61 protein-coding genes (2 of these 61 cut by a window edge) are annotated in these 57671 nt (G+C 40.2%); 30 read left to right on the top strand and 31 right to left on the bottom strand.

What is annotated here, in order from left to right:
• Both AWT60_RS10605 and AWT60_RS10600 read left to right on the top strand, forming a co-directional pair.
• Window positions 1–88 carry the 3' end of a YtxH domain-containing protein gene (locus AWT60_RS10605; protein ID WP_024425453.1) on the top strand. 269 nt of this gene lie to the left of the window's left edge, so 88 of the gene's 357 nt are visible here — the last part of the coding sequence; the start codon falls outside the window, past its left edge; it ends in the stop codon at window positions 86–88.
• 187 nt (window positions 89–275) lie between these two features.
• Window positions 276–896, top strand: coding sequence for an HTH-type transcriptional regulator Hpr (locus AWT60_RS10600; RefSeq protein WP_218677225.1), 621 nt, complete (start codon window positions 276–278; stop codon window positions 894–896).
• On the opposite strand, the gene AWT60_RS10595 is transcribed toward AWT60_RS10600, so the two are convergent.
• Window positions 874–1218 (bottom strand): YhaI family protein, encoded by a 345-nt coding sequence (locus AWT60_RS10595; RefSeq protein ID WP_041109967.1) that lies wholly within the window; start codon window positions 1216–1218, stop codon window positions 874–876. The two genes, AWT60_RS10600 and AWT60_RS10595, sit on opposite strands and share 23 nt — an antisense overlap.
• Before the next feature lie 233 nt (window positions 1219–1451).
• Between AWT60_RS10595 and AWT60_RS10590 the strand changes: the two genes are divergently transcribed.
• Both AWT60_RS10590 and AWT60_RS18525 read left to right on the top strand, forming a co-directional pair.
• Window positions 1452–1973: a DUF3267 domain-containing protein gene (locus AWT60_RS10590; RefSeq protein ID WP_024426567.1), complete on the top strand. Its 522-nt coding sequence runs from the start codon at window positions 1452–1454 to the stop codon at window positions 1971–1973.
• A gap of 82 nt (window positions 1974–2055) precedes the next feature.
• The gene (locus tag AWT60_RS18525; protein ID WP_080652927.1) at window positions 2056–2241 is read left to right on the top strand and encodes a hypothetical protein; all 186 of its coding nucleotides are present in this window, start codon (window positions 2056–2058) and stop codon (window positions 2239–2241) included.
• A gap of 51 nt (window positions 2242–2292) precedes the next feature.
• Here AWT60_RS18525 and AWT60_RS10585 read toward each other — a convergent pair whose 3' ends face one another.
• Window positions 2293–2382 (bottom strand): YjcZ family sporulation protein, encoded by a 90-nt coding sequence (locus AWT60_RS10585; RefSeq protein WP_017360317.1) that lies wholly within the window; start codon window positions 2380–2382, stop codon window positions 2293–2295.
• A gap of 145 nt (window positions 2383–2527) precedes the next feature.
• Window positions 2528–2614, bottom strand: a complete 87-nt coding sequence (locus AWT60_RS10580) for a YjcZ family sporulation protein (RefSeq protein ID WP_008361129.1) — start codon at window positions 2612–2614, stop codon at window positions 2528–2530.
• 161 nt (window positions 2615–2775) lie between these two features.
• On the opposite strand from AWT60_RS10580, the gene AWT60_RS10575 reads away from it, so the two are divergent.
• Window positions 2776–3660: a peptidylprolyl isomerase gene (locus AWT60_RS10575; protein WP_024425449.1), complete on the top strand. Its 885-nt coding sequence runs from the start codon at window positions 2776–2778 to the stop codon at window positions 3658–3660.
• Window positions 3661–3713: 53 nt separating this feature from the next.
• Here the strand turns inward: AWT60_RS10575 and AWT60_RS10570 are convergent, their stop codons facing one another.
• The 4 genes from AWT60_RS10570 to AWT60_RS10555 all read right to left on the bottom strand — a co-directional run bounded on the left by AWT60_RS10570 (window position 3714) and on the right by AWT60_RS10555 (window position 9088).
• Window positions 3714–3944, bottom strand: coding sequence for a sporulation YhaL family protein (locus tag AWT60_RS10570; protein WP_024425448.1), 231 nt, complete (start codon window positions 3942–3944; stop codon window positions 3714–3716).
• Window positions 3945–4060: 116 nt separating this feature from the next.
• A complete protein-coding gene (yhaM, locus tag AWT60_RS10565) occupies window positions 4061–5008 on the bottom strand; it encodes a 3'-5' exoribonuclease YhaM (RefSeq protein ID WP_024425447.1) in 948 nt (315 codons plus the stop codon).
• 62 nt (window positions 5009–5070) lie between these two features.
• On the bottom strand, window positions 5071–7857 hold the full coding sequence (locus AWT60_RS10560; RefSeq protein WP_218677224.1) for an ATP-binding protein: 2787 nt from the start codon (window positions 7855–7857) through the stop codon (window positions 5071–5073).
• A gap of 16 nt (window positions 7858–7873) precedes the next feature.
• Window positions 7874–9088, bottom strand: a complete 1215-nt coding sequence (locus AWT60_RS10555; protein ID WP_149125809.1) for a metallophosphoesterase family protein — start codon at window positions 9086–9088, stop codon at window positions 7874–7876.
• Window positions 9089–9260: 172 nt separating this feature from the next.
• Between AWT60_RS10555 and AWT60_RS10550 the strand changes: the two genes are divergently transcribed.
• Window positions 9261–9449 carry a YhzD family protein gene (locus tag AWT60_RS10550; protein WP_024425445.1) on the top strand — a complete coding sequence of 63 codons (189 nt, stop codon included), beginning with the start codon at window positions 9261–9263 and terminating at the stop codon, window positions 9447–9449.
• Window positions 9450–9480: 31 nt separating this feature from the next.
• Here AWT60_RS10550 and AWT60_RS10545 read toward each other — a convergent pair whose 3' ends face one another.
• Window positions 9481–10254 carry an enoyl-CoA hydratase gene (locus tag AWT60_RS10545; protein ID WP_218677223.1) on the bottom strand — a complete coding sequence of 258 codons (774 nt, stop codon included), beginning with the start codon at window positions 10252–10254 and terminating at the stop codon, window positions 9481–9483.
• Window positions 10255–10435: 181 nt separating this feature from the next.
• On the opposite strand from AWT60_RS10545, the gene AWT60_RS10540 reads away from it, so the two are divergent.
• From AWT60_RS10540 to AWT60_RS10530, 3 genes are all read left to right on the top strand, one after another.
• Entirely contained in the window at window positions 10436–10762 is a 327-nt protein-coding gene (locus AWT60_RS10540) for a potassium:proton antiporter (RefSeq protein WP_231506868.1), read from the top strand.
• A gap of 64 nt (window positions 10763–10826) precedes the next feature.
• The gene (locus tag AWT60_RS10535; protein WP_024425442.1) at window positions 10827–11324 is read left to right on the top strand and encodes a cation:proton antiporter regulatory subunit; all 498 of its coding nucleotides are present in this window, start codon (window positions 10827–10829) and stop codon (window positions 11322–11324) included.
• A 3-nt stretch (window positions 11325–11327) separates the two neighbouring features.
• On the top strand, window positions 11328–12551 hold the full coding sequence (locus tag AWT60_RS10530; RefSeq protein ID WP_024426572.1) for a cation:proton antiporter: 1224 nt from the start codon (window positions 11328–11330) through the stop codon (window positions 12549–12551).
• A gap of 37 nt (window positions 12552–12588) precedes the next feature.
• Here AWT60_RS10530 and AWT60_RS10525 read toward each other — a convergent pair whose 3' ends face one another.
• The 5 genes from AWT60_RS10525 to AWT60_RS10505 all read right to left on the bottom strand — a co-directional run bounded on the left by AWT60_RS10525 (window position 12589) and on the right by AWT60_RS10505 (window position 18481).
• Complete coding sequence (locus AWT60_RS10525) at window positions 12589–13863, bottom strand: lysine N(6)-hydroxylase/L-ornithine N(5)-oxygenase family protein (protein ID WP_218677222.1); 1275 nt, start codon at window positions 13861–13863, stop codon at window positions 12589–12591.
• A gap of 75 nt (window positions 13864–13938) precedes the next feature.
• Complete coding sequence (locus AWT60_RS10520; protein WP_218677232.1) at window positions 13939–15438, bottom strand: coproporphyrinogen III oxidase; 1500 nt, start codon at window positions 15436–15438, stop codon at window positions 13939–13941.
• A gap of 113 nt (window positions 15439–15551) precedes the next feature.
• Window positions 15552–16418, bottom strand: coding sequence for a Cof-type HAD-IIB family hydrolase (locus tag AWT60_RS10515; RefSeq protein ID WP_039177545.1), 867 nt, complete (start codon window positions 16416–16418; stop codon window positions 15552–15554).
• A 451-nt stretch (window positions 16419–16869) separates the two neighbouring features.
• Window positions 16870–17226 carry a YlbF/YmcA family competence regulator gene (locus AWT60_RS10510; protein WP_024425750.1) on the bottom strand — a complete coding sequence of 119 codons (357 nt, stop codon included), beginning with the start codon at window positions 17224–17226 and terminating at the stop codon, window positions 16870–16872.
• Between the two features lie 121 nt (window positions 17227–17347).
• Complete coding sequence (locus tag AWT60_RS10505; protein WP_125587322.1) at window positions 17348–18481, bottom strand: DUF445 domain-containing protein; 1134 nt, start codon at window positions 18479–18481, stop codon at window positions 17348–17350.
• 213 nt (window positions 18482–18694) lie between these two features.
• Between AWT60_RS10505 and AWT60_RS10500 the strand changes: the two genes are divergently transcribed.
• The 7 genes from AWT60_RS10500 (at window position 18695) to AWT60_RS10470 (ending at window position 24974) form a co-directional block, all read left to right on the top strand.
• Window positions 18695–19807: a YheC/YheD family protein gene (locus AWT60_RS10500; protein ID WP_218677221.1), complete on the top strand. Its 1113-nt coding sequence runs from the start codon at window positions 18695–18697 to the stop codon at window positions 19805–19807.
• On the top strand, window positions 19764–21122 hold the full coding sequence (locus AWT60_RS10495; RefSeq protein WP_218677220.1) for a YheC/YheD family endospore coat-associated protein: 1359 nt from the start codon (window positions 19764–19766) through the stop codon (window positions 21120–21122). The genes AWT60_RS10500 and AWT60_RS10495 overlap by 44 nt, the downstream gene beginning before the upstream one ends.
• A gap of 152 nt (window positions 21123–21274) precedes the next feature.
• On the top strand, window positions 21275–21484 hold the full coding sequence (locus AWT60_RS10490) for a YheE family protein (protein WP_003211787.1): 210 nt from the start codon (window positions 21275–21277) through the stop codon (window positions 21482–21484).
• Window positions 21485–21504: 20 nt separating this feature from the next.
• Window positions 21505–22380, top strand: coding sequence for a helix-turn-helix domain-containing protein (locus tag AWT60_RS10485; protein ID WP_218677219.1), 876 nt, complete (start codon window positions 21505–21507; stop codon window positions 22378–22380).
• Between the two features lie 144 nt (window positions 22381–22524).
• Entirely contained in the window at window positions 22525–23631 is a 1107-nt protein-coding gene (locus tag AWT60_RS10480; protein WP_218677218.1) for an ABC transporter ATP-binding protein, read from the top strand.
• Between the two features lie 236 nt (window positions 23632–23867).
• Window positions 23868–24071 (top strand): alpha/beta-type small acid-soluble spore protein, encoded by a 204-nt coding sequence (locus tag AWT60_RS10475; RefSeq protein WP_024425744.1) that lies wholly within the window; start codon window positions 23868–23870, stop codon window positions 24069–24071.
• 285 nt (window positions 24072–24356) lie between these two features.
• The gene (locus AWT60_RS10470) at window positions 24357–24974 is read left to right on the top strand and encodes an NAD(P)-dependent oxidoreductase (RefSeq protein ID WP_218677217.1); all 618 of its coding nucleotides are present in this window, start codon (window positions 24357–24359) and stop codon (window positions 24972–24974) included.
• A gap of 117 nt (window positions 24975–25091) precedes the next feature.
• Here AWT60_RS10470 and AWT60_RS10465 read toward each other — a convergent pair whose 3' ends face one another.
• Both AWT60_RS10465 and bmrC read right to left on the bottom strand, forming a co-directional pair.
• Window positions 25092–27107, bottom strand: a complete 2016-nt coding sequence (locus AWT60_RS10465; protein WP_044333755.1) for an ABC transporter ATP-binding protein — start codon at window positions 27105–27107, stop codon at window positions 25092–25094.
• Entirely contained in the window at window positions 27104–28861 is a 1758-nt protein-coding gene (gene bmrC, locus AWT60_RS10460; protein WP_034282232.1) for a multidrug ABC transporter ATP-binding protein BmrC, read from the bottom strand. Before bmrC ends, AWT60_RS10465 begins: the two co-directional genes overlap by 4 nt.
• Window positions 28862–29417: 556 nt before the next feature.
• On the opposite strand from bmrC, the gene AWT60_RS10455 reads away from it, so the two are divergent.
• Window positions 29418–29924, top strand: a complete 507-nt coding sequence (locus tag AWT60_RS10455; RefSeq protein ID WP_218677216.1) for a universal stress protein — start codon at window positions 29418–29420, stop codon at window positions 29922–29924.
• 45 nt (window positions 29925–29969) lie between these two features.
• Here the strand turns inward: AWT60_RS10455 and dat are convergent, their stop codons facing one another.
• Entirely contained in the window at window positions 29970–30827 is an 858-nt protein-coding gene (gene dat, locus AWT60_RS10450) for a D-amino-acid transaminase (RefSeq protein ID WP_056766053.1), read from the bottom strand.
• 296 nt (window positions 30828–31123) lie between these two features.
• On the opposite strand from dat, the gene AWT60_RS10445 reads away from it, so the two are divergent.
• Window positions 31124–31978: a polysaccharide deacetylase family protein gene (locus tag AWT60_RS10445; protein ID WP_218677215.1), complete on the top strand. Its 855-nt coding sequence runs from the start codon at window positions 31124–31126 to the stop codon at window positions 31976–31978.
• Between the two features lie 40 nt (window positions 31979–32018).
• Here AWT60_RS10445 and AWT60_RS10440 read toward each other — a convergent pair whose 3' ends face one another.
• The 3 genes from AWT60_RS10440 to AWT60_RS10430 all read right to left on the bottom strand — a co-directional run bounded on the left by AWT60_RS10440 (window position 32019) and on the right by AWT60_RS10430 (window position 34134).
• Window positions 32019–32750 (bottom strand): NAD-dependent protein deacylase, encoded by a 732-nt coding sequence (locus AWT60_RS10440; protein ID WP_373272908.1) that lies wholly within the window; start codon window positions 32748–32750, stop codon window positions 32019–32021.
• A 29-nt stretch (window positions 32751–32779) separates the two neighbouring features.
• On the bottom strand, window positions 32780–33868 hold the full coding sequence (locus AWT60_RS10435) for a mechanosensitive ion channel family protein (protein WP_218677214.1): 1089 nt from the start codon (window positions 33866–33868) through the stop codon (window positions 32780–32782).
• A 164-nt stretch (window positions 33869–34032) separates the two neighbouring features.
• Window positions 34033–34134 carry a YhdX family protein gene (locus tag AWT60_RS10430; RefSeq protein ID WP_017360338.1) on the bottom strand — a complete coding sequence of 34 codons (102 nt, stop codon included), beginning with the start codon at window positions 34132–34134 and terminating at the stop codon, window positions 34033–34035.
• A gap of 305 nt (window positions 34135–34439) precedes the next feature.
• On the opposite strand from AWT60_RS10430, the gene AWT60_RS10425 reads away from it, so the two are divergent.
• The 3 genes from AWT60_RS10425 to crcB (AWT60_RS10415) are packed head-to-tail and all read left to right on the top strand — an operon-like array spanning window position 34440 to window position 35922.
• On the top strand, window positions 34440–35156 hold the full coding sequence (locus AWT60_RS10425; protein WP_218677213.1) for a glycerophosphodiester phosphodiesterase: 717 nt from the start codon (window positions 34440–34442) through the stop codon (window positions 35154–35156).
• A gap of 4 nt (window positions 35157–35160) precedes the next feature.
• Complete coding sequence (gene crcB, locus AWT60_RS10420; protein ID WP_041109920.1) at window positions 35161–35556, top strand: fluoride efflux transporter CrcB; 396 nt, start codon at window positions 35161–35163, stop codon at window positions 35554–35556.
• Window positions 35557–35922: a fluoride efflux transporter CrcB gene (gene crcB, locus AWT60_RS10415; protein ID WP_041109918.1), complete on the top strand. Its 366-nt coding sequence runs from the start codon at window positions 35557–35559 to the stop codon at window positions 35920–35922.
• Here crcB (AWT60_RS10415) and AWT60_RS10410 read toward each other — a convergent pair.
• Complete coding sequence (locus AWT60_RS10410; protein ID WP_041109916.1) at window positions 35919–36311, bottom strand: hypothetical protein; 393 nt, start codon at window positions 36309–36311, stop codon at window positions 35919–35921. The genes crcB (AWT60_RS10415) and AWT60_RS10410 overlap by 4 nt on opposite strands.
• A gap of 90 nt (window positions 36312–36401) precedes the next feature.
• Complete coding sequence (locus tag AWT60_RS10405; RefSeq protein WP_041109914.1) at window positions 36402–37784, bottom strand: hemolysin family protein; 1383 nt, start codon at window positions 37782–37784, stop codon at window positions 36402–36404.
• Window positions 37785–38121: 337 nt separating this feature from the next.
• Here AWT60_RS10405 and AWT60_RS10400 point away from each other — a divergent pair, with 337 nt between their 5' ends.
• Both AWT60_RS10400 and AWT60_RS10395 read left to right on the top strand, forming a co-directional pair.
• Complete coding sequence (locus AWT60_RS10400) at window positions 38122–38562, top strand: MerR family transcriptional regulator (protein ID WP_080769560.1); 441 nt, start codon at window positions 38122–38124, stop codon at window positions 38560–38562.
• Window positions 38563–38620: 58 nt separating this feature from the next.
• Window positions 38621–39952: a hemolysin family protein gene (locus tag AWT60_RS10395; protein WP_034282244.1), complete on the top strand. Its 1332-nt coding sequence runs from the start codon at window positions 38621–38623 to the stop codon at window positions 39950–39952.
• A 39-nt stretch (window positions 39953–39991) separates the two neighbouring features.
• Here AWT60_RS10395 and AWT60_RS10390 read toward each other — a convergent pair whose 3' ends face one another.
• Complete coding sequence (locus AWT60_RS10390; RefSeq protein ID WP_024425286.1) at window positions 39992–40594, bottom strand: lysophospholipid acyltransferase family protein; 603 nt, start codon at window positions 40592–40594, stop codon at window positions 39992–39994.
• Window positions 40595–40965: 371 nt separating this feature from the next.
• Between AWT60_RS10390 and AWT60_RS10385 the strand changes: the two genes are divergently transcribed.
• Genes AWT60_RS10385 through AWT60_RS10375 form a run of 3 tightly spaced genes read left to right on the top strand, consistent with a single transcriptional unit; the run spans window position 40966 to window position 42786 of the window.
• Window positions 40966–41457, top strand: a complete 492-nt coding sequence (locus tag AWT60_RS10385) for a sigma-70 family RNA polymerase sigma factor (protein WP_024425287.1) — start codon at window positions 40966–40968, stop codon at window positions 41455–41457.
• Window positions 41450–42508 carry an anti-sigma factor gene (locus AWT60_RS10380; RefSeq protein WP_041109910.1) on the top strand — a complete coding sequence of 353 codons (1059 nt, stop codon included), beginning with the start codon at window positions 41450–41452 and terminating at the stop codon, window positions 42506–42508. The genes AWT60_RS10385 and AWT60_RS10380 overlap by 8 nt, the downstream gene beginning before the upstream one ends.
• A complete protein-coding gene (locus tag AWT60_RS10375) occupies window positions 42496–42786 on the top strand; it encodes a hypothetical protein (RefSeq protein ID WP_024425288.1) in 291 nt (96 codons plus the stop codon). Before AWT60_RS10380 ends, AWT60_RS10375 begins: the two co-directional genes overlap by 13 nt.
• A 60-nt stretch (window positions 42787–42846) precedes the next feature.
• On the opposite strand, the gene bcaP is transcribed toward AWT60_RS10375, so the two are convergent.
• Together bcaP and AWT60_RS10365 are read right to left on the bottom strand one after the other, a co-directional pair.
• On the bottom strand, window positions 42847–44247 hold the full coding sequence (gene bcaP / locus AWT60_RS10370; protein WP_024425289.1) for a branched-chain amino acid transporter BcaP: 1401 nt from the start codon (window positions 44245–44247) through the stop codon (window positions 42847–42849).
• A 451-nt stretch (window positions 44248–44698) separates the two neighbouring features.
• A complete protein-coding gene (locus AWT60_RS10365; protein ID WP_025093318.1) occupies window positions 44699–45529 on the bottom strand; it encodes a C40 family peptidase in 831 nt (276 codons plus the stop codon).
• A gap of 353 nt (window positions 45530–45882) precedes the next feature.
• Between AWT60_RS10365 and AWT60_RS10360 the strand changes: the two genes are divergently transcribed.
• Window positions 45883–47247, top strand: coding sequence for an alkaline phosphatase (locus tag AWT60_RS10360; RefSeq protein WP_218677212.1), 1365 nt, complete (start codon window positions 45883–45885; stop codon window positions 47245–47247).
• 47 nt (window positions 47248–47294) lie between these two features.
• Here the strand turns inward: AWT60_RS10360 and AWT60_RS10355 are convergent, their stop codons facing one another.
• The gene (locus AWT60_RS10355) at window positions 47295–48716 is read right to left on the bottom strand and encodes a SpoVR family protein (protein WP_370880851.1); all 1422 of its coding nucleotides are present in this window, start codon (window positions 48714–48716) and stop codon (window positions 47295–47297) included.
• Window positions 48717–48783: 67 nt separating this feature from the next.
• A complete protein-coding gene (locus tag AWT60_RS10350) occupies window positions 48784–49983 on the bottom strand; it encodes a globin domain-containing protein (protein ID WP_218677211.1) in 1200 nt (399 codons plus the stop codon).
• 183 nt (window positions 49984–50166) lie between these two features.
• On the opposite strand from AWT60_RS10350, the gene AWT60_RS10345 reads away from it, so the two are divergent.
• On the top strand, window positions 50167–50598 hold the full coding sequence (locus AWT60_RS10345) for an Rrf2 family transcriptional regulator (RefSeq protein WP_024425294.1): 432 nt from the start codon (window positions 50167–50169) through the stop codon (window positions 50596–50598).
• Between the two features lie 159 nt (window positions 50599–50757).
• Entirely contained in the window at window positions 50758–52233 is a 1476-nt protein-coding gene (locus AWT60_RS10340; protein WP_218677210.1) for a catalase, read from the top strand.
• A gap of 110 nt (window positions 52234–52343) precedes the next feature.
• On the opposite strand, the gene AWT60_RS10335 is transcribed toward AWT60_RS10340, so the two are convergent.
• Window positions 52344–52664: a YqzG/YhdC family protein gene (locus AWT60_RS10335; protein ID WP_373272906.1), complete on the bottom strand. Its 321-nt coding sequence runs from the start codon at window positions 52662–52664 to the stop codon at window positions 52344–52346.
• Window positions 52665–52855: 191 nt separating this feature from the next.
• Between AWT60_RS10335 and AWT60_RS10330 the strand changes: the two genes are divergently transcribed.
• Complete coding sequence (locus tag AWT60_RS10330; RefSeq protein ID WP_024425297.1) at window positions 52856–53104, top strand: YhdB family protein; 249 nt, start codon at window positions 52856–52858, stop codon at window positions 53102–53104.
• Window positions 53105–53469: 365 nt separating this feature from the next.
• Here the strand turns inward: AWT60_RS10330 and AWT60_RS10325 are convergent, their stop codons facing one another.
• The 4 genes from AWT60_RS10325 to glpD form a co-directional block, all read right to left on the bottom strand.
• Window positions 53470–54120 (bottom strand): response regulator, encoded by a 651-nt coding sequence (locus AWT60_RS10325; protein WP_075622701.1) that lies wholly within the window; start codon window positions 54118–54120, stop codon window positions 53470–53472.
• Window positions 54117–55262, bottom strand: coding sequence for a GAF domain-containing sensor histidine kinase (locus tag AWT60_RS10320; RefSeq protein ID WP_076839153.1), 1146 nt, complete (start codon window positions 55260–55262; stop codon window positions 54117–54119). The genes AWT60_RS10325 and AWT60_RS10320 overlap by 4 nt, the downstream gene beginning before the upstream one ends.
• A gap of 156 nt (window positions 55263–55418) precedes the next feature.
• A complete protein-coding gene (locus AWT60_RS10315; RefSeq protein WP_076839155.1) occupies window positions 55419–57164 on the bottom strand; it encodes a phospho-sugar mutase in 1746 nt (581 codons plus the stop codon).
• Window positions 57165–57358: 194 nt separating this feature from the next.
• A protein-coding gene (gene glpD / locus AWT60_RS10310; RefSeq protein WP_218677209.1) for a glycerol-3-phosphate dehydrogenase crosses the window boundary here: on the bottom strand, window positions 57359–57671 show its end. 1349 nt of this gene lie beyond the right edge of the window; 313 of the gene's 1662 nt are visible here — the last part of the coding sequence; the start codon falls outside the window, past its right edge — the gene reads right to left on this strand; its stop codon occupies window positions 57359–57361.

The following is a 57671-nucleotide window of genomic DNA, read 5'->3' as shown; positions in this document are numbered from 1 at the left end:
AATCAAACCTCATCAGCAGGACTTACAAAAGGAAATTCAGGAAATTGAGGAAAAGCTCAAACAACTGGAGAAAACCTTACAAAACTAATATACTCACAAAAAAATATTCGTTTACAAAAGTGTGCGGGGTGCGTATCCCGCACTTTTTTTGTTGAAAAAAGGTTATTTTGACAATGTTTTTTATGACTTTTAAAAATTCTTGAATTTTCAGCTTTATTAATCTTTATTTTATTGGCATAATAGAATTACAAGAAAAAGAGAAGTAGGTGAAATGGATGAATCATTCGGAACAGCCTTTCGATGTAAAAGAAGCACTTTTATTCAGTCAAAGAATGGCCCAATTGAGCAAAGCTCTTTGGAAATCCATTGAAAAGGACTGGCAGCAGTGGATCAAACCGTATAACCTAAATATCAATGAACATCATATTTTGTGGATTGCGTATCAATTAAAAGGAGCTTCAATATCAGAAATTGCAAAGTTTGGCGTCATGCATGTATCAACGGCGTTTAACTTCTCCAAGAAACTGGAGGAACGAGGATTTTTAAAATTTTCTAAAAAGTTAAACGATAAGCGCAATACGTATATTGAGCTAACGCCAAAAGGCGAAGAGACATTCCATAAACTACTCGAAGATTATGACCCGGCCCGAACTGGTATTGTCAAAGGCGCACAGCCGCTTCATGACATTTACGGAAAGTTCCCTGAGATTTTAGAAATGATGTGTATCATCCGAAACATTTATGGTGAGGATTTCATGGAGATTTTTGAGAAATCGTTTTCAAACATTGAGAAGGACTTTTTGAATGAGCAAGGAAAAGTCACAAAAAAGACTGAGGAACTCGAAAACTCAGCTGAGACAGCAGAAAAAGCGTCTAAAACAAATCAAATTGTTTAATGATCTTTATAAATTCATTCATTAGCGGCTGAAAGAGCCCTTGATCATGCAAAGCAAATATCGTCTCATGAACATCCAGCTTTTCAATTAACTGTCCCGCAAAGAGCGCAAGGAGATCGTCAAACATGACGTAGCCTTGTGCTTTTTGCTTATCCATTTCCTCTGAAAGCTCAGCACAAATACGCTCAATTTCCTCTGCCTCTTCTTTCGATACACGCTGCCTGATCAATAACGCATAATATGGATAACGGCTCATATCGGTTGCCGTCAATAAAAGTTCCATATAATATTCAAGCTGGCTCATTCGTTCCTCAATACTCATGTACGTTCCCTCTTTCTCTTAGTCCTTCTATTTTAGCCGAAATTACTCATTGACGAAAGAGACGAACCTCCCCCCTTCAGTTCTTTTTTCTTGAAAAATCCAAAGTTTCCTCTCTTTATTCCATATGAAGGCACCATTTTATTTTTTTTCATCAAAACCATTGATTTTTATCCTCAGGAAGAGTAAATTATCTTGAGATATTCAATTCGATTTTTAGATTGGAAGGATGAAAAATGAATTGTTGGAAGACCATTAATCTTGAAAAGGATTATGGTTATACGAGAATGATGATTTCTGCCATAAGTCTTGCTATCCTTTTTTTCATTATGGCATTTTTATGTTTTCAACTGACTCATCCTGAAACGAGGCTAAGCAGCCATAACGCACCGCTTTTTGCCGTGCTCTTACTTGTGACATTGCTTGTCCACCGTGTGGTTCACTTGATCCCAGTGATGAAAAATAAGAAAAAAATGACGCTATTGATGAAACGAAATTGCTGGCAGCGCGTGCCTAAGAAAGTGATGCTTTTTTCACTTCTCAGCCCGTTTTGTGTCATCTCACCGGTTTACTTTGTGTTAGGCGTGGCGTTTCCTATGTACGCACACTATTTTATCATCATCGCAAGTATACATGCAGGCTATTGTTTGCCTGACTTTTTATTTGCATGGAAACTGCTCAAAGCACCTAGATCCTGCATCATCGATCAAGCTCAAGACGAGTTTGATATTTTAGTTGACCAAACTTCCTCATCATGAGGTTTTTAAAGCCAACTTCTATCTTTTTCATAAAAAATTTGGTAATGTAGTATGGGAATAGCATAGAGAGGGGGGATCTCCGATAGTTTTATTTTACTTCATCGTCTTTGCCGCGTTTATTGTGTATTCAATAAACAGGCTTACTAATACATTATGCCTTGTCAGAGAGATTCCTGAAGAACGGCAAGATAAGGTGTTTCGCTTTATCAATGTATCAATACTGATCTTACTTATCTCATCATTTGTTCAAATTAACATTTCCATTTAAGATCAAAGCAAAAGCTGCCAGTTTGAGGGCAGCTTTTTGTGTATATTTGAATTAGCAAATCCAAGATGCACCGATGATGATCAATAAAATGAATAATACGACGACTAGTGCAAAACCGCCAGCAAAGACTTCTCCTCCCATGTAAAAACACCTCCTGCCAGTTCTTCCTCTGTTCTAAGCTCAGTGTATGCAGAAAAATAAAAAACGTTTAGGCACCTGTCATCGTTTGAAAAAAGAACCGCCCTCACGCACGGCAGGACGGCTCCCTTCTGTCACAGCGATTTAATTAGTAAAGATATGCTGCACCAACGATGATCAGCAAAATGAATAGCACGACCAATAAAGCAAACCCATTAGAATATCCTGCTCCCATATAATTCAGCCTCCTTTTTGTGATCACTATATGTGTATGTCGCGCGCAATTTTTTGACTAGACGAATGCCCTTCCATTTGCATTTCTTTTTACAGCGTGTCACAATATGTTATGATACAAGCAATGATAAATAAATTGGAAAGATTAGGAGTGTTTTTTGAATGAAAAAAATGGCTTTAGCAGCTGTAACAGCAGTAAGTGTTTTAACTCTTGGCGCATGCAGTAGCGGTGATAAAGATGTGATCGCCACAACGAAATCAGGAGATGTCACAAAAGGAGAACTTTATACAACTCTTAAGAAACAAGCAGGTGGAGATGCTCTAAACCTACTTGTTCAACAAAAGGTTCTTGCTGACAAATACAAAGTATCTGATAAAGAAATTGATAAGAAATTGGAAGAATATAAAAAGACACTTGGTGAAGATCGTTTAAAACAGCTTCAAGATGAATTCGGTAAAGATTACATCAAAGATCAAGTGAAATATGAGCTGCTGACTCAAAAGGCTGCCAAAGCTAACATCAAAATCACTGATAAAGAAGTAAAATCGTATTACGATGACCTTAAAGGAAAAATCCGTGCAAGCCACATTTTAGTAGCTGATAAGAAAACAGCTGACGAAGTGGAAAAGAAATTAGATAAAGGTGAAAAATGGGATTCCCTTGTCTCTGAATATTCAACTGATACTGCTTCAGCAGCACAAGGCGGCGATGTAGGCTGGTTCGCAAAAGAAGGCCAAATGGACGAGAACTTCAGCAAAGCTGCTTTCAAACTAAAAGTAAATGAAATCAGCAAGCCAGTAAAATCCCAATTCGGCTACCATATCATTAAAAAGACTGAAGAACGCGGTAAATATGATGACATGAAAGCAGACTTGAAAAAAGAACTGCTTGACCAAAAACAAGCAGACACAAATGAAATCCAAAACATCTTAAACAAATTAGTAAAAGATGCTGATGTGAAAGTAAAAGATAAAGAGCTTCAAAAAACGTTCAAAGAAAAATCTGAACAGCCTGCACAAAATCAGCAGACACAACAGAACCAGTAATCACAAAAAACCCCTCTGCCGTAATCGTGCAGAGGGGTTTTTGTATGACGAGATTAAGCAATTGAATGATCTTCATGTGCCGCAGTATCCTGTGATCTTTTCACCTGCTGATTCTGGCGTCTGCGCTCTCTTTCCTGTTCCATTCGCTCGATAAATATTTCTCCTTCCTTTTCAATAAAGGATTGATCAATTTCTTGCTCCTCTTTGGCTGTTGTCATTAATTTATACGCACAGAAAATAATGCCGATAATACATGCATACACCCACCACGGAAAAAACAACATTTTTTCATCGCCTCCTTTTCTTAAGGAAATTCCTCTCTTCCTTTGTGTTACATGCTTATGCGAAAAAAAGACAAGTTATGAAAAAAACGCCCGCATAAACGGACGTTTTGACATGATTATTCGTGATGGAAGGTTGGTTTATAAAACGAACGATTCTCAAGTGCAAAAATACGTTCTGTATATTCTCCTGGCTTCACATGCTCAAGCGCACGATCCATCATGTTCATTTTCGCATCTAAATTATCAATATAGTGGAGAATTTCAGCTTCTTTCACCATTGGTGGTTTCGGGCTGCCCCATTCTCCTTTTCCGTGATGACTCAGGACTAAGTGCTGTAAAATGAGAATTTCCTCTGAATCAATGCTAAGCTCTTCCGCAGCTTTCGCAATTTCTGTCACCATAATGGAAATGTGGCCAATTAAATTCCCTTCCACAGTATATGTCGTGGAGACTGGACCCGAAAGCTCTTTGACTTTCCCTAAATCATGAAGAATGATGCCTGAATATAAAAGATCTCGATCTAGTGATGGATATAGGTCAACAATTGATTTTGCTAAATGCAGCATAGACACAACGTGGTAGGCGAGTCCAGAGACAAATTCGTGATGATTTTTTGTCGCTGCTGGATAATCAGCAAATTCCTGTCCATATTTCTTCAGCAAATGCCTTGTAACACGCTGAATATTAGGGTTTTTCATATCAAAAATATATTGCATAATCGTATCCATCATATCGTGTTTTGGAATAGGAGCTGTTTCGAGAAAGTCATCAATTCGAATTTGCTCGTTTTCAGCAACAGGGCGTATATTCCTAAGCTTCAGCTGATTCCTCCCGCGATAATGATGAATGTCGCCTACTACCTTCACGATGGTTTGCGGACCGTAGGTGATTTCATCATTCTGCTTTGCATCCCATAGTTTCGCCTCAATATCTCCACTTTGATCTTGAAGAATGAGCGTTAAAAATGGTTTGCCATTACTTGCAATCCCTTTAGTAGATGATTTAATTAATAAATGCAGGTCAACTTGTTCGCCGACATCATAGGTCATGATCCCTTTAGCCATTCAATAAAAGCTCCTTCCATGTTTCTGCTCATATAAGTATAACATAAGTCATTATTTGTCAATCATTCAACTGCTAAACTCGTAATCTGTCCATCTTCTGCTGCCTGCGTCATATGCTGATGACAGGTAAAATAAAACAGCTGTGTTTCAAAACGCGTGAGTTCATTTATCAACTCCAGTACTCTTCCTAGACGAACATGATCAAAATGAACGAAGCTGTCATCCATCATAAACGGAAGCTGACATTCATGCTGATGAGACAAGGCGAGTGCAAAACGAATGGCCAGATAGACTTGTTCACAGGTTGCTTGTGAGAGCTCCTCTGGGCGGAATATTCGTCCGTCCATCCTTTTCACGATCAGCCGGTCATCCTCGGGTGAAAATAAAATGGCTTCATATCGATCATTCGTTAACGGCTGAATAAAGCGGGAGGCTGTTTGCAGCAGTGCTGGCAGCCTTTTTTCTTTATGTTCATTCAATTTTTCTCGAAGGACGGAGCGAACAAGCTGAACCGCCGCCCATTTTTTCGCAAGGTGCTTTGCATGCTCCTGCTCAGCTGAAAGCTGATGAGTCAAATCAGACACCGTACCTGAAGCTTCTATTTGCCGGATTTCCACTGCTCGTTCTGCCAGGCGTTTTTCCATATTCGCCGCATTCGTTTGTATGTTATTCAGGTGCTGCTTTGCTTCCGCACACTCTTCTTCAAGAAGACGCACCCCTTTACGAACAATCGATTCTTCCTCATCAAAGCAGCCGCTTCTATGCAGCTCTTGATTCAGCTGCTGCAAATGGGAAAGCCGTTCCCGATATTCTTTCGATAGATGGGAAAGAATTTGGTAATCTTTTTTGGACTCTGCCTCTACTTGACGAAAAAGCGCATCCATTTGTTTTTCGTAATAGTCAATTTCCCCTTCTAGCGCCGTGATCTGCTGTTTCACATGTTGAATCGATACATCCAATGTCTGACGTTCTTTTTCTCTTTTCGCCTCATCTTTCAAAATCTCTTGAAAGGCCGAGATGTTCTCTTGAATGGTGCCTTCCTTTCGTTGCAGAAGACTGCTTAACGCTTCCACCCTTTGCTCATAATTGGATTGCTGGCCGGCAAGCTCGTCTATTTCCCGGCTAAGCTCCTCATATTCCGCTGTATCCGTTTTTAATTGCTTCAGAATAAGAAAGGCTTCTACTAGGAAAGAAAGCTCTGAGGACAAGCCCAGCTGTCTTTTCTTTTCCTCTACTTGCTGCTGGACAGGTTCCAGCTCCTGCTCCCAGTCTTCATATTGCCGGATGATCCTTTCGTACAAAAGCTCCTTCTGCCTCACAAGCGTTTCAGCTGAAGCTGCCTGTACTTGGAAGGAATCGAATGCTCCCCCGCCGCTTCCCTGTTTCACCTGTGCCGATTTCAAAAATGGGTAAATAGCAAAGAAGACAAAAACAGAAAACCCTGCAAATAAGAAAGTAACCCACCACTCTGTTAATAAGAAAAGGACAAGCAGAAATGCAGCATCAAATATCACCATCACAGGAAATAACCACGCCCGGGAATGAACCTTTTTCTCTTTTGTTCTTGTTTCCCCAGCTTCCACTGTACTTTGCGATTTGGCCTGCTGTTCCTTTAATCCTTTTAAAGCGGTTTCCGCTTCCTCCAGCTCATGTCTTGCATGATCAAACCGGTCATCCAGCTGTGCCTTTCTGTCCATTAAACGAACGTATTGGCTGACAGCCTCCTTTAATTCCCACTCAAATTCAAGGGAGTCATCAATCTGATCAAGCTTGACTGAACGCTGCCACTTTAGCTTCGCTGCGGCTTCGTCCATTTTTTGTTTCAATGAATCACGTTCTGCTTTACATTCAGCTAAGCGGTTTTTGACACGTTCAGCATGAGAAGATTCATCAACGACACGCTTCATCTCCAGTAATGTATCCTTGTCATAAAGCGGTTGAACTTGTGCCAGCGAGGTTTGCAAATGATCTAATTTTTGCTTTAGTGCAGTCATTTGAGCCTTTTTCGGGTGAAGGTGTGATTCTAATTTATCCAATTCATGCTCTGTTTCTGCTCTAAAGCGTTTGACTCGTTCTGGATAACGGGCTAATTCTCTTTTTAACTCCATCTTCTTCTCTATCATGGGATAAAGCCGAATGTGTTCGTTTAACTGCTGAATTTGTTCTTCTGTCTGCTTCATTTCCTTTTGAAGCGCTGCGATATTCTCTATTAATTCAGAATGCTCCCGTTTTTTCTCTGTATAACGGCCTTCTGCCAATCTAGCTTGTTTCAGCTGGGCAGCCAGCTCTTTTAAACGATCAAGCTGCTGGTTTAATTCCGGCTTGCGTCCATTTGGTTTAAACAGCTGCTCCTGCTGCTTAAGCAGCCTGCTATCCATCTTAGAGGCAGCATCTGAGCCAAATAAACTTGAGAAAAGGAGGAATTCACCGATTTGATCTTCGTTTAAGGCTTGGACATTTTGCAGTCCAAACACATCAAATGAATAGATTGATTGGAATAATCTGCGATCTGTTCCCTTTAAAAGAGTTCGTAGAAATGCTTCATCTTTCACTTCACCATTCGGTAAAAGCACCTGTGCTTGACCGCCTCGATCGGACGATCTCTCAATGTGAATGACACCTAACTCCTCATCTAAGCAAGTGAGGGAGCCGCCATAGAAAGATCCTTGTTTCGGCTTGTATATCTTGTTTCTTGAAAAACCAAATAACATCGACTCAATAAACGCCTTCAATGTCGTTTTCCCCGATTCATTCAGGCCGTAAACTAGCTGAAAACCGTCATCAGAAAAGTGAAAGGTTCGATTTGAAAATTTCCCGAAATTCGCTATATGGAGTGAACGTATTTTCATCATACCTCTCCTTTTCTCATAATTGCTTCAGCTGTTCCGTCAGCAGCCTTTGTGCTTCTTCTTTTATATCCAATTCATCCTCTTTTGTGAGCGCTTTTCCTGACTTCCTGTAGATTGGGTGACGCTTGATCGGTAAAAGCAGCTCTTCATATGACTCAAACTGTGCAATTTCTGCCGTTAGTTCCTTCAAAAAAGAATCCTCTGGATAGATCACATCCTCATTTGTTCGGCAGTCAATTGACATCACCCAAACGAACACGTCTTCATCTTCCTCCTGCTCATGAAAAACAGTCAACAGCTCTTCGAGGACCTCAAGCTGCGTATGCTCAAAGTAAGAAGGTGCATCACCTGTCAATTCAATTCTCACAAAATGAGGAACGCCTTCCTCTTTCAGCTCATTGATTTTGCCTTCCACTAGTGTGACAAGATCCGTCATATGAACCGTTTCTGTGATGTCTATGGCCAGTTTCTCAAAGATGATATCTGCACAGCTGATAAAATCCGCTGCCTGAGAATCTTCGGAGAGGTGAATCAAGTAACAGCCTTTTTCTCCCGTTTCTTTAATATGTCTGCCCTGCACATTACCAGGGTAAATAATAAATGGGTCTTCATGCAGAAGGGCTCTTTTATGTATATGTCCGAGCGCCCAATAATCAAAATCCCGTGCTATGAGCTGCTGAAGCTGAAATGGGGCATATGCATCATGTCCTTCTTGTCCGGCTAATGTGCCGTGAAGCATTGCAATGTGATAGGCAGCATCTGTTGTTTTGACATAATGAGATGTCATATTTTCATAGACAGCCCGCTCTTTGTAGCTAAACCCATAAATACTCGCGACAAGCTGCTTCCCTCGATAATAGGAGATCTCACTTGGTGTACTGCTCGAAAAGACATGTACATTCTCGGGCCACTCAATCGGTGTCCATTCCCCGCCTAAATGATCATGATTCCCATAAATAATAAAGACTTCAATGCCGTGCGTTTGCAGTCTTACAAACTGATTTCTTAAAAACAGCTGTGCTTTTAAGCTGCGATTGGATTCATCAAATAAATCTCCGCTCAGCAGCACAAAGTCTACCGCCCGCGCAACGGCGAGATCAAAGATGTTCTTAGCACTTTGAAATGTACTTTCTTTAAGCCGCTTAAATATAGAATTAGGTATAGTCGACATTCCTGCAAATGGACTGTCTAAATGTAAATCTGCGGCATGAATAAAGGTGAGCTTAGTCAAACGTCTATCTCCTTGTCCGATACTGTCATTGTCCATATTTTATCATGCCATTTTTACGAATGCACGTTCTATCACTCTCAATCTAAAAAACACATTTTTAAAGGCTAAAAAAGAGGTTTTGTCTTATTCCATGTTTAATTACATTAAAAAACAGAGGAAAGGAAGATGAGGCATGGAGAAGACATACTTTTTAACCGTATTTGACCGGTCGGGTGAGACTTTATTAAATGAAAAAATCACAGCGGATAGTGACAAGAAAGCAAAGGAATTAGGACGTCATCGCTTAATGGAACAGCAATACACAAAGCATTCTCATCGACTCGTTGATCAAGCAGGAAAGCTGCTTTTATTTGAACGTTAAAAAAGCCGGCTTTCGCCGGCCTCATGTTCATTTATGCTTTTTGAAAGACAGGACGTTTTTTTTCTAAAAAGGCTTGTATACCTTCCTTGTGATCATGACTTTTTCTCAGTCTTGCCTGTGCTGCTCTCTCTTTTTGAAGAACGGCTAAGAGCTTTGATTCTGACTGCTGGAAATAGATCATCTTCGTTTCGATAAAGGCTTGAAGCGGCATGTTCATAAATGGCTTCACACACACTTTTTGGTACGTATCGACCTCATCCTGAAACACCCCGTCTGCAAGGCGCAGCTTTAACGCTTCTTCAGCCGGCAGCTTTTGTCCGTTCCAAATCAATTGTTTAGCGGTTTGCTCACTGACTCTTTTTGTGAGGAAAAAATGCCCCCCGCCATCAGGAATTAATCCTACTCCATTAAAATTCATGGCGAGTTTTGCATCCTGATGCATAAACAAGTAGTCACAGCTTAGAGCAAAGCTAAAAGCGAGGCCTGCTGCTGACCCGTGGACAAGCGCAATCGTCACTTTTTTCATACCAGCTAGAGAAAGTGTAATTCCCTCGATCAAATCCATCACACGATGAAAATCTTCTTCACTTTCCTGCTTGAGCATCATCCCAATATCTCCGCCTGCTGAAAATCCTTTTCCCGCTCCCTTGATGACAACGACTTTTGCACTGCTTTCCTCCGCTGCATCACATGCTTCTTTGAATTCAGCAAACATGTCCACATGAAAAGAATTATAAGCTTCAGGCCTATTGAAAACGATTTCAAAAACATCCCCGTCTAACTGACAATTGATATATGTCATCATCCATCCCCCTCTTCTTTTAAAAGCTCATAACTTACTTCCATTTCCATCATGTAAAACCTTTTTCTCTAAATAAAAAATTTCAAGATCAATTGATACTAAAATAAGCATAATGATTGAAACAAGAAATATATTTTTATATAGTAAAAAAAGAAAGAAAATAAATTTGAAAGGAGGAGGATGATTGATCAGATGTTCCATCATGATATTGGTTAGCTTCATCGTCATGTTTTCTCCTTTTTCAAATGTCGTTTTTGCTTCACAGGCAGAAGCGAGTATACCTAGCCTGATTTCTCCATCCATTTATGATGAAGAAATCAATGCTGTGAAGACACCTTCGTTTTCAAAAAAACATGCTTCATCCATTCTGTTGAAGGACAGATTATCAATGATGGATGCCAAGACTTTTCTGCCAAAGCCTGCCCCATCAGCTGCATTGTCCATTGATTTATGTTTTTTGGAAATGAAGTGTGCGATCCCCGTTATGTATCAATCTAATTACCTCTACTGATTCATTTTATTTCATCCGCATTTACTATATGAAAAACACAGACTATCAAATTCGGAGGGATAAAATGAACATTAAAGAAAATGATCTTCCTGGGATCGGAAAGAAATTTGAAATTGAAACGAGAAATAGAGAAAAGATGACGATTGTGATTCATGATGATGGCAGACGGGAAATTTATCGTTTTGACGATGATGATCCAGATGAAGTGCTGTCTACCATTTCACTCGATGATGCTGAATCCCGGCAAATCGCTGCTATTATCGGCGGTATGGTGTATAAACCGCAGGCACTAGAAACCATTGAAATGGCCTTCAACGACTTGATCATTGAATGGTTTAAAGTGGAAAAAGGTGCAAAAGCGGTTGGACATACACTCGGTGATTTAGATGTGAGACAAAATTATGAAGTCACCGTGATTGCGATCATTAAACATACAAATGAAAAATTACTCAACCCTGGTGCCGATTCGATTATTCAAGCAAATGATACGATGGTCATTTCGGGCGAAAGAAAACACTTGAAACGATTGGTACGTGATTTTCTTTCTAGAGGGGGAGAGTGATGAATGGATCATCTAGTCTTTGAAGTTGGGACGGCGCTAATTCTTATCGCCATCGCCAGCTTAATCGCCAATAAAATTAAATTTTCTATCATCCCTTTTCTCATTGTCCTCGGAATGATTGTTGGGCCGCATGCTCCAACTATCGGGATCATTGATTTGAAATTTATCGAAAGCACGGAGATCATTTCGTTTTTTGGCAGAATGGGCGTCCTGTTCCTTCTTTTCTATCTTGGACTTGAGTTCTCTGTCGGCAAACTCATTAAATCGGGTAAATCTATTGCAGTCGGCGGATCTATTTATATTTTGATCAACTTCAGCTTAGGACTGCTCTACGGTTTTATCACAGGGTTTGGATTCCTTGAGATTCTCATTATGGCAGGTGTGATCACCATTTCATCCAGCGCCATTGTGGCCAAAGTCCTTGTCGATTTGAAACGGACGGCAAATCCTGAAACAGAGTTAATTCTAGGGATTATTATGTTTGAGGATATTTTCCTTGCCGTATATTTATCTGTCGTATCAGGTCTTGTCCTTGGAGATGCCACTACTGTTGGCGGTGCCTTATTATCGATTTTAATCGCTTTTGGTTATATGATGCTTTTCTTTATCATTGCGCGGAAGCTGCCAAAACTATTAAACAAGTTGTTTGATATCCGTTCGAACGAAGTGTTCATCATTGTGATTTTTGCGGCTTTGTTCTTTGTCGCTGGTTTCTCAGAAACGATTCATGTAGCAGAGGCTATTGGGGCTCTCTTACTTGGTCTTGTTTTCTCAGAAACAGAGCACTCAGACCGCATCGAGCATCTCGTGGTTCCGTTTAGAGATTTCTTTGGAGCGATGTTCTTTTTCAGCTTTGGTCTCAGTATCGATCCGTTTACATTGGGTGATGCCTTCTGGCTTGCGATCGGCGCTGTGATTCTTACCTTAATTGGGAACTTCACTGCCGGAATGTTCGCTGGACGGAGAGCTGGATTTTCTCATAAAGCCTCTTCTAATATTGGATTAACCATCGTATCGAGAGGAGAGTTTTCAATCATTGTTGCCGAGCTTGGCATCGCCGGCGGACTTGCCGCTACTTTGAAGCCCTTTGCTGCATTGTATGTCTTAATCCTTGCGATCTTAGGACCGCTCGTAACGAAAGAATCTAAGAAAATCTATCAAATCCTAAACAAAATCTTCAAATGGAAACCTGAAAAACCAAAAGTAAAAAAAGAAACGACGATCTAATGAAAAAGGGCCCTATGCTTAGGCCCTTTTTTATGTCTTATTCAAATTGCTGAAATGCAGTTTCTTGCTTGACTGGCGCTTCCTCGACCCCGCGAATGGTTCGAATGACTTTCTGGTTGCGGTAAATCGATAGTTTCAAATTGGTTGCCGCTGTTCCATGAGAATGATCAAGATTCGTGAATGTAAAGAAATGATTTGAGCGTTTGTCTTTGAACACAAGCCTGAAGTCGTCTGTCACTTTAAAATGCTCTTCACTTTCCCATTCAATCAAAGGTTCATATGCACTAAACCATTCAGGAATATTCGGTGTATACCCTGTAGCCAATACAGCATGATCTACAGTTATGCTTTTTTCTTTCTTCAGCTGCCACTGTTTGAGATGCAGCTCCAAAGGCTGATGCTCTCCTCTTTGAATCGCTTCAAGCTCTGTCATTGGCTGAATGAGCACAGATGGCTCTTCACCTGAAACAGAGCGATGATACAGCTCCTGATAAATGCGCGAAAGCGTTGATGCATCGATGCCATTTCTTAATCCTGTCAGCCTAGGCAATGTGTTCATACGTTCTTCATAAGGAAGCGAATGAAAATACTCGACATACTTTGGTGTAAAAAGTTCTTGGCCAAGCTCTGCCGTCTCCAGCTCTCTAAATTCACTAGAACGTGTAAACCATGAAAGCTGCTGTCCTTTCTTTTGATGCTGAAGCAGGTCTAAGAAAATTTCAGCTGCACTCTGCCCTGAGCCGATTACCGCCACCGACTCAGCTTCGTGAAGTGCTTTCTGCTGATCTAAATAACGGCTGCTATGGGTCACATATGAGTATGCTGCTTCAGGCACATCGACTGGAATCATTGGTTTGCTTCCTGTGCCTAACACGACATGCTTTGCACGATACTCAGAAAGCGATCCATCGTTCAGCCGTCTGACTTTCACAAGGTAGCCATCTTGGCAGTCCGTCACTTCTTCTACCTTCATCCCGAACTGGCAGCTGTCTAATTCCCCTGCCACCCATGATAAATACTCATTGAATTCTCTCCGCGGGATATCAAACTGTTCAAATGTATAGAACCGGTGAAGTCTATTTGATTCATGTAAATAATTTAAAAATGTATACCTGCTCCTTGGATTCGCCATTGTGACAAGATCTGCTAAAAAGGAAACTTGCAAATCCGTTCCTTTGATCAGCATACCAGGATGCCAAGCAAACTCAGACTCTTGTTCAAAAAAACAGCATGAGACATCCTCATACTCCTCTAACAAAGCGGCCAATCCTAAATTGGCGGGCCCAATCCCAATTCCGATCACATCTATCATATGTACACCTGCTTTAACTTTTTATCACTTATATACCCTTTTACAAATGAAAAAAACACTGCGTCATCGCAGTGTTTAAACGTGAGAAACAAATAATGATTCAAGGAATTGAATTTTCTCTTCTGTATAGTGTTCATACCGGTCATTATACGATTTTGGATCTTTTGGATTGGCATACTGCGTAATTTTTCCTGTCCGTGGATCAATGAATTTACTCGCTGCACCGCACCCAATGCCAATGATTGTCTGTACTTCTTCCATGATAATGATATTATACAAACTTTCCTGTCCATCTAATGAATACCCGACATTTTCGAGATTTCCCAAAATATTTTTTTGTCTATATAAATAATACGGGTGATATTGATGTGCTTTCGTCCAAGAGACCGCTTCATCCATCATACGTGTGATTTCTTCTCGGTCTGCTACTTGGTATTTCTCCTTATTGCGCGTCATTTCAGATGCTCTTTTAAAGGAGAGTGTATGCACGGTTAAAGATTCAGGCTTGAGCTCTTCAGTCTGCTGCAAGGAGTGCTGAAATTCTTTGAGCCCTTCTCCCGGCAATCCAATGATTAAGTCCATATTGATATTATTCATGCCGTACTGTCTTGATAAGTGATACTTTTCAATCGTTTCTTCCACACTATGATGCCGGCCAATAGCCTTTAGTGTTTCATTCTCATACGATTGCGGGTTAATGCTAATCCGGTCAATATTGTAGCGGTTTAGTACCTCTAGCTTATCAGGCGAAATCGTATCAGGACGCCCTGCTTCGACAGTCACTTCCCGTATATGCTTCACATCTGGGAACGAGCGATACATTTCTTCATACAGCAAATCCATTTCTTCCGCTGTGATGCTCGTTGGCGTGCCTCCGCCAAAGTAAACAGTCGTCACTTTGATTCCATGTTCTTTAAGCCATGCGCCCATTTTTTGCATTTCATAATGCAGACCAAACAAAAACGTTCCCACTCTGCCAGCTTGTCCTTTAATGGCGTAAGCAGGGAACGTGCAATAAGCACATTTTGTGGGGCAGAAAGGAATGCCAATATAAATACTCACTTCCTGCTGAAGGTCATACAGATCTGGAATGGCTTTAAGCTGACGATCGACAATCTCCTGCATCAAATTGATTTTGTCATCATGAATCAAGTAATCACGCTTTAATGCCTCATGTGCATCTTCCTTTGACATGCCTTCTCTCAGCATCTTATGGAGCAATTTCGTCGGACGTATTCCTGTGAGAATCCCCCACTTTTGTGTCATTCCTGTGTGCTCCTGAAGCAAGTGTAAATAAACAGACAGCACTGTGTTTTTGATTTGTTTCCAGCGCTCCTTATCGTTCAAGCTCTCTGGGACATTCCGCGAAAAACGACTGGTGATGTCTGATCCATCGATATGACCAGATGCTTCCACCATGCCATTTTCTTCCTTCCAGCTAAATTCCATGATCAAACCATCATCCAGTTCACTTGGTTCAAACATCACTTCACTATCTTCTTCAAATAAATTGGCTATATTGACAAGCGGGCGATGAAATCGTTCATCTGACAGCCCTTTAATTAAAATTCGCATCATATCACCTTTATCTTCAAACTTGTTTCATTTTACAAAATTCATGTAGGAAAAGCAATGAAGGGAACAGACGAAGGCCCTGTCATTTCTTGATTGACAGGGCCTTCAGTGTATTATCTCTTAATATCGAATTGATGTAAAAATCCTTCTCTTTGCTGCATTCTAAAGTATTCCTTGATCATATAAGCCACACCCTGTTCATCATGCGAGCGCGTCACCCAATCGGCTTTACGCTTGACATCATTGGGGGCATTTCCCATAGCAACGCCTAAACCAGCCAATTCAAGCATTGGAATGTCATCTGTTCCATGACCAATGACAACCGTATCTTCTAAAGTAAAACCGAGTGCAGAGGTTAAAAGAGAAAGTCCCGCTTCCTTCGAAACCCCTTTGCATACAATATTCATTTTCTCATCACTGATCCTAATAAGATCAACAGAAGGGAATGCTTGTTGAATGGTCCTGTGAATCTCGGGCTGAAGCTCCGCGGTCGAATATACTTCAATCACTGGTGTACTGACCGGTTCATCCATCAGCATATCACTTAACGATTCAACAAATTGAACGGGATAGAAAATGGGATCAGACGGATGAATGAGCGTCTTTCCCATCAGCTGAGACTGCGTTTTTTTCCGGTTGCCGATCGAGAATTTTTCATGCAGCAAGCGGACATTACAATCGAAGCTTTCAAGGATTTGCACAAGATTAAATGTCTTTTCTTCCGTTAATTTTTTCACATGAAGCGGCTCATCGAGTTTATCGGCGATAAATGCACCACTATGCGTCACAAGGGTTGATGTTGGAATCTTCAACGCCTTGGCAATTTTTTGAGCGGAACGAAAATGCCGGTTGGTGACAATCGTCACGTAAACCCCTTTTTTCTTTACATATTCCACAGCTTCTTTTGTAGCAGAATGGATTTTACCATTGGAACGAAGTAACGTCCCATCTATATTGAGTGCAAGTAGTTTTTTTGACACTGAGGCATCCCCCTTCTTGATGACTGTACTTACGATGAGGATATGCCCTAGCTTGGTGCTTTAGAACATGCAGTTGAAAGAGCCCCAGGTTATGAATAGATGGATAAATAAAAAAAGCCTACCCCTAGGCTTTTTTTTATGTATGGTTTGGATGCGTTACAATGGAGTGATGAAGCTCCCCATGATCCCCTTATCATTTACACACCAAAGCATTGCTTATATCAGATCCCCTTATGATGCTTTGCGTTTCTCCCAGAAGCGCTTCTCTCTCGTTTGGCTCACCGCCATAAATCCCAAGTGAAACGCACCCAATTGTCCCTTGAGAGCGCCTTTTGAAAGCACTTTCAATACAAGTATTATCGCAGAATTTATGTGCTTCGACAACCTTTTTTTAAAAGATATTGAGGAGAAAAAATAAAACAAAAAAGGGCGAATGACATCGCCCTTTCTATTAGTTTTCTTCTGGATTCCCATAAAGCTCTTCAAGTGGCTTCATGATAATTTTATTTAATTCACCGATAAGAACACTCACACGTTGTTCTGCTTCCATCAACTGAGAGATTTTGTCGTGCTGCTGAACAAGAGCAACTGTTTTTTGAGCTTGCTCCACTTCTTCTTGTGTGATCTCTTGACCAGTCATTTGTTTTTGTTGAAGGTTTACTTGAATGTCACGGAAGTTCTCAAACATTCTTTTAGAGGACTCATCCGCGTTTACCTCATCATAAAGATTTCTTAAAGTTGAATATTCTTCGCTATGACGCAATGCTTTTTCAAGGTCATATGCAACATCATAAAGATTTACAGACATGTTATGTCTCCTTTCTATCCGTTATCACCGATATGATCGGCGGACACCACTCCACTATAACAAACTATGGCTTTCGTTTCACATATATACAATGAATTCATTAAAATTTCTATAGCTTGTCTTAGAATAGCGCCACAAAAACAGCCTGGATAGCACCAATCATCCCGCCTAAAAGACCGCCTAGAAATGTTATCATCTTCAGCTCCTTATTAGAGATGCTGACTACAAGCTCTTCCATTTTTTCAAGCGGGAAAAGTTCAATTTGTTCACGAATGATATCTTCAAATTGCAGCTTTGCAAGCAGACTCTCTAAAGCATTTGAAGCCGCTTCGATCCCCTTATCAATCAACACTGGCGCAAAATGTGTTTTAAGGTCATCCGCTACAGCACTGACATATGTTCCAACTGGTTTGTCTAATATCAGCTTTGTAGAGAAATGAGAAAGCAATTGATTTTTCACACTAAAAATAAGTTCCTTCACATTCCATTTTTCATCAAGCTCATGAAGAGAAAATAGCTTCACCTTGTCCCATTCTTGAACAAGTAAATCTGATAAAAATCTTTTTGTTTCTGCGTTTCTTAAAAACTTGATGATTTCGGGATGTACACGATCAATTAAGCTTGAATTCCCTAGAAACATTTGGACCATACTGCCAAGCATTCCCCGTTCTTTTAAGAAATCATCAATCATATTGCCAAGCCTGGCTTTGCCTTCATCACTTTCAAAATAATGAATGCCTCTCTTTAAAATATAATCTGCTGCATCTGGAATTTTTGATGATATTTTGGTTTCCACTTCTACCGGGAGCAATTCAGATAAAGTTTGCTCGTTATATGTTTCAAGCAGTGATTTGAGCTTCTGATCAGACCACTGATGGAGCCATTCATCTGCTTTGACATCAGCCTGTGAAACGCCGAATTTTTCTAGCAGGGAGAATACGGTGATCTCCATATTTGCGCCTTTGTCAATATATTGATGGACTGTACGCAGGATCTCCTGCTTTGCCTCCGATGATTCAAATCGCTTTTGAATACCTTCTGGCGTGAGCAAATGCTCCATAACCATGACACCAACCTGCTTGGCTACTTCGTCTCTTCTTTTAGGGATAAGCCCTGGTGTAAATGGAAGCTGTTTTCCGAATAAGTAATATGGCTTATAAGGCCGAAAAAGCATTTTAATTGCAAGATGGTTTGTCGCTGCTCCTATGACTGCGCCGATAACAATCATAAAGATAAACGTTGTGAATATATTCAAAGTCGTCATCTACCTTTCAAACAACACCCGAGGTTTATTGTTTTGATCTATACGTATTATAGTTGTTGTCAAGTTCCCAAGCAAATGAAGCATGCAGCGAGACATATGATCAAGCGATCTGTCGTAATGATAAAGGAGCGTAAGCTTTATGTAAAATCATAAAAAAATGTTTTTTGATGGTAAAAAAAGAAGTTGAAAAGAAGGTGTTTTTTAATGACAACATTAGGTATTGCGAGCCTTTCTCCGCAGTATGAAGAGGCATTCACACGGCAGCTCGCCAAAGCTGCCTCTTCTTATCGTTTAGAGGTTGTTCGTTTTACACCATTTGATTTAAAGCCGGCTTCAAATATGATACAAGGCCAAACATATACGAATGGCCAAGGGTTTGCCGACGCACAATTTCCGATTCCCGACTTGATTTATGACCGATGTCTTTACCGGCATGACGCACAATCTAAAAAAGCAAAACCCATCATGGAATGGCTAAAAAAATATCCAAAAACAGATTTTTTGAATACCGGCATTTCAAATAAAATGGTGCTATTTGAGCAGCTCCGTCTCCTCTCTGCTTCACAGCCATATTTACCTGGCTGCTTTTTATTAAAAGAGCCCTCAGACCTGATCAATATGGTAAGGGAGTACGGGGCTGGTGGTTATTGTAGAATGCAGCCTCTCTCCCATCAGCATGCAGCATCTACTTACTTCATTTCCTTTGATGGCAAATCAACATTTACTGTTCAACTAAGTTCCAATCAAACCATTACATTTTCTCGTACGTCAGAGCTGGAACGCTGGTGCAAAAAATATGCAGGCCGGTATTTCCTTCAATTTTTCAACACGAATGATCAAAAAGAAATTTTATTCAATGAAATCAAGATTTTCCTTATGAAAGATTCACAAAACCAATGGAAACGCATGGGAATTCACACAAAATCACCTGCAGAAAATAGTCTTTTAAGTCATACACAAAAATCAGCTCCTGTGATAGGCTTTGAACACTATCTAAATACATTGCAGCCACACATCAAGGAACTCCTTTTAGATGATATGGCATCCATTCAGGCATCACTCCCAGCTTATATAGATAAAACTTACTCTCCTTGCTTTGAATTCGCAGTAGACTTACTTCATTCAAGTGAAGACAGACTTTTCATATCAAATATCAGATCAAAGCCAGGGCGGTCCGCTTTTTTAAAAGTTTATCCTGAGAAGGAACACGAATTGATTCGTATCATTCTTGAACATGCGCAATCGATAAAGTCTCAACCGAAGGAGGTTTCTTATGAACAGAAAGCGCTGCATCATCACCCCACACCTCACAAGTGAAAAAACAATTCATCTTCCCGTCCATTATAAACAGAAAGATGCCATCTATTCTCTTGCTCTAGGATCTCGTTTAGTAGATGGCTTCAACATTTCCTATCATCAGCATCCAAATAAAATTTTATTATCTGAAGATTTATACAGAGGTTTACTGATTCCTTACCAATCAAAAGCTGATGTGATCATCATTGACCATACACTTTTTATAGGGCCGTTGATGGGCATTTTCACTGCAGGTTTTGAGCAAAGTACACAGCCATTAGGAACGAGATCAGAATTTTTTATCAAACTGCTGCACTCTTTCAGGCAGCATCCTGGTTTTGCCTATCTTTTTGGGTCACATTCTATTGATTGGGAAAAAGGAATTGTAGAAGGACTGTTGTACCACGAAGATTCATGGGTTAAAAAACAGCTTCCCCTTCCGTCAGTCATTTATGACCGGCTTCCAAATAGAAAAGCTGCTCAGTCGGCACTCATTCAAGAAACGAAGCGAAAACTCACCCAAGACTATGATATCCCTTGGTTCAATCCTTACTTTTTTAATAAATGGGAGATTCATGAACAGCTATTAACAGATGAAAAAACATGGTCCTTTCTCCCACATTCTGTACAATTAGATCCCGTGGACGCTCTAAGTAAAATTGAAACACTTCTCCATCTGCATCAAGTTATATACTTAAAACCAACAAACGGAAGTCATGGAGACGGGATTTATCAGTTAAAAAAGGAAAACGACGGAATCACTGTATCCTCAAATTTCGGAAATTCTATTCCATATGATTCAATAGATCAGTTTGTTCAGAGGCTGCGAAAGGATCATGCAATTCATGATTTTATTGCACAACAAGGCATTGAGCTTCTTCAAATAGACAATCAACCGATGGATTTCAGAGTTCATACGAATAAAAATAAAGAAGGTGATTGGACAGTCACAGCAGCAGCAGCAAAGGTTTCTGGAGATCATACCATCACGACTCACCAGTTACACGGGGGAACGGTGAAAACACTTTATGCTGTCTTTCCAGAAGAAAAGAAACGTTTGCAGATTTTACAGCAGCTTTCTCATACTGCCATCATGCTTAGCCAAGTGATAGATAAAAAAATGACCGGGCATATTGGTGAAATCGGTTTTGACTTAGGCATTGATCAAACAGGTGCAATTTGGATGTTCGAAGCCAATTCTCGCCCTGGCCGAGAGATTTTCCAGCATGTCTCTTTGAAAAAATCAGAATGGCTGATTGGGAAAAGAATCATGGATTACGCATCTTACCTTTCAAAAACGGCACTCACCACTTCAGATCACGCGAACGTCTACTGACGCTTTTTTGTCACATGTCAGTGCTCTTAAATCTATGCTTTTTCTATGCTCTTTTCATGAGATGAGATACAATAAAATCAAGTTCAAGGTTGTTTCCGTGTTGTCGTGTTTGTTTATTGTTTCATCAATAAAAGCAAGGAGGCAATGATGATATGATTTCTCATTTTCAATGGAAACCCCTTTTTAAGAAAGCACAATTGCCAGGCTGGAAAATATCCTTTTTCCACAATGGTGCACACTATGAAGGCATCTACCACAAAACAGGTGACATTGAATGGGGCTCTCAGCTTCCGCCCCATGAAGTAGAACCAACTTTAAAAGAAGAAATCCACGAATTAATGCTGTTCCATGTCTATGATTAAACTGTTTAAGGAGCCCCGCCATGTTAGAAAAATTAAAACTTGTTTACGGAGACCATATCATCAGCACACCTACTCATGACAAACAAATTCTTTGGTATCAAACAGACGAAGGTGAAATATTTGGAGTAAACAAATCGGAGCTTTCAGAAAGAGAAACACTTCTTCTCAACTCTTTTCTTACACCAATTGATCTATTTCAAAAAGCGCAGACCGAGGATGAACAAAAATGGTTCAGCTATCTTTTTGAAAACAAACCACTAACTGTTCAACATCCCGTCCGTGTTTATTATTTTCAAATGATCCATCAAGAAGAACAAAGACAGCAAATAAAAGAGGCTGTGAATAACAGCCTCGAACATACTCATTTCATATGGACAGGCCCTGAAACAGCTATGCTGATTCAACCAAATGCCACATCAGAAAACAGTCAATTAGATCAGTTAAATGATTTGTCTCTAGCTATTACAAGTGATTTTTTAACAGACTCAGTCTTTATACAAGGACAGCTGCATTTGCCAAATGACCATTTACAGATGAGGTTATTAAATGAACAACAGCTATTTTTATACCATATGCAGCGAGAAAAGCTTAGATCAGGGGCAGCCACATTTTATCAATGCCTGCCTTCGTTCATTTGTTATGATGCATCCGCACTCTCTTATGCTATTTCAGATGCTTTTAAAGAAGCGGTCTTTGACCGGGATGTTTACCGAACTCTCATGACCTATATGCAATGTAATTTAAACGCATCCAAGGCAGCAAAAGCGTTATATGTTCACAGAAACAGTCTTCAATATCGAATTGATAAATTTATTGAGCGCACTGGGCTAGATATACGACATTTTCCAGAAGCATCCGCTGCTTATTTGATGATGACTCTACTCGATCTTTCATAAAGAATGAAGACATGAGCACCCTGCCCAAAAATGAAAATAGGATGTTGTGCACGTTGTCCATTTACAGACTCTTCCTCATTTTATACACTTTATTTACTAGTAAAGCGCTTTCAAAAAAAGAGGAACTGGGGAGGCTGACATCTAATGGCTGAAATGATGCTCAATCAAATTTATAAAGTATACGATAACAAAGTAACAGCAGTAGACAACTTTAATCTACATATAGAAGATAAAGAATTTATTGTGTTTGTTGGTCCATCAGGCTGCGGAAAATCAACAACCCTCCGCATGATTGCAGGTCTAGAAGAAATATCACAAGGAGACTTTCTGTTAGATGGAAAACGGATGAATGATGTAGCGCCGAAAGACCGGGATATCGCAATGGTTTTCCAAAACTATGCATTATATCCTCATATGAATGTATACGATAATATGGCTTTTGGATTAAAGCTTCGGAAGTTTCCAAAAGCAGAAATTGATGAGCGGGTTCGAAATGCCGCTAAAATATTAGGGCTTGAGCAATATTTAGACAGAAAACCAAAAGCACTGTCTGGCGGTCAAAGACAGCGTGTTGCACTTGGCAGAGCGATTGTACGTGATGCAAAGGTTTTTCTTTTGGATGAACCGCTTTCTAATTTAGATGCAAAACTCCGTGTTCAGATGCGTGCTGAAATTTCTAAGCTTCATCAGCGTCTGCAAACAACATTTATCTATGTGACACATGATCAGACTGAAGCCATGACAATGGCAACACGCCTTGTTGTCATGAAAGATGGTTTTATTCAGCAGGTAGGAGCGCCGAAAGATGTATATGAAAACCCAGAGAATGTGTTTGTAGGTGGATTTATCGGCTCACCTGCGATGAACTTTTTTACAGGAAAGCTCTCTGACGGTGCCATTGCGGTTGGAAAAACTCATATTCGTTTACCAGAAGGAAAAATGAAAGTATTACGCAGCCAAGGCTATATTGGAAAGGATGTCATTTTAGGCATCAGACCAGAAGATTTTCACGATGAACCAGTATTTATAGAGGCGTCTGAAGGCACAAAAATTCATGCTGACGTAGAAGTAGCTGAATTAATGGGGGCAGAAACGATGCTTTATTCTTCTATCGATGGTCAATCGTTTATTGCACGTGTTGATTCTCGTACCGATGTACAGGCCGGACAGTCTATCCCTCTTGCGATTAATATGAACAAAGCCCATTTCTTTGATTCGGATACGGAGCTGCGCATTCGCTCAGCAGAATAAAAAGATATATAAGCAGCACCATCACTCATCATTGGGTGATGGTTTTTTGTATGTTAACACAACATTTACCATGTACTTTTTTCGTATGTTTTTTTCGGAAATAACCATAATACTTAGTACAAAGCAGTTACTGCATTGGGTTTCGCCAAGTGGCAAATGACTTGATCATTTCGCTGGTGCGATTCCAGCAAACCCAACCAAAAAAACAAATCATATACAAAAAGGAGAATCACATCATGGCTAATTCTAATAGTTCAAACCAATTACTAGTTCCTGGAGCAGAGCAAGCGATCGATCAAATGAAATACGAAATCGCTTCTGAATTTGGTGTAAATCTTGGAGCAGAAACAACATCTCGTGCTAACGGTTCAGTTGGTGGAGAAATTACAAAACGTCTTGTGTCTTTCGCTCAACAAAACCTTGGCGGAACAAAAGCTTAATTTCATATCTGGATCATAGAAGGCACCTCTTATGGTGTCTTCTTTTTTTGTTTTTATCCCTCACCAAACTCCTTTCAGCTCATATCATGTAGTAGAAAGGAGCGGATCTTCATGGACATTTTTTCTGGTATGAACTTTGAACTTTTACAATTTGTAGGGATCTCTCTATTATGTGAATATGCTCATAGTATTCGGTCCTTTCATCTTTATAAAAAAAGCATCACATAAAAGTTGTACCAATTTGGGTTCTTTTCACTTATAGTATGTAGTGGAGGGATCGAACAGATGAAAATAGCTCTTTTCGGTGCTCATGGACGTGTAGGACAAGCATTTCTTCGTTTCGTTCAAGTAGATGAGCGTTGCATGGTTCGTTCATTAATTCGGACAAACCGAGAAGAAATGCTTGCGGGTATGTTTCAAGTCACCGGCAATTCAAGAAATCGAGAAGATGTGCTTGAGACAATCAAAGGAGCAGATATTGTTGTGAGCTGTCTATCAACAGATGGTGATGATACATTATCTGTTTCAATGGAGCATATCGTACAAGCCATGAAGCAAACGAATACATCAAGAATTATTACAATTGGTACAGCAGGCATTTTAAAAGCAAGGCAGCAGCCGGAGCTCTACCGTTTTGAAACAAATGAATCAAGACGGACCACTTCCCGAGCAGCTAAAGAGCATGCGAAAGCGTTTGAAATCCTTCAATCGACTGATCTAGATTGGACCATTATTTGTCCAACCTATTTACCAGATGGAGAAGTGACACGGTCATATCGCTATGAGAAAGATTTTCTCCCTATAGATGGAAAGAAAATTTCAGTTGAAGATACCGCACACTTTTTATATCAGCAGTTAAATTCGAAGGAGTTTGTACATCAACGCGTCGGCATCGCTTATTGATGATGATGCCTGTCCAAACAATATAACCAGTAAAAGTCGAGGACAGAACCCTCGACTTTTTCATGCAAAGGAAAGAGCCTCTTCCAATTGAATGAGGCTCTTTTTTTCTACTATTCATCAGCTGTTTGCAACAGCACCTTTTTGCAGTTCATACATTTGTGCATACAGCCCTTCTTGCTGCATGAGTTGTTCATGACTGCCACGCTCGACGATTTCACCTTTTTCTAACACCAAGATCATATCGGCTTTTTTAATAGTGGATAATCGGTGAGCGATCACAAAAGTCGTTCGTCCTTCTTTAACTACATCAAGCGCCCGCTGAATGATCGCTTCTGTTTCTGTATCAATGTTCGCGGTGGCTTCATCTAAAATTAAAATTGCTGGATCGTACGCCAATGCGCGCGCAAATGAAATCAACTGACGTTCCCCTGAGGAAAGGGTGCTTCCCTTTTCAACGACTGGTTCATCAAAGCCTTCTGGCAAATGCTTCAATAACTCTGCGGCACCTACTTGCTTTAATGAGGATTCAATCGTTTCTCTTTTGATGTCTTCATTTCCTAAGCTCACATTGGAAGCAATCGTTCCAGAAAATAAATACGGGTCTTGCAGCACAATGCCCATTTGTTTACGGAGCGTTTGGCGCGACTGATCATAAATGCTTTCGCCATCTATGAGAATGTCTCCTTGCTGAATGTCATAAAAACGCAGCAGCAAGTTCATGATCGAGCTTTTCCCAGAACCAGTATGCCCCACAAGTGCAACCGTTTGACCTTTCTTCGCTTCAAACGTAATGTTCTTTAAGACATTTTTCCCTTCATTATAAGCAAAGGTGACATCTTTGAACTGAACGTGTCCCTCCAGCTTCTTCTGAACAGGTTCTTCCACTTCTGTTCCTGGTTCATCTAATAATCGGAAAACCCTTTCTGATGAAACCCTTGCTAATTCCAACCTAGAGAACTGATTCACAATGCCTGTAATCGGCTGGAACAATCGATTTAAATAATCGACAAACGCATAGAGCACACCAATGGACACAATGCCTGTCGCACTTAGCGACGCACCGCCAAAATACCAAATGAGTGCCACATATGCTAAATTTCGCAGCAGGTTAACCAAGTTATGTGAAAGAAGTGAATTTAAATGCAGCATCTTTCGCTGATATCGAAAGTGATTGTTGTTCAGCTCATCAAATTCCTCTTGCGTCGCTTTTTCATGACGAAAGGCTTGAATGATTGTCATCCCTTGAATGGCTTCATTTAGTTTGGCATTGATTTCACTGATGATCGAACGAATGCGGTGATTGTACACTGATGCAAACTTTCTATAAGTCATCGACCATAGGAAAATAATCGGTACTGCGACCAAACAGATGAGTGCCAGCTTCACATTTAATAAAAACATGGCAATGTAAATCCCAATCATGTAAATAGCACTCGTCACGAAATTTGCAAGGACTGTTACATATAAATCACGAATGGTTTCCGTGTCATTTGTAATCCTCGCGACAACTTTTCCAGCCGGTAAATTATCAAAATATCGGATCGGCAGCGTTTGGATGTGCTCAAATACGTCTACCCTCATTTTTTGAATAATTCGATTTGCAATCCTCTGGAGCAAATAATGCTGCCCATACTGAAAGAAAATCGCAACGATAAGCAGTCCTAGATAAAATAGAACAAGCTGCACCAAACCACTGATTTCTGGCTGATAAAAAGCGAAAATCTCCTCTTTTGATAAACGCTTTACCTCATAGGTTTCACGCTCGTTCCCATTATCAATGGTGAGCTGATCTCCCGATATTTTTCTGTTTCCATCAAAACGAATCGGCTCATTCACAAAATAATAACCGAACCCGACTTGCACTACATTGATTTGCTTTCCAGAATCCATTCCATTATTTAATCGATCGCTTCGTATATAGTTATTTCCCTGGTAATAAACGGTTTTGTCTGTCTTTTCATTGACCTCGACATACGGTTTTTCTACACCTAAAATATGATCATCAATCATTTTCTTCCCAATAAACGGCCCTGTCAGCTCAGCACCAACTGCAATCATTAGAAAGATTAAGGCAACAGACAATACTTTCTTATATAGGAGTGCGTAGGCAAGGAGTCTTCTTCCTGTTGTCATGCCTCATCCCCTCCTTCAAGCTGATTTGTTAGCTGCTGACGCAAAAATTGTTCTTTGTACCACCCATCCTGCTGGATGAGCTCGTTGTGGGTGCCTTTTTGGACAATGCGTCCTTCTTCCATGACAAGAATGAGATCGGCATGTTCAACAGCTGATAGGCGATGAGTTGTAATAAACGTCGTTTTGCCATGACGGTTTTGTCTTAGATTTTCTAAAATAGCGGTTTCTGTTTTTGCATCTACCGCAGATAATGAGTCATCCAGAATTAAAATGTCTGGATCAATTAATAAAGCACGTGCAATGGATATTCGCTGTTTTTGTCCGCCTGAAAGCGCCACACCTTTTTCCCCAACCATGGTTTCCAGACCCTCTGGCAAAAGGCGTAAATCCTTTTCAAAGTAAGCATCTTTGATTGCTTGTGCTAACTCATCTTGTTTCGCGTCACGATGACCAAAGCGCATATTCTGTTCCACGCTTTTTGAGAAAAGTATATGATCCTGCGGTACATATCCGATCCATTGAAATAACTGATCTAATTCAATGTCTTGGATCGGAACACCTGATAGCAATATTTGCCCATCACCTGCCGGGTACTGGCGCAGAAGCTGTTTGACAATGGTCGTTTTGCCACTTCCCGTTTTGCCTGTAATCCCAATTGTCTGCCCTTTTCGAACGGTAAAGGACACATCAATGAGATTATCTTTAGATGAGGTTGGATATCTGAATGTCACATGATCAAACTCAATATCTCCAGGCTCTTGTAACGTTTTCGGCTGAGCAGCATCTGTTACGTCCGGCTTGTAGCTGAGTGTATGATTTAACCGGTCTAACGACGCATTTCCTCTTTGCATAATATTAATCAATTCGCCGATCGCAAACATTGGCCAGATCATCATGCCAAGATAGACGTTAAATGCAACAAGCTCCCCAATGGTTAAATCACTTTGGAACACGAGATAGGCTCCGTAGCCGATTCCGATTAAGTAGCTGATCCCCACAAGTAATTTCACTGTCGGCTCAAACAAAGAATCAATGATCGCCACTCGCATATTTTTTTGAAATACATCATCTGTCATTTCTCGAAAGCGTTCGACATCTTGTTTCTCCTGCACAAAAGACCGAATGACCCGGACACCCGCCACTGATTCAAGAACGCGATCGTTCATATCACCAAATGCATCTTGAGCGACTGTAAAGCGCTCATGGATTTTGCTTCCATAAAACGCAATCAAGAGCGCCATCAGCGGCATAGGAATAATCGCCATTAAGGTTAATTTCCAGCTAATCGTCAGCCCCATCGTAAAGAAGATCATCAGCATATAAGCAGTGGAATCAACCAAGGTCAGAACGCCAAAGCCTGTTGTTAAGGCCACAGCATTCAAGTCGTTTGTACCTAATGCCATTAAGTTACCCGTTTTTTTCTTTTCATAAAAAGTAGGCGTCATCTTAAGCAAGTGACGCATCAGTTTCCCACGCATCACACGCTCCATGACATTTGCGCCGCCAAATAACTGATACATCCAAAAATATGTAAGTGTATAGACGACGACACCTAGTAAGCAAAAAATGGTCACATAAAACACAATACTGGATGTTGTAAATTGACCAGAACGAATGTCATCAACTGCCTGGCCAAGGTATCTTGGCGGCAGCATTTCAAGCACATTCACAATGAGCAGGAGCGTAATAGCAATCGTATAACGCCTCCACTCTTGTTTAAAGAACCAGCCTAATTTCGCAAATACTGAAAACATGTTTGTCTCTCCTTTTCAAGCTAGCCGCTTTCTAAATTTTCCTGCAAGTCACCTTGTTTCGTTTTTTGAGCTTTTGTCATTTGTCTTGATTTTGGCATGTTCACATGCTTTCACTCCTCTTCATTTACTTGTTGTTTTTCATCCCTTTATTTCGAAATGCGAAATGAATTCAACAAAAAAAGAGGCCACCAGCTGGCTGGTACGCCTCTTTTCGTCATGTAAAAAGGCGCATGTTGACAAATACGCAACATACGCCTTGATTCATCCGATCAATTGGAACAGACGAGTTCCTTTTCCATGACCAATGAAGGTGTAATTGTCACGTGAATCAACCCATTCATGCAGTTTGATTTCATTCTTCCAATGTTGCACATGACATTTCCTCCTTTTGGCTCTTGAATCTTTTTTTATCTTATAGTGGCTGTCACTATTTTGTCAATAAATATTTTTCAATAAATGAAATTTTCTAACAAAAATCATTCTCCTTCATGTGTATCTTTTTCTATTAACGGGTATACCATGAGTGTAAAGACTCCTTTTGAAAGGAATGAGGACATTGTTTCAAGCTGATCGGATGGTCGTAGCGTTTGATGGACATGAAGACAGTAAGAAAGCATTAAAAAAGGCAATCGCTTTAGCTAAAACCTTACATGCCAAGCTGACCGTTACCTATGCACATGATGACAAAACAGACAGACAGGTGTTTGATGTGCCGCGCCCAATGACTGGCGGAGCTTATATCGGCGGCGGTACGGCAGATCTTCAAACACCCCCTGTATATGTACCTCATGATGAACAGCAAAGTCCCTTGATTTTTGAAGACCATACAGAAGAGGTCGTTGCGGAAGCAAGAATGCTTTTAAATGAGGAGCAGTTTGAGGCTGCCATTGAAATTGTAGAGGGAGAACCAGCGGAAGCGATTATCGAATATGCGGAGGAAATATCAGCAGACCTCATCGTCATGGGAGCACGTGACCAAAGCAGATTGAAAAAAATGCTGTTTGGCAGTGTGAGTGAAAAGTTATCAGCAAAATCAGATATACCTGTGCTTATTGTGAAATAAATGCATCACAAAAGGCTGTAAACATTAGTTTACAGCCTTTTTTATTTATGAAGAGATCGATGCTTCACTTTCATGTTTAATTTTTTGCTGGAAGCCTTCCTGTACGCGCTTTGTCAGCTTGCCCGGAACGCCTTCCCCTACTGGCTCGCCATCTATTTCAACAATCGGAATGACTTCAGCTGTCGTCGAGCTGATGAAAATTTCCTGAGCGCGCAGCAGTTCTTCTTTGCTTATACGAGTTTCTTCAACAGTACACCCTTCTTCCTCACATACCTCCAGCAGCTTTCTACGAGTAATGCCGTTTAAAATGAGATTGTTTGCAGGGTGAGTACGAATCACGCCATCAATCACGGCATATACATTCGAGGAGGTTCCCTCGGTCACAAAACCGTCTCTCACAAGGATTGCTTCAAACGCACCAGCTTCAGATGCTTTCTGCTTTTCCATGATGTTATATAAAAGGTTTAAGCTTTTGATATCACACCTTAACCAGCGAAGATCCTCAGATAAAATGGCCTTTGCCCCAGCTTTCTGCTCTTGAACAGGCTTTTTCACCTGGAACGTATATGCCGTGATTTGAGGAGTAAGAGAATCACTATATTGATGTTTACGAGGGGCGACACCCCGCGTGACTTGAATATACACACCGCCATCTGTTAATTGATTGTGAGCGACGAGCTGTTGTAACTTTTCTTCCATATCAGATACTGTACCTTGCAGATGAATGCCAATTTCCTTTGCACTCTTGAACAGACGCTCTGTATGCTCTTTTAACGTAAACAAAGTACCATTGTATACACGGATGACCTCATAGACTCCGTCACCAAATTGATAGCCTCTGTCCTCAATATCAACATGTGCATCCTTTTTTTCAATGAAATCTCCATTGTACAATATTTTCATATGGAATCTCCCCTTCGCTTTGCATTAATGGTTGAATCTGATGCTATCTTAGCGGATAAATGGGTACGTTTCAATGATTATTCAGAATTATTTCACATCATAAGAAATGGATAACCTTCTATTGTAACAAATATAGATTCATAACCAAAAAGATTCCAATTTTTTAGCAACTTCTATATTCATAGGCTCTTTTTTCCTGTATACTGACACCATATAAACATGACAAAAAACAGCGGAAAAAGACAGAATCTACTACATGATTCGACACAAATTTTTGATTTATTGGAGCGATTGTAATGCAACGGGTTAAAAAAAAACAGGCACCTTCAAACACTATGCTGCTCTCAAAGGCGATTGGTTTTGTCATTCTGACACTGATCCTCTTTTTTATTTGGGATATGTCCAAAACCAATATGCAGGCAGCAGATCAGCCGGCGAAATTATCTGCAAGCAGTCAATTTAGAGACACAAGCACTAGTATGAAAGCAAAAGATGCTTCTCGGAAAACATTAGATGCACATTTTAAGATCAATTCAAATAAACATATAACGGATCAAACGATCTTTTTAACCTTTGATGATGGTCCATCAGCGACTTCAAATCAGCTGTTAGATGTGCTAAAAGCGCATCAAGTGAAAGCCACATTCTTTATGCTCGGACCGCAGATTAAAGAACACCCGGCAGCTGTGAAAAGACTCCATCAAGAAGGTCATCAATTAGGGCTTCATGGCATCACCCATGATGTGAAACGCTTTTATCAAAAAAAAGATTCTCCTGTTAACGAGATGAAGGAAGATCAGCGCATTTTGGCTTCTGTGACAGGTGAGTATACCCATCTTGTGAGAACACCTTATGGCAGCACCCCAAATTTAACCGATCAGCAAAAAGCACGTTTAAAACAAAAAGGCTTTGTCTACTGGGACTGGACCATTGACAGTCTTGATTGGAAATATAAAAGCTCAAAATATGTACCAGAGGTATTAAATCAGCTGCAAGTGCTGGAGACAAAAAATCCAAAAGAACCAAAAATCATCTTAATGCATGATCAGCCGGCGACGGCAAAATACTTAAGCAGCTTAATTACGCAGCTAAAGGCAAAGGGCTATACATTTGAAGTCCTTGATGAAACAATGAAGCCGCTGCAGCAATAAAGTAAAACCCGCACCTTTAGGATGCGGGTTTTTTAATGATTTATAAAGCTTTCACGAGATCGCCAATTCGCTCATGAAAGACAAGATCAAAAAGCGGATCGAATTCTGTTTCACTCAAATTCATCATCACCATGAAGATGGAAGGATCATGAGCTGCATCTTCTGGAATATATCTTGCTGGCGCTACTTCTAGGGAAGTCCCCATGACGAGCAGCATGTCCGTTTTCTGAAGTGATGTCTCCACTTGGTCTAAATGTTTGACCATATCGCCAAATAGGACAACATCTGTTTTTAGCACACGTCCACACGTACTGCCGTCTGAGGTAACCCTTTGACAGATCGGCACCTCTTCTTTTAATAAATAAGGCAGATCATATACCGCCTGACACGATGGACAAGTGGCCGTTTGAATGGAGCCATGGAGTTCATATACATGCTGGCTTCCCGCCTTTTTATGAAGACCGTCAATATTTTGGGTAAAAATATCCACATGCTTCCCTTGTTGCTCAAGGCTGGCTAAAAAGGTGTGCCCGCTATTTGGCTCATATTCTCCACTCATTTTCATTTGAAACAATTCTTTAAATTTTGGCCAGAATTGATGAGGGTTTGATAAAAAGTAGGACCGGCTCATCGCCTCCATGCGGGAAGTATCTTCTGTCCACAGACCACCCGTTGATCTAAAATCAGGAATACCCGATTCTGTGCTCATACCTGCACCTGAGAGTACTGTGATATGTGAAGCCTGCGATAATTTCTCTCTTAACACATCCACCTTTGTTTGGTCCACTCACCATTCCTCCTTTATTCACCCAGCTGCTTCTCACCTTTTTGTTTCATATAAATGGCCTGACCAGGGAAAGCAAATTCTACGCCTTCCTCGTGGAAAATATCTATGATGCGATAGTTAATATCCTGCTTAATATCAAGGTTTTCAGACCAAGCTGTCGTGTTTGTGTAAAAGTTGAAAAACAAGTTCAAATAGCTGTCTGCCAGTACATCGAGATTTACCATAATCGTCTCCTTATGCACACCATCATGCTCGTGAAGCATCTGTTTGAGACGATTAATACACTGATCAATGTTTTCCTTTGGTGTATTGTAGGAAACGCGAACAGAAAACGTAATCTGACGTTTATTCATTCTTGTCCAGTTTGTGATTGGCTCCTTTGAAAGCGTAGAATTCGGAACGGTCACGACGGCTTCAGCAGGTGTTCGAAACCTTGTACTTCGAAATGTAATGTCCTCCACAGTCCCAAGAACACTTGGTGTCTCCACAAAGTCGCCCATCGTAAAAGGCTTCTCTGTAATGATGACAATCCCTCCAAAAAAGTTAGCCACTGTATCCTGAGCGGCGAGCGCAAATGCTAGACCACCTAGACCGAGACCTGCCACAAGTCCATTTACGTCATAATTAAATTCTTGTGCAATGACACTAATACTCAGTGCAATAATAATGAAGCGAAGTACCTTTGATAAAAATGGTGCTAAAATATCATCCATATCTAATTCAAATTTCGAATTGACCTTTTGAAACAAGAAAGAAGATGCAGCGGTTAAATTACAAAGCCCCCACGTCAGCATCAATATAATAGAAGATCTATACAATTTAATGATAACAACCATATGATGCTCAAAGTATGGCGCTTGTCTTAACGCAAAATATAAACCAAGTGCCACGAAAAACAGTCTGGCTGGTTTTTCAAATGCCACAACAATTTGGTTAATGACCTCCGTTTTAGACCGATTCGTCAGCCTAAACAAAAGCTGAAATAAATACTTCGTAAATACTTTCCGAAGCAATAAAAAAAGCAATAAAATACAAAGGCTAATACCAATTTGGATCGCAATATCTACTGTAAAATATGTATCCATCCATTTTTGTGTAAACATGTCTGTCTCTCTCCTTTAAAACAATCCTCTCTAGTTTATAATATAACCTTCGTTCATGTCCTCTCTTAAATGTCTGACCTCTACATAAAAAGCCTCGGGACTGATCCCGAGGCATGAAGTTCAAATATGAAATTTTGGCTAGAGACATATCGACGGGCAGCAAACTACTTTTTCTTCTGAGCCTGATCAAGGAGAGTCGCTTTAAACATTTCAGCATCCGTTTCGGCCTTAATACGTTCTTCCACTCTAATTCTCCCTTTACCCAATCATCTCGCCTCCTTTTCATCATTATAAAACATCAGAATTTTCAGTCAACATGACGAAAGCACTAATATTTTGACGAACGCTGACGATTTGGACAAAATTGATCGAAGAAAAAATGATGTAGTTCAGATTTACTCAATAAGAGCTTGGGATATTCCTGCAACTTTTCACCTTTCATACACGATGCTTTCTCACCATATGCCATGTTCCATTACATACAGCTCTCCCTCGTACCATATAGTAAAGAAGGAAAAACAGCAAAAATTTGATATGATAAGACCAGAACTTATGTCAGGAGCTGGAGCATGTGTATATTATTGCGCATAGAGGGTCCTCAAGCGCTGCCCCAGAAAATACAATCGCCGCATTTGATTTAGCTGTTCAGCAGGGTGCGGATTATATTGAGTTAGACGTCCAGCTGACAATGGATCAGCACGTAGCCGTCATCCATGATGATACTGTTGATCGAACGAGTAACGGAAGCGGCTTAGTGAAAAGTTATACACTTGATCGGCTGAAGAAATTAGATGCAGGAAGCTGGTTCGATTCTCAGTACGCCAACGAACGAATTCCCACCTTACAGGAAATTCTTGAAAGATACAGTCAGCGTGTCGGGATACTGATTGAGATCAAGCATCCAAAACGGCAAATTGGGATTGAAAAGGCAGTTGTCGACATCATCAACCGGTTTGCCTATTCCCGTCACATCATGGTTCAATCTTTTGATGCCAATGCACTTCAAAGAGTCAAAGCTTACGCCCCTTCTCTTCGAACAGCTTTTATTATAAAACCCTCTGCCTTTAAACTGACGAAAAGGAAATTAGTGGAGTACAGCTCCATTGCGGATTGCCTTAATATGAAGAAAACGATGATCAACAGATGGTGGATTGATCGCATCCACTCATTTGGAATAGATGTCTTTATATGGACAGTGAAAGATCAAAAAACAGCCGACAGAATGAAAACATACCTCATTGATGGAGTGGTGACGGATCACCCGCCATTTTTTCTAAAGGAGAAATGATTAAATGAAAGCATATCTCGCCGTATTTATCGGTGGATTGGTTGGTACCCTTTGCAGATATGAACTTAGCCAATCCGTTGTCAGCCAGACATTCCCTTATGCAACACTGATTGAAAACATGACAGGCAGTCTGCTTCTTGGCTTTTCAACAGGGTATTTTATGTTTCGGAAGGGGAAAAAATATCTTGCTGCTTTGATCGGAACAGGATTTTGCGGTGGTTTTACGACAATGTCCACTTTTTCTAAAGAAACGGTTCTCTTATTACAGGATGGACTGTTCACATCAAGTATCATGTACATGCTACTCTCAGTGATTGCTGGAGTGGGCGCTGCCTTATGTGGACTGATCACCGCTCAGCGCCTCTTTCAACAAAATGAGCAGCCGAAAGGAAGCAGATAAATGATTGTATTTTATACAGCTGTTGCCGGCGGGATGGGCAGTACCCTTCGTTTTTTCCTCAGTCAATCGATTCAGAAAACCAAGTTTCATACTCGTTTTCCGTATAGTATTATTCTCATCAACTTACTCGGCGCTGCCGGTTTAGGTTTACTGACAGGTGCAGTAACTGACAATGATCCGCTGCTTATGATCATTGGTACTGGGTTTTTCGGTGGTTTTACAACCTTCTCTACATTTAGTGTAGAGGCTGCGTTCATGCTGCGTGAGCGGCAAATTGGACTTCTTGCTGTCTACTTGTTGGTCACAATCATCGGATCTTTATGTCTCTTTGCTGCGTTTTATCAAATAGGCCAGCATCTTTTTTAAATATTGGTAATAGCGGCTAAGCTGATGAGCAGCTGATCCATGAGCTGGCGCTTCATCAAAAAGAGTGTTTTTTCACTATAGCCAATTTCCATTGCACACTTTGCCATCCGCCAGTCTCGAAAATATTTGTAATCGATGAGCTGCAGCTCTATTTCGTCCAACTCTTTTAATGCCGTTTCAATACAAGCAACGATGAGTTCATACTGACTTTTTTGCTCTTCTAACTTTTTCCGTGTCATGTGGTCGAGATGATGTGGGCTTCTTTTTTCAAGCTGCCTTTCGATATTTAAGATTGCTGCTTGATAATTTTTGAAATTCTTTAAATGAAACTCAATTCGTTTCATTGAGGTTTTTTTCTCCGTGATACTTGCTGTTTCATACCAAAGCATGTCCATCCCCCTATATCGAACGTTTGTTCTCATTATATACCGAACATACATTCGTTCGAAAGAGACTAAATACCTAAAAAAACCTTGAGCTTATTTTTCGCTCAAGGTCATTTCGTTTACTAGCAGCGGCTCCTTTATATCAAGTCCAGTGCGTGCGCTGCCTTTTTCTGACGATGTGACGCCTTTTTTCAAGTCGATCTTTTTAACGTAGCGTCCATCCATTTCCAGCACTTTCATTCGAATATCATCAAGATAGACGGATTGTCCTTCTCTGATATCAATATTCTCATTTAAGATGAGTCCACCGATTGTATCAATTTCCTCATCATGATAAGAGATCTCGATCAAATCTTGAACTTCATCTAATCTCACTTTGCCATCTAAAACATAATGATGATCCGCTCTTTTTTGAATAACTGGCTGCTCATCTTCATCGAATTCATCTCGAATATCTCCGACAATCTCTTCTAAAATATCTTCCGTTGTGACAAGACCAGAGGTTCCGCCATATTCGTCAGTTAAGATCGCCATATGCATTCTATCACGCTGCATTTTGACGAGAAGCTCTTGAATAGGAATCGTGTCAATGACCTCTATCACTGGATATATATAATCTTGAATTTTCAGTTGATCTTTTTCTCCTTGATACACAAGATCTGCAAAGAGCTGCTTTTTGTTCAGCATGCCGATGACATGGTCTTTATCTCCTGAAAACACAGGGAAACGTGTATACTTTTCCTGTGTCATGATGGCGAGGATATCATCTAACGGCATATCTTCTGGAATCGCACAAATTTCTCTCCGCGGTATCATGATCTCTCTGGCAATTCGATTATCAAAATCGAAAATCTTGTTCATATAATTATATTCTGATGGGTTGATTTCCCCATTTTTTAAGCTCTCAGATAATAAAATCTTCAATTCCTCTTCAGAATGGGAATGTTCTTTTTCAGACCCCATATCGATACCCATCATTTTAGTAAGCACACGGGCTGATCCGTTTAACACATAAATGAAAGGGAACATAAGGATATAAAATGCATGCAGCGGGCCTGACAGCCATAGCGTCATTTTTTCCGCCTTTTGAATGGCAAGCGTTTTTGGTGCAAGCTCACCTACAACTACATGCAAAAAGGTAATAATAGAGAACGCAAGTGTTGCTGAGATCAGGCTGATTGCTGAATCAGGAATGTTTGTCAAACCAAAACCTCGAACCAAAAGTTCTTTCACAGCCGGCTTACCAATCCACCCTAAACCAAGGGATGTCACAGTAATACCGAGCTGACAGGCTGACAAATATTCATCTAGCCTTGATGTCACCTTTTTCGCCATGATGGCCTTTTTGGACCCTTCGGCAACAAGCTGATTAATTCTTGAACTTCTCACCTTCACTATGGCAAATTCAGATGCAACAAAGAAAGCTGTTAAAGCAATCAAAACACCGACTATACTCAGATTAACAATATCGTCCATTTAACCTTGCTCTTTCTTAGAAGAACAAGGAGTCACCTCCTGATTGATGATGTTATGTTTTGCAAAACGGTTAACTGATTAAATAAGACTACATTGAGGGCCCCACTTAACCACCTCCGATTCACGTAAAATTCCGCCTCTCTACATATATATGAAACGGTATTCATTTTATCTTACCATAAATAATCTGAAAATTCCTGTATCATCATGCTGTTTTTGACATGACTGACTAAATTGAGGGAAATCCTCCTCTGTTTCTTCTTATTGGCAGGAAATATGAACAATTAACTTGTGTTTCAGACTAGAATTATATTAAACTATTTTCATAAACTATAACGTGACGGTTAGGAGGAGATGTTCAGATGGGGCTGAGAAAAAGTATCGTATTGGTGAACTAGCACAGATTGCACAGGTGACGAAACGAACTGTAGATTATTATACAAATCTAGGTTTGCTTGCGCCTGTTAGATCTTGCTCAAATTATCGTTATTACGATGAATATGCTTTAAAACGATTACAATTAATCGTTCTTTGCAAACAGCAGAGATTGGCTCTTTCTGACATCAAATCCAGATTAGATGAACAATTCCCTTCTCAAAAGGAAGATCATGATGAACTTGTCCATTTAACCTCTGATATCGATCGGATGAATGAGCATATGGACCGCATTTTGGCACGTTGTAAGCAGCTTCAGCCAGAACAACGTGAAAAACTAAAAAAGCAGCTTACTCCTGAAAAAATGACGGCTGTCCAATCATTTTTACTGCTGTTAAGTTAAAATTTTTACTAAACAGGAGGTGTTACCTTCGTTCTCAAAGTCAGAACGAGGGCCTTAATTGGACATAGTTAATTTACTCATAGTTGCTTTACTTATAGCTTTAACCGCGTTTTTCGTTGCATCAGAGTTTGCGATCATTCGCTTAAGAAGCTCAAGAATTGATCAGTTAATCGCAGAAGGTAATAAAACAGCAGTTGCTGTCAAGCATGTAACGACTCACCTTGATGAGTACCTATCAGCCTGTCAGCTTGGTATTACCATTACCGCCCTTGGTATTGGTTGGTTGGGGGAAGAAACAATTGCGCATATGCTTGCGCCGCTCTTTGCAGAGTTGTCCATTCCTCAATCAGCTAGTTCTATTGTCACTTTTATTATTGCGTTTAGTATCATGACGTTTTTACACGTTGTCGTTGGAGAACTTGCACCGAAAACACTCGCCATTCAAAAGGCTGAGCAAGTATCCCTTCTTTTTGCTAGACCACTGATGATCTTTTACAAAGTGATGTTCCCGTTCATTTGGGTATTAAATGGATCTGCTCGTTTGTTAACGAAAGCGTTCGGACTTCAGCAAGTATCTGAGCATGACATGGCGCACTCTGAGGAAGAATTGCGGATTATTTTATCAGAGAGCTATAAGAGCGGCGAGATTAACCAGTCTGAATTCAAATATGTAAATAAAATTTTCGAATTTGATGACCGTCTGGCGAAAGAAATTATGATTCCTCGTACCGAAGTTGTCAGCTTCCCGTATGATATTACTATTGAGGAAATGCTGAAGGTAACAAAGGTAGAGAAATATACACGTTATCCAATTGAAGATGGCGACAAAGACAACATTATCGGTGTTCTTAACATTAAAGAGGTTCTCACTGCCTGCATTAGCGGTGAGTGCTCTACAAGCGATACGATCGAAAAGTTTGTAAATCCGATTATTCATGTGATTGAAACGGTTCCTGTTCATGATTTACTGCTCAAAATGCAGCGTGAACGTGTACACATGGCCATTTTATCAGATGAATATGGTGGTACAGCAGGTCTTGTCACTGTTGAAGACATCCTTGAAGAAATCGTTGGTGAAATTCGTGATGAGTTCGACATTGATGAAATCAACGAAGTGCGTAAACTTGGAGAAGACCATTACATCTTTGATGGCAAGGTTCTTGTTGATCAAGTCAACCTGCTATTAGGTATACAGCTTGATAATGAAGAGGTCGACACAATCGGCGGCTGGTTCCTTACTCAGAAATATGAAGTAGAGAAAAATGACGCCATTCGTGAACAAGGCTATGAATTTATTATTAATGAAGTCGATGGACACCATGTGGCATACATCGAAGTAAAAAAATTAAATGAACAGTTATTAGAAGCAGCTGAAGAAGGCGCTTCTTAAGAAAAAAACGACCCTTGCCTAAGCAAGCGGTCGTTTTTCTTATGCCTTTTCCATTAATTGAGCTTCTAGCTCTTTGATTCTTGTGTTTAATACTTCTGTCATGGCACCTAATCTTTCTTTTGGCGGCAGATGGTCAAATTCAGACAGCTCAATCGGTTCACCGATGATTAAGCGCATTTTCCCTTTTTTGAAAAGGCTTTTCGCATTTGAAGGTCCTTTGTATGCGGCTGGAACAATTGGCGCTTTACCGAGCTGTGCAATGGTAACCGCCCCTCTTTTTAAAGGAACATCCTCTGTTGTACGTGTGCCGCTTGGAAAAATCCCAACGATCTTTCCCTCTTTTAATAATTTAATGGGCGTTTTAATACTGCTTGGCCCAGGATTCTCTCGATCAACTGGAAAGGCATGAATCTTTTTTAAAAATCCACCGATCCATTTATTTGCAAACAATTCTTTTTTCGCCATGTAGTGGATCTCAAACGGAAGAATTCCTGCGCCTAATGCAAGAACATCCACAAAACCCTCATGTGTACAAGCAATGACAAAACCCCGATCAGTTGGCAGATTCTCTTTTTGATATACTTTGATTCCACCTCGGAGACCAAATAATAGTTTGACGGTATAGCCTGAAAATTTATACATAGTGCACTTCCTTTGTTTGAAGAATGAAGGATTTGTCTCTATTATAACAAATTTTTTATTACCTGGTACTAAAAATTTGTACACAGTCCACTCCTCCCTATTTTTTTCGTTTAAAAATGAACGTTCTGACTGTATTCAAGCACAAGGTTTTAGGGGAGAATAGAATAGGAATTGTGTCCAATTTTGTCGTTTTTCGATGTTTTTTCCTGATTTGTTCTATTGAAAATACTTTATAAATGATGCAAATTTCGCTATGATAAGGAGAAATGATTTTGATTCGGCGAAAGAAATGAGTAATGTACGGTAATGAGAAGTTTCGTGCAACTTTATGCCTTTCTTATGCGTGTATAACATAGAGGGGAGAAAAATCAGTGACGATCGATGAAATTTATCAAATGTATATGAACGATGTTTACAGGTTTCTGCTCTCCATGACAAAAGACAAACATTTGGCAGAAGACTTATTGCAGGAAACCTTTATGCGTGCGTATATACATATTCATTCCTACGACCATAGCAAAGTGAAACCTTGGTTATTTCAGGTGGCACGAAATGCTTTTATTGATTATGTCAGGAAACATAAAAAAGAAGTGACCATATCGGATGACCTCATTGGCGGTCTTTTACAAACATCTGTACAAAGCCCTGCTGAACAGGTTGAAATAAAGGAAGTCCTTACCATGTATTTAGAGCAGCTTCCAGATAACTACAAGGAAGCGTTGACATTGTATTATTTAAAAGAACTAAATTACAAGGAAGCATCCAAGGTCATGAATATTACTGAAGCAAATTTCAAAAGTGTTTTATTTCGTGCAAGGCAGCGCCTAAAAGCACTTTACAACAGAGGTGTTAATGATGAATGAAGAGTTTAACAAGCGATGGGAAAAATATAATAATGGTGAGATGAATGAGGAAGAAATGATAGCGTTTGAAGAAGAGCTGGAAGAAAACGAAAAACGCTTAAGCCAGGAACTGAACGACTCGGATTGGACAGACTTTTCCATCAGTCCTGAGAAGCAAAAAGCCATTTTACAATACGGAAAAAGAAAGTCATATTTACGTATTTCCGTACTTGCTGTCATATCGACACTCATTATTTTACCGCTTTGTACATTAGGAAGTTATTTATACTACGGCGTTGGCGGAGCCGAGAGCAAAGGCAATCACTTCATGGAAACAGCCGCTGTCACCGTCGCTTTGACCAAACCAAACGTGGCCATTGATATGAAGGATTTAAAAGGTCAGGTCAAACTTTTTGGGATGAACACTGAATTGAAGCTGCAAAAGCAAATTGGCAATAAAACAGAAGCTATTGGCAGTGAACAAATCGAGATGTTTTTCGATAAATTAAAGCAGCCTACTATCTCTTATTATGGTGACAGCGCACGCGAAACGGAGGGTTTCTTTACCCATCCTTCGTCGCAGGCAGATGCCTCAAAAAAACAAACACTCACTACGTTAGACAAGCTTCCTGAAGGAACAGTAAGTGAAGTGTATGTATCCTATGATAGAGCTTACACACCAAAGGATATTTATTCCTTTGCTAAAAAATACGATATGAAAGTGCTGTGGAATGCGATTAAAACAGAGGATTCATTAAGTGGAAATCAGCGGCCAATCGGCTTTCCTGGGAAGGACTCTGAATTTTTAAAAGAGCTTCAGCACACATCAAAAACTGAGGTAGATCAATTCAAAGATGCCCTTGCTTATGTTAATCAGCACCCGACATGGGCAACAACGATCTCTGGCAGACCTGATCTTGACCTGTCTAATCGTATACGCTATATCGATCAAAATGGCGTCACGGTTTATGGCTCTGTGGTCACTGGGCCTTCAAAAGAAATTGAGAAATTTGTAAAGACAAAACGCATTAAAACGGCAAAAGTGAGCGAGGTGGAATTATGGAATTGGTAAGAATTTTTAAAGAGCATAATGTATTTGGCTGGATTTCTGTCGGCACAGCGATATTATCCCTGCTCATGCTAAACCTCGCCATTATCAGCAACGTGACATTTTATTCTTTTCAAATGCTTCCTTTTGCAATGGCCGCAGTTCCATTTGGCATTATTGAACTGTTCATTAAAAAAGGCCGTACGGGTCCAGGTTTCCTCGGTGTCGTACTGAATATCTTTGTCATTGTTTGTGTCTATGCCATCGTATCAATCGATGTCGATCTTCAATTAGGTTTTTAATCAGCACCAAAAGCAAAAGCCCGTGTTACTTGACTAATGCCAAGCACGGGCTTTTTTCATTTACTTTTTATTCAATTCTGAATGCTTTCTTGAATATAAGAAATACACAACCAGTCCAATAGCAAGCCAGATTAAGAAACGAACAAAGGTGATTGCACCAAGCTTATAAATGAGCAATCCGCAAGATAGAATAGCTAAGATCGGAATAAGCGGAACTGCTGGGCATCTGAAAGCTCGTGGTAAGTCCGGCTGCGTTTTTCTCATCACAATGACCGCCACTGAAATCAAAATGAATGCTGAAAGTGTCCCGATGTTCACTAGGCTTGCCAGCTCATCAAGTGGAATAAATCCACCCATTAATGCTGACAATGTACCGAAGAACAGTGTATTGATGTAAGGAGTTTTATGCTTTGGGTGAACTTTTGATAATACCTTTGGCACCAAACCATCACGAGACATAGCAAACATCACGCGTGTCTGGCCGTACAGCATGACAAGCATGACGGTTGTCATCCCTAGAATCGCTCCGACATCCACAATACCAGCCACCCAGTTTTGTCCGGCTACTTGTAAAACGAGAGACACTGGATGTGATACTCCTTCAAAATTCATGAAAGGAACAATGCCCGTCATAATCGCACTGACAACGACATAAAGCAGTGTACAAATCAATAAGGAAGTAATAATCCCTCTAGGCAGGTTGCGTGATGGATTTTTTGTCTCCTCTGCCGCAGAAGCAACTGCATCAAACCCGATAAATGCAAAGAATACTAGGGCTGCTGCACTTAAGACCCCTGATGTCCCAAATGGTACGAATGGTGTCCAGTTTTCAGGTTTTACATATTTCACAGCGACTAAAATAAAGAGCAGAATCACTGCAATTTTCATAATAACCATAATGTTATTTACTCGTTTTGATTCTTTAATACCAAAGTACAGCAGGAAGGTGATGACCATTAAAATAATAAATGCTGGAAGATTAAAATATGTCACTTGCCCCTTTAAACCACCTGGAGCTGCCGTTAACTCAACTGGTATATGAATCCCTATCCCATTTAAAAAAGACACAAAATAGCCTGACCAGCCCGCTGAAACGGCACTAGCGGCCAGCATATATTCTAATATTAAATCCCATCCAATGATGAATGCTAGAAATTCCCCCATTGATGCGTACGTAAATGTATACACAGACCCTGATACAGGCACTGTGGAAGCAAATTCCGCATATGACAGTGCTGCAAACAAACAAGCAAGACCTGCGATGACAAATGATAGCACAAGTCCTGGCCCCGCAGTGACGGCTCCTGTACCTGTTAGAACAAATATCCCTGTTCCGATAATGGCTCCAATGCCCAGCATGGTTAAATCAAATGAACCCAATTCCTTTTTTAATGCTTTTTCCCCTTGTGTTGCCGCAATGAGCTCTGAAATGCTCTTTTTTCTAAACAACGAATTGCTCATACCATCACTCCCAAAACTTAGTATCAGTCTAAAGACGCCACATTCGTATAATTCACAATATTTTCTGAATATTTAGATTAAATTTAGCACAATAAATTGGTGGCGTAAAATTATTATATATGAAAATTAAAAAATGAAAACACTTTTTTAAAAAATAGAGTGAAAATTCTTATATATCAACGAAAATATTGTCAATAAAACGGTTAGATTTTCTTCAATCCTTATTCAATTGATAGTTTGTCTCCCTCTATTTATTATACAACATGGAAGATTATATTTTTTTCATATACTTATTATTCAACAAAAATAAGACCCTTTTTTAAAAGCGGGTCCACAATTATGTTATTTTAAAGCCTTTAGACTGATAGTGATCTATGAGAAAAAGACCAGTTCTGCGGCATAAATGATATATAAAAAAAGAGACGGCTTCATAGCAGTCTCTTAAAATGAATTAGTTTACAAATGTTTTCGCTCCAAGATAAATAGGCTTCCAATAGCTTGATGTCATATCACTGATCGTTACACCGTCAGAAGCAGCATGGATAAACTTATTGTTCCCAAGGTAGACACCCATGTGAGATGGACCCGATTTATACGTTGTAAAGAAGACAAAATCTCCAACCTTTGGTTTGGACACACTTTTCATCGATCCCCAGAAACCTTCAGTTGTTTGTCTTGAAATCTTTTTTTGTTTGTTAATGATATACCACATAAATCCGCTGCAATCAAAGCCCTTCGGTGTCGTTCCACCCCATCTATATGGAGTACCATTTTGCGCTTTAGCATCTGCTATGAGTTTAGACGTGTTTAAGGAAGAAGTAGAGACTGTTTTTTCTTTCACAGGTTTCGTCTTTACTTTAGACGTCTTTTTCACCTTTAGCTTTTGCCCGATTTTAATGAGGTCTGTTTTAAGTTTATTTAACGATTTCAACTCTTTCACAGTCATCCCGTATTTTTTGCCAATCTTAGATAATGTATCACCTTTGACAACTTTATGAGTGGCAGTTGCTGAAGCCGTTTTTACTTTTGTTGTTGTTTTTGATGTCTTCACTGCTTTTTTCGAAGAAGTGCCATTCACTTTTAAGGTTTGTCCAACATAAATCACGTTAGATTTCAGCTTATTGTCTGATTTAATTTTGCTCACGCTTGTTTTGTATCTTTTCGCTAGAACAGAAAGAGAGTCACCTTTTTGAACTTTTACTGATTGTGCTGAGGCAGCTCCGGCAAATAATGTCGTCCCAAGTAGAACTGCACTTGCAGCTGTGATCAATTGTTTTTTCATTTGTTCCTCCTGTATGTATCTATCTGATCCGAATTTTTATCTACTCCCTATTATAAGGATCAAATACCAGAAGAAATAGTCTTGACTTCCTACGACATTATGCTTATTAATTCGGCAAAATTTATTTTTTTTTAGGGTTCTTTTTATTTCATTTTTATTACACAATCATGACAAAAGAATCGCATCTTGTCATGGATAAATGATACATTCATTTCTCTTTTTGGTTCATTCTATGTAAAGTGGACCTTTACAATTTTAAAGTGAACTTTACGGTGCTGTAAAAAGGAATCCACACTTCTGCTCTACCATTGTAAACGTAAGAGCGATACATAAACAATGAGGAGGCAAAATGAATGAGTGTGTTGAAAAGCTCGAAAACGAAAATCGCTGCAGTGGCAGCAGCATCTGTGCTATCGATTGGCATTTTTTCAGGGATTGAATTTGGACAAGCTGACAAAGCTGAGGCTAAAAAGAAGCCGAAAAACGACGTGCAAAATGTGATCGTGCTGATTGGAGATGGCATGGGAACACCTTATCTTTCAACTTACCGCTCATTTAAACACAACGGAGACCTTTCAAAGCAAACAGCGTTTGACCCTTACCTCACTGGCATGCATAAAACATACCCTGACGACTCTAAAAGTAACATTACCGATTCAGCAGCAGCTGGTACAGCCATGGCCACTGGTAAAAAGACATACAACAATGCCATTGGTGTAAATACAAACGGCAAAAAACTAAAAACCGTTTTAGAAGAAGCCAAACGAAAAGGAAAATCGACGGGTCTTGTCGTGACATCTGAATTAACAAATGCTACGCCTGCTGCGTATGCCGCTCATGATGTGTCTAGGAAAAACACTGCAGCCATCGCTGATGACTTCTTCGATGAGAAAATCGGAAAACAGCATACAGTCGATGTCATGCTTGGCGGAGGACTTGTCGACTTTGTCCGAAAGGATCGTGATCTGACGAAGGAATTCAGACAAGCCGGTTATGATTATGTCACCAATAAAGCTGCCTTACAAAAAAACAAAAATGAAAAAGTGTTAGGCATTTTTGCTGATGGAGGTCTCGATAAAGCCATTGATCGTGATAAAGCGACCCCTTCCCTGCAAGACATGACATCCTCAGCCATCAAACAGCTGTCTAAAAACAAAAAAGGATTTTTCCTTATGGTCGAAGGCAGTCAAATTGACTGGGCAGGACATGATCATGATATTGTCAGTGCAATGAGCGAAATGAAGGATTTTGAAAAAGCATTTGAAGAAGCGATTCGTTTTGCGAAAAAGGATAAAAACACGTTAGTCATCACGACCGCAGATCATTCAACTGGCGGACTTTCCTTCGGAGCAGACGGTTCAGGCAGCTGGGATTACAAACCGGTAAAAGCAGCGAAAAAAACGCCTGACTTTATCGCAAACAAAATTGTCAGCGGCATGCCTGTCGAGTCAGCCCTGAAACAATATATCAATTTTGATTTCACAAAAGAAGAAATAGCATCTATTCAAAAGGCCGCTGAAACAAAGGATACTGTTAAAATTGATGATGCGATTGAAGAAGTGATCAATACAAGATCCCATACAGGCTGGACAACATCTGGTCATACCGGTGATGAAGTTCCATTCTTTGCGTATGGCCCAACAAGCCAGCAGCTAAAAGGTCTGATGGAAAATACCGATCAAGCAAAACACATTTTCAAACTGCTGAAAAACCAATAAAATGGACAAAAAAGATGTCTGCTAAGAGACATCTTTTTTGGTCTTTTTCATGCAAGATATTTCCTATGAACCCCTTTTCCATCATAAGAAAACATCACTTCTTTTCCTTCAAGAACTGACTCGATATGCACACTTCTTCCCCACAGCTGATATAAATACGGAAGGACTTTTTCTAAGTATTTCAGATCAAGTTCAATGCCTTCATACCAATGCTTGATATAAAGTTCGTTATTTTTTAAATAGTCGCCATCGATCACGGTCAAATACGGAAAGCCGCCATTCACTCTCATACTGACTAACTGATCACGAACCGCCTTCCATTCTTTATCAATGACTTTATAGTCTCTCCCCTGCTTTTGAAACAAGTACAAGTCTTCTCTCATCACAAGGTCTTTCGTTAAGTAGTTTCGAATAAAGGAAATATCAGACTCAATTTCTCTGACTTCAAACATTTTGCTGCGGCCAGATCCTTCTGTGACCCCTGCTTTTTTTAATTCTTCACATGGGTTGTTATAGCGTTCTTCAATATCTTCAAAAATTTTCAGCCCTAAATAGTAAGGATTGATGCCTGTTTTAGATGGCTGCACCACACCTGCATTTAATTTCGCAAACTCTATCGATTCACTTGAATCCAAGTCAAGCTCTCGCATAATCCGCTGGTGCCAATACGATGCCCAGCCTTCATTCATAATCTTTGTTTCCAGCTGCGGCCAAAAATAGAGCATTTCTTCTCTCAGCATGGTAAGGACATCCCGCTGCCACGGCTCCAGCTCGCGGGAATGCGCCTCAATAAAGAGTAAAAGATCCTTTTCCGGCTTTGGCGGAAATTGCTTAACGGTTTTCTTTTTCTCACGCGTTTTCGGCTCATCCATTCCCCACAAATCATCATAAGGCGTTTGACGTTTTGGTTTATCATCTTCACTTTCTTCATCGTCCATATTCCAGCTTAATTTTGATCGAACAAGAGACGGATCAATATGCTCTTGGATAGCCAATACGGCATCTAAAAAGGACTCGACTTCTTTTGTTCCATGGATATGCTCATATTCTTTGATCCGCTCTGCCGCTGCTGACATGCTTTCGACCATATCTCGTTTTGTGTTTTGGAAACGGCAATTATTTTTGAAGAAATCACAGTGTGCCAATACATGAGCCACAATTAATTTATTTTGAACAAGCGTATTGTTATCAAGTAGAAAGGCGTAGCAAGGATTTGAATTGATGACAAGTTCATAAATTTTGCTTAACCCTAAATCATAATGAAGCTTCATTTTATGAAATTGCTTCCCAAAGCTCCAGTGGCTGAATCGTGTTGGCATTCCATATGCACCGAACGTATAAATAATTTCCGCGGGACAGATTTCATACCTCATCGGATAAAAATCTAGACCAAATCCTTCTGCAATCTCTGTAATTTCATCAATCGCTCTTTGTAAAAGACGTTTTTCAGATACGCTCAAGGAAACCATCCCTCCTCATCGGACTTATCCCTACTATATGAGCGTATGTAAAAAAACATGATGTTCCGCCAATCGTTTAGACGACTTCTATTTCTTTCGTGGATTGCCCGCCGAATGCTTCGAAATGAATATGGTGTGCTGGAATTCCCAGCTCTTTTAGATGATGAATGATCTCCTGTGTAAACACCGGGGAACCGCATAGATAAAATTGGCCTTTCCCCTCTCCGATCACCGATTGAAGAAATGGACGGTCAATGCGGGAAGCCGCTTTCTCAACAAGTTCACCCTTTCCAGACTGCGCAAATTGTTCGTTACATAGGATGATGCGTCCATAGGAAGCTGAAGCTAGAACGCGTTCAAACTCATTTTCAAAAGCGTTTACATCCTCTAATCGATCTGCATGAATCATCGTGAATGTCTGGCTGTTTTGTGCGGCAGTTTTCACTAAACTAATCATTGGTGTGACACCAGACCCAGCACTGATAAAATAAACAGGCTCTTTTGTGTCTCCCTGCAAGCAGAACATTCCCTGCGGCATACTCACTTTTAAAACGTCCCCTTCTTCCATTTCATCATGCAAAAATGTAGACACATGACCGTCACGCTTCACAGTAATACGGTAATAAGATGGATGATGCTCGTCTGATAAGCTGTATTGTCTGCTGCACATATAGGCTTCTCCTGGCATATCTGCCTGAACCGTAATGTATTGGCCTGCTTTATACATTGGCAGCTCTGATTCATCTTCTGGTACTAAATAAAAAGAGATAAGCGATGGAGATTCTTGCTTCTTTTTCTTAATCACAAACGGCTTCACATCTGCCCATCCGCCTGTCTGTTTCACATTTTCATCCATCATTTCTGCTTCTATGGTTATGAAAATATTCGCAATGATGTCATATGCAGCTTTCCAAGCTAATAAAGTGGCATCTTCTTCTCTTAAGCCAAACACCTCTTTCATCGCTTCAATCAGGTGATAGCCAACAATTGGGTATTGTTCTTTTTTGACCATGACACTGACATGCTTATGGGCAATTTGTTTGACCGCAGGAAGTAATTCCTCTAACCGATCAATGTGCAGTGCAGCTTGATATAGTGTCGCAGCAAGTGCTTCTGGCTGACTTCCGTTCATCAGATTTGTTTTATTAAATTGATTGAGCAGCTCCGGGTGCTGGCGAATCATATTTTGATAAAAAACAGTGACAAGTTTGGTTCCCTCGGCTTTTAGTAGAGGGGCTGATTGCTTTATGGCATTCATTTGATCTTTAGATAACATCGTCATTCCTTCTTTCAAAAGAAGTATTTTAAATACATCTTTATCTTAATAGATGACAGTCTCTAAAAGCAATATTTATAATACATGTTTTAAATGTTGTCACATTTTACACTTTCTCGAACAGTTTTTGTCTAAAATGTGTTACGATGATACAAAACTCTATTAGGTTTAGAGGTCGTCAAAATGAAACTTACGAATTACACAGATTTCTCATTAAGGGTACTCATTTATTTAGCTTCGAGAGAAAATAATGAACTGTCAAATATTCAGCAGATCGCCGATGTTTATGGCATTTCTAAAAATCATCTGACGAAGGTGATTTATCATCTTGGAAAACGCGGGTATGTGGAAACGATTCGCGGAAGAAATGGCGGGATCAGGCTTGGAAAAAGCCCAGAAAGCATTAATATTGGAGAGGTTGTCCGTTATACAGAGGATGATTTAGTCATGGTTGAATGCTTTGATCCAAAGAAAAACAGCTGCATCATCTCCCCAATTTGTTCATTAAAGCATGTACTTCATGAAGCACTCACTGCTTATTTAAGCGTTCTAGACCGATACACACTAAACGATTTAACACAAAACAAAGATGCTCTTAGAGAGCTCCTGCTTTAAGACGAAAGAATTTATTCTTTCGTCTTTTTCTTTACCTTCTTGTAATAATAATTTATTTAAAATTATTATAAATAAATATTGACTATCATGTTTGATTCAATATAATTAGGGTATATAGATTGCTAGAAAACACTTTTTTGTTTACAGGAGGAGAAAAGAATGACAAATTCAAATCATAAAAATTTGACAACGAACCAAGGCGTGCCTGTTGGCGATAACCAAAACTCAAGAACAGCTGGTCACCGCGGACCTACCTTTCTTGATGATTACCATTTGATTGAAAAACTTGCACACTTTGATCGTGAACGTATTCCAGAGCGCGTCGTTCATGCAAGAGGCGCCGGCGCTTACGGTGTGTTTGAAGTAGAAAACAGCATGGAGAAACATACAAAGGCAGCCTTCTTAAGTGAAGAAGGAAAACAAACAGACGTTTTTGTTCGCTTCTCCACCGTTATTCATCCGAAAGGTTCACCTGAAACATTGCGTGACCCGCGCGGATTTGCTGTCAAATTTTATACAGAAGAAGGCAACTATGATCTCGTTGGTAACAACTTGCCGATCTTCTTTATTCGTGATGCATTGAAATTCCCTGATATGGTTCACTCTCTCAAGCCAGATCCTGTAACCAATATTCAAGATCCTGACCGTTATTGGGATTTTATGACCTTAACACCTGAATCCACTCATATGCTCACATGGCTTTTCTCTGACGAAGGAATCCCTGCAAGCTACGCTGAAATGCGCGGTTCTGGTGTGCATACATTTAGATGGGTGAACAAATACGGCGAAGCAAAATATGTGAAATATCACTGGAGACCTTCTGAGGGTATTCGCAACTTATCTATGGAAGAAGCAGCGGAAATTCAAGCAAATGATTTCCAGCATGCGACAAGAGATTTATATGACCGCATTGAAAAAGGCAACTTCCCAGCATGGGACTTATATGTTCAGCTTATGCCGCTTAGCGATTATGATGACCTTGATTATGATCCATGTGACCCAACAAAAACGTGGAACGAGGAAGATTACCCGCTTCAAAAAGTAGGACGTATGACACTCAACCGCAATCCTGATAACTTCTTTGCTGAAACAGAACAGTCTGCTTTCACGCCAAGTGCATTTGTTCCAGGAATTGAGGCATCTGAAGATAAACTGCTTCAAGGCCGTCTGTTCTCATATCCTGATACGCAGCGCCACCGTCTTGGTGCGAACTACATGCGCATTCCGGTTAACTGCCCTTATGCACCTGTACACAATAACCAGCAGGATGGCTTTATGACAACGACTCGTCCAAGCGGTCATATTAACTATGAACCAAACCGTTATGCCGATCAGCCAAAAGAAAACCCTCACTACAAAGAAAGTGAGCCAGTTCTTCACGGTGACCGTATGGTGAGACAAAAAATTGAAAAACCGAACGATTTCAAACAAGCTGGAGAAAAATATCGAAGCTACTCTGAAGAAGAGAAACAAGCATTGATTAAAAACCTAACAGCTGATTTGAAAGATGTTAATGACAAAACAAAATTACTTGCAATCTGCAACTTCTATCGTGCCGATGAAGATTACGGCCAGCGTTTAGCAGATTCACTTGGAGTGGATATTCGCGCTTATCTTCAAGGTAGCATGAAGTAATTCCATTTTGAAAAAAATTGTTGGACAAAGGGCTAAAATGATCTTTATTTTAGCCCTTTGTCTTTTTTGACTGAAGCCCTCAAGCATCTTTTACAAAAAAAGGTGCTTCTTTATAGCCGAAACACGTTAATACTAATCAAATGACCGGTTACCGGATGAAAATAAATTTCTGCATGTGCGGCAAAGCGAGTTGATCCTTCCTTTACAGTGACGCGAAACACATCTTTTGTCTGCTCATCATTCACTTCTGTCCGGCCAATGTAATGATAATCATTGAAAGCGGCACCTTTATATTCATCTTTAAACGCTGTGTACGCAAGTCTTTCCCAATTTTCAAACGGCTGCACCGCTGCTTTTGATGCAGGATGAATCATCAAACTGCCAAGCAAAACGATTCCTGCTGCAATAAGCATCCACCATTTCGGCTGCATGATATCATTGAACTCACTTTCATATATGTTTTGTTTAGGTTTAGCTGGCTGGTCCTTTTTCATACATGAAGCAATTATTCAGCCTATAATTCCCGGTACACGATTGATGCGGACACCAACTTTTCCCCTGAAATAGTCGATATGATCCGAGCAAACTAATGAGGACTTCTCAAGGGAAAGGAGAAGGTTTAATGAATGTGGCGGATTATGATAAAGCACTTTATTATACGCATCGCTCGCAATGGGATAATTTACTTATCCTTATGGTACGTACGCAAGATGATTTGCTCTCGAAACGTATTGAGCATTTCTTACATGCGTATCAATTTAACCGGAACGATGCAGATGTTGAAAAATGTTTATATGGACTCCTGCAGTACATTGACCATGCTTCAGAGGCTGCTGCTGCTGAAGTTTATTCACAACCGATGTACACATAAAGAAAAAGGGCTAAAATGAATTTTTTTAGCCCTTCCCTTTTACATACAATTAGCAGTGCGCTGTGATGGGAAACATAAAGTGGCTGACATGAAATAGACGGGAGCGTTAGAGATAATCCTAACGAAAATCACTTACTAATTCATATGCCTCCACCTGATCCCCTCCCATTTTACATTCACCTTTGATTGACCAGCTCATCACCTCCTTTAAAATAAAAAAAGACTTGATGAGCATACTCTCATCAAGTCTTTTTTGTTTTTCTATTAGAAACGTCAAATAACCAACATCTATGCTCTTTTTTATTCAATTCATTGAATTGAATATGCGCTTAAAAGTTTTAGCATAACGACTAAATTCTTTTCTGTCATAGCAGCTCTTTCGGCTGATTTTTTTGATAATCCACTGCATACAGAGCCGCTTGGGTTCGATCTGCCAGCTCTAATTTTGATAATACATGAGATACGTGCGTTTTGACAGTTTTTTCAGAAATAAACAGCGATGAGGCAATTTCTTTGTTGCTTTTGCCTTTTGCAATCTCAAATAAGACATCTCGCTCTCTATTGGTGAGCTCTTTCATCAATGCCCATTTCTGCTCTTTTGGCTCTGTCAGATGCTGCACGAGAAAGGTCGTGATATGACCATCTAACTGATAGGTGCCATTTTGAACTTCAATCATGGTCGAAAGCAGCTTTTCTGGTGCTACATCCTTTAATTGATAGGCTTTCGCCCCTGCTTGAATGGCGGGAATGACATAATCTTTATCCGCATAGCTTGTCAGGATCACAATGCGGGTGTCCGGCATTTCCAGCGTCATTTGTTTCGTTGCCTCAATGCCATTCATTACAGGCATAGACAAATCCATTAAGACAATGTCAGGCTGAGTTTCTCTGACAACCTCTAATGCCTCTTGTCCATTGGACGCCTCACCAACGATGTCCACATCAGGCTGTGTCTGTAAGAAAAACACAAGCCCTTTTCTCACAATATGATGATCATCTGCAATGACAACTCTCATGACGATCCCTTCCTTTCTTGTGAAAATGGCACTTTTACATGAATCGTAGTTCCTTTACCTAACTCTGAATGGAGACAAAATGTACCACCTGCTCTTCGGATGCGGTCAGACATCCCTTTCAGCCCAAGTGAAGGAAGGCTCATCTGCTCGTCATATTGAAAACCTTTTCCGTGATCAATAATTTTCATCTCCAACGTGTCTTTTGATTGTTCAAGCTTGACCTCGACTTCTTCTACTTCCGCATGTTTTTGACAGTTATTCAGCGCTTCTTGACATACCCGAAACAAAGTTTCATTGTGAGAATGATCCATTTCTATACAGCCTGATAAAGATAAAGTGCAGCGTAATCCTAAAAGCTGTGCATACTCTTCAATTGCTGTCGTAAACCCTTTTTCAAGGCCTCTTGGTCTCAGCTGCCAAATGAGTGACCGCATTTCAATCAGAGCGTCTTGTGACAAATGCTGAATAAAATCAATCATTTCCCCTAGATTCTGATCGCTTGTCATTTGCCGTGCAGCCTTAGCAGTCAGACTCACAGAGAACAACATTTGGTTGACAGAATCATGCAAGTCCTGTGCGAGCCGGTTTCTTTCTTCTAGAAGTGCGTGCTGCTGTTCATTTTGCACAAGCTTCATCCGCTGAATGGCGGTGCCAATTTGAAGTGCAATGCTTTCAAGCAAATTCAGCTCTTCTTGCGTAAACGTGACTTTTCCTTTTGCCGCCACATTTAATAAACCGAATGTACGCTTACACGCTTTTAACGGTACGGTCGCATGATGAGTAATTCCTTCTGTATCCCCGAGCTTTTCTTCAATCGCCGTTTCAATCCGTTTGCAATTAATAATATTGGTGGCTGATTGCAGTGAACCTTTTGTGTATCGATTGATGCAATAACAATCATTTTGACACATGAGCTGCTTTTGATGTTTTGCAAGTGCTTCAGGTAAGGAAACCTCTGCCATCAGTTCATATGACCCGTCTTTTTCTATAAAATAAATCCATGCTGAATGAAAGCCTGTGACATCCATCAGCATATGGAGCACTTCATGGAGCGTTTCTTTCATTTCCATGCCTTCATTAAGCTTTTCAGCAATTTCTTTTAACGTTTTTAATGTTTCAACCTTCTCTTGATATTCTCCCATACTGTTTACCCCCGGCATTTGCAGCCTTTACTTATCATTACGCTCATTATACCATGGGCCCCTTTGTCGCTCTTTCTCCAAAAGAATGATTTCTTCTCATCCTTTTGGCTGAGAAAAAAGCCATCATGTATTCATACACGATGGCCTTGTCTTTCGTTATTTCGCTGTTTCTTCCACAATATCATAAACGATTTTCATCACTTCTTCTGACAAATGCTTTAGCTTTTCTTCACTATCTGTTAAAGACGTACCTTTGACTGCAATATAAAATTTCACTTTAGGCTCAGTGCCGGAAGGTCTTAAGCAGAACCACGAACCATCCTCAAGGAAATATTTCAGCACATTTGATGCTGGCAGGTGAATGGTTTCCTCTTTCTTTTCAGCCACAAGTTGTCTTTGACTTGATTGGTAATCCTCAATCACTGTGATGCGCTGCCCTGCGATGGCATCTGGCGGATTTGTTCTAAAGGTATGAAGGATCGCTGAAATCTGCTCTGCTCCTTCTTTTCCTTTTAAGGTTAACGACTTTAACCCTTCCCGGTAAAATCCAAACTGCTTGAAAATATCGACAAGCGCATCGTACAAGGACTTGCCCTGCTTTTTATAGAAAGCAGCGACTTCAACGGCTAAAAGTGCCGCTTGCACCGCATCTTTATCTCGGGCAAAGTCACCGATTAAATAGCCATAGCTCTCTTCATAACCGAATTGAAACGTGTATTCTCCGCTCTTTTCAAACTGCTTAATTTTTTCTCCAATAAATTTAAAGCCTGTGAGTGTGTCTATCGTGTCGGCACCAAAAGCTGATGCTACAGCGCGCCCAAGCTCACTTGTAACAATGGTTTTCATCACAACGGGACGAGGCGGCAATTGACCCAGCTTTTGTTTTTCAGACAATAAATAATGGAGCAGCAGGGCGCCTGTTTGGTTGCCTGTTAAGACGGTAAATTCTCCTTCGTGATCTCTGACCGCAATGCCTAACCTGTCAGCATCTGGGTCTGTGGCAATGAGGATATCGGCATTTTGTTTTTCACCAAGCTTGATGGCGTACTCAAATGCTGCATGCTCCTCTGGATTCGGAGAGGTCACTGTTGAGAATTGTGGATCTGGTTTTTCCTGCTCAGGCACAACAGTGACATGCTGATAACCTAGAGCCTGAAGCCCGTTTCTGACAGGGTGATTGGCTGTCCCATGAAGCGGAGTAAACACAACTTTGACATCGACCTCATGTGCCAGCTCAGGGTGCACACTAATGGTTTTTAATTTTTCAATATAAGCATGGTCGATTTCTTCTCCGATTATTTTGATCAGCCCTTGCTGTTTCAACGTTTCTTCAGAATCAACTGAAATCGACAGTTCATTTTCAATTGCATCTACTTCTTGAATGACTTGATCTGCTTCAAATAGAGGCAGCTGCCCGCCATCTTCACCATACACTTTATAGCCATTATATTCTGGTGGATTATGACTTGCTGTCACGACGATTCCAGCAAATGCATGCAGCTCACGAACCGCAAAGGAGAGCTCTGGTGTCGGACGCAATTCATCAAATACGTACGTTTGAATGCCTTGTGAAGCAAGTGTTTTGGCTGCTTCCATCGCAAATTCAGGCGATTTATGGCGTGAATCATATGCAATGGCGACGCCTCTTTTTTTTGCATCCTCTCCATGTTTCGCAATATACGCAGCAAGACCTGCTGATGCTTTACGAACAGTGTACACATTCATTCGGTTCGTGCCTGCACCAATCTCACCGCGCATTCCTCCAGTGCCGAACTCAAGGTTTTTGTAGAAACAGTCTTCAAGTGCTTGGTGGTCATCTTGATGCGTCTTTAGCCATTCCTTTAGTTCAGTATCCAGGTGCTTCTCATTGATCCATCGCTCATAATTCGTCTTCCAACTCATGGTCGTCCTCCCCAGCTCTTATCATCAATAAAATAACATCTACTGTTATTCTATATGGAATCATCCTTTATGTCATGCTATATCATTAGCAGTTGGAAAAAATGCTGCACAAATAAAAAAAGCCGATACATGATCGGCTTTCAGATTGTTGACAAAGGGCTAAAATGATCTTGCTTTAACCCTTTGTCTTCTTTTTATTCAGCATCAAGCGGTACGACTGCTTCATGGAATAGTTGATCTAATTCTGTTTGATGTTTCTGTTTTGCTGCTTCATCCCAGCCAAAACGCTCTGCCATGTAGTCAACAACAGGTTGTGCGTATTTTTTTGCCCAATTGATATTAAATAATAGGCTTCCTGTTCTTCTTAAGAAGAAATCGACAGGTGTTACAGCTAGTTCTTCTTCGATCGCATAGACAAGCTCTGCCAGCACATATGCTGGAATGTTTCGTTTGTCTGCTTCCCCTTGAAGCTGCTCTACTCGTTTGTAGACACTGCTGACGTTTGAA

Source organism: Bacillus sp. F2HM (genome assembly GCF_019266135.1).
In the GTDB taxonomy this organism is placed as follows: domain Bacteria; phylum Bacillota; class Bacilli; order Bacillales; family Bacillaceae; genus Bacillus; species Bacillus safensis.
This window is presented reverse-complemented; position numbering and strand designations above follow the sequence as displayed.

Coding starts and splice junctions, on each gene's coding strand:
- AWT60_RS10600 (WP_218677225.1), top strand. CDS start 276: ATGAATCATTCGGAACAGCCTTTCGATGTAAAAGAAGCACTTTTATTC.
- AWT60_RS10595 (WP_041109967.1), bottom strand. CDS start 1,218: ATGAGTATTGAGGAACGAATGAGCCAGCTTGAATATTATATGGAACTT.
- AWT60_RS10590 (WP_024426567.1), top strand. CDS start 1,452: ATGAATTGTTGGAAGACCATTAATCTTGAAAAGGATTATGGTTATACG.
- AWT60_RS10585 (WP_017360317.1), bottom strand. CDS start 2,382: ATGGGAGGAGAAGTCTTTGCTGGCGGTTTTGCACTAGTCGTCGTATTA.
- AWT60_RS10580 (WP_008361129.1), bottom strand. CDS start 2,614: ATGGGAGCAGGATATTCTAATGGGTTTGCTTTATTGGTCGTGCTATTC.
- AWT60_RS10575 (WP_024425449.1), top strand. CDS start 2,776: ATGAAAAAAATGGCTTTAGCAGCTGTAACAGCAGTAAGTGTTTTAACT.
- AWT60_RS10570 (WP_024425448.1), bottom strand. CDS start 3,944: ATGTTGTTTTTTCCGTGGTGGGTGTATGCATGTATTATCGGCATTATT.
- yhaM (WP_024425447.1), bottom strand. CDS start 5,008: ATGGCTAAAGGGATCATGACCTATGATGTCGGCGAACAAGTTGACCTG.
- AWT60_RS10560 (WP_218677224.1), bottom strand. CDS start 7,857: ATGAAAATACGTTCACTCCATATAGCGAATTTCGGGAAATTTTCAAAT.
- AWT60_RS10550 (WP_024425445.1), top strand. CDS start 9,261: ATGGAGAAGACATACTTTTTAACCGTATTTGACCGGTCGGGTGAGACT.
- AWT60_RS10545 (WP_218677223.1), bottom strand. CDS start 10,254: ATGATGACATATATCAATTGTCAGTTAGACGGGGATGTTTTTGAAATC.
- AWT60_RS10535 (WP_024425442.1), top strand. CDS start 10,827: ATGAACATTAAAGAAAATGATCTTCCTGGGATCGGAAAGAAATTTGAA.
- AWT60_RS10530 (WP_024426572.1), top strand. CDS start 11,328: ATGGATCATCTAGTCTTTGAAGTTGGGACGGCGCTAATTCTTATCGCC.
- AWT60_RS10525 (WP_218677222.1), bottom strand. CDS start 13,863: ATGATAGATGTGATCGGAATTGGGATTGGGCCCGCCAATTTAGGATTG.
- AWT60_RS10520 (WP_218677232.1), bottom strand. CDS start 15,438: ATGCGAATTTTAATTAAAGGGCTGTCAGATGAACGATTTCATCGCCCG.
- AWT60_RS10510 (WP_024425750.1), bottom strand. CDS start 17,226: ATGTCTGTAAATCTTTATGATGTTGCATATGACCTTGAAAAAGCATTG.
- AWT60_RS10500 (WP_218677221.1), top strand. CDS start 18,695: ATGACAACATTAGGTATTGCGAGCCTTTCTCCGCAGTATGAAGAGGCA.
- AWT60_RS10495 (WP_218677220.1), top strand. CDS start 19,764: ATGAACAGAAAGCGCTGCATCATCACCCCACACCTCACAAGTGAAAAA.
- AWT60_RS10490 (WP_003211787.1), top strand. CDS start 21,275: ATGATTTCTCATTTTCAATGGAAACCCCTTTTTAAGAAAGCACAATTG.
- AWT60_RS10485 (WP_218677219.1), top strand. CDS start 21,505: ATGTTAGAAAAATTAAAACTTGTTTACGGAGACCATATCATCAGCACA.
- AWT60_RS10480 (WP_218677218.1), top strand. CDS start 22,525: ATGGCTGAAATGATGCTCAATCAAATTTATAAAGTATACGATAACAAA.
- AWT60_RS10475 (WP_024425744.1), top strand. CDS start 23,868: ATGGCTAATTCTAATAGTTCAAACCAATTACTAGTTCCTGGAGCAGAG.
- AWT60_RS10470 (WP_218677217.1), top strand. CDS start 24,357: ATGAAAATAGCTCTTTTCGGTGCTCATGGACGTGTAGGACAAGCATTT.
- AWT60_RS10465 (WP_044333755.1), bottom strand. CDS start 27,107: ATGACAACAGGAAGAAGACTCCTTGCCTACGCACTCCTATATAAGAAA.
- bmrC (WP_034282232.1), bottom strand. CDS start 28,861: ATGTTTTCAGTATTTGCGAAATTAGGCTGGTTCTTTAAACAAGAGTGG.
- dat (WP_056766053.1), bottom strand. CDS start 30,827: ATGAAAATATTGTACAATGGAGATTTCATTGAAAAAAAGGATGCACAT.
- AWT60_RS10445 (WP_218677215.1), top strand. CDS start 31,124: ATGCAACGGGTTAAAAAAAAACAGGCACCTTCAAACACTATGCTGCTC.
- AWT60_RS10435 (WP_218677214.1), bottom strand. CDS start 33,868: ATGTTTACACAAAAATGGATGGATACATATTTTACAGTAGATATTGCG.
- crcB (WP_041109920.1), top strand. CDS start 35,161: ATGAAAGCATATCTCGCCGTATTTATCGGTGGATTGGTTGGTACCCTT.
- crcB (WP_041109918.1), top strand. CDS start 35,557: ATGATTGTATTTTATACAGCTGTTGCCGGCGGGATGGGCAGTACCCTT.
- AWT60_RS10410 (WP_041109916.1), bottom strand. CDS start 36,311: ATGCTTTGGTATGAAACAGCAAGTATCACGGAGAAAAAAACCTCAATG.
- AWT60_RS10405 (WP_041109914.1), bottom strand. CDS start 37,784: ATGGACGATATTGTTAATCTGAGTATAGTCGGTGTTTTGATTGCTTTA.
- AWT60_RS10390 (WP_024425286.1), bottom strand. CDS start 40,594: ATGTATAAATTTTCAGGCTATACCGTCAAACTATTATTTGGTCTCCGA.
- AWT60_RS10380 (WP_041109910.1), top strand. CDS start 41,450: ATGAATGAAGAGTTTAACAAGCGATGGGAAAAATATAATAATGGTGAG.
- AWT60_RS10375 (WP_024425288.1), top strand. CDS start 42,496: ATGGAATTGGTAAGAATTTTTAAAGAGCATAATGTATTTGGCTGGATT.
- bcaP (WP_024425289.1), bottom strand. CDS start 44,247: ATGAGCAATTCGTTGTTTAGAAAAAAGAGCATTTCAGAGCTCATTGCG.
- AWT60_RS10365 (WP_025093318.1), bottom strand. CDS start 45,529: ATGAAAAAACAATTGATCACAGCTGCAAGTGCAGTTCTACTTGGGACG.
- AWT60_RS10360 (WP_218677212.1), top strand. CDS start 45,883: ATGAGTGTGTTGAAAAGCTCGAAAACGAAAATCGCTGCAGTGGCAGCA.
- AWT60_RS10355 (WP_370880851.1), bottom strand. CDS start 48,716: ATGGTTTCCTTGAGCGTATCTGAAAAACGTCTTTTACAAAGAGCGATT.
- AWT60_RS10350 (WP_218677211.1), bottom strand. CDS start 49,983: ATGTTATCTAAAGATCAAATGAATGCCATAAAGCAATCAGCCCCTCTA.
- AWT60_RS10345 (WP_024425294.1), top strand. CDS start 50,167: ATGAAACTTACGAATTACACAGATTTCTCATTAAGGGTACTCATTTAT.
- AWT60_RS10340 (WP_218677210.1), top strand. CDS start 50,758: ATGACAAATTCAAATCATAAAAATTTGACAACGAACCAAGGCGTGCCT.
- AWT60_RS10335 (WP_373272906.1), bottom strand. CDS start 52,664: ATGCAGCCGAAATGGTGGATGCTTATTGCAGCAGGAATCGTTTTGCTT.
- AWT60_RS10330 (WP_024425297.1), top strand. CDS start 52,856: ATGAATGTGGCGGATTATGATAAAGCACTTTATTATACGCATCGCTCG.
- AWT60_RS10325 (WP_075622701.1), bottom strand. CDS start 54,120: ATGAGAGTTGTCATTGCAGATGATCATCATATTGTGAGAAAAGGGCTT.
- AWT60_RS10320 (WP_076839153.1), bottom strand. CDS start 55,262: ATGGGAGAATATCAAGAGAAGGTTGAAACATTAAAAACGTTAAAAGAA.
- AWT60_RS10315 (WP_076839155.1), bottom strand. CDS start 57,164: ATGAGTTGGAAGACGAATTATGAGCGATGGATCAATGAGAAGCACCTG.